The 55,960-nt window shown below is 60.7% G+C and carries 52 protein-coding genes and 1 pseudogene (1 of these 53 cut by a window edge); 24 read left to right on the top strand and 29 right to left on the bottom strand.

Annotated features, from left to right (window positions below; genetic code table 11):
- The 6 genes from ACQRBT_RS12425 to ACQRBT_RS12400 all read right to left on the bottom strand — a co-directional run.
- Positions 1-1,047, bottom strand: the 5' portion of a protein-coding gene (locus tag ACQRBT_RS12425; protein WP_412046716.1) for a DUF1329 domain-containing protein. 312 nt of this gene lie to the left of the window's left edge; the window shows 1,047 of its 1,359 coding nt (coding positions 1-1,047); it begins with the start codon at positions 1,045-1,047; its stop codon lies off the left edge, out of view.
- 27 nt (positions 1,048-1,074) lie between these two features.
- Positions 1,075-2,865 (bottom strand): DUF1302 domain-containing protein, encoded by a 1,791-nt coding sequence (locus tag ACQRBT_RS12420; protein ID WP_244385101.1) that lies wholly within the window; start codon positions 2,863-2,865, stop codon positions 1,075-1,077.
- A gap of 482 nt (positions 2,866-3,347) precedes the next feature.
- On the bottom strand, positions 3,348-4,259 hold the full coding sequence (locus ACQRBT_RS12415; RefSeq protein WP_411984842.1) for an SDR family oxidoreductase: 912 nt from the start codon (positions 4,257-4,259) through the stop codon (positions 3,348-3,350).
- A 119-nt stretch (positions 4,260-4,378) separates the two neighbouring features.
- Entirely contained in the window at positions 4,379-5,281 is a 903-nt protein-coding gene (locus tag ACQRBT_RS12410) for an alpha/beta fold hydrolase (RefSeq protein ID WP_198762552.1), read from the bottom strand.
- The gene (locus tag ACQRBT_RS12405; protein ID WP_104994782.1) at positions 5,281-6,063 is read right to left on the bottom strand and encodes a class II aldolase/adducin family protein; all 783 of its coding nucleotides are present in this window, start codon (positions 6,061-6,063) and stop codon (positions 5,281-5,283) included. Before ACQRBT_RS12405 ends, ACQRBT_RS12410 begins: the two co-directional genes overlap by 1 nt.
- Positions 6,064-6,259: 196 nt before the next feature.
- A complete protein-coding gene (locus tag ACQRBT_RS12400) occupies positions 6,260-6,715 on the bottom strand; it encodes a flavodoxin (RefSeq protein ID WP_060754378.1) in 456 nt (151 codons plus the stop codon).
- Positions 6,716-6,843: 128 nt separating this feature from the next.
- Between ACQRBT_RS12400 and ACQRBT_RS12395 the strand changes: the two genes are divergently transcribed.
- Both ACQRBT_RS12395 and ACQRBT_RS12390 read left to right on the top strand, forming a co-directional pair.
- A complete protein-coding gene (locus ACQRBT_RS12395) occupies positions 6,844-7,311 on the top strand; it encodes a PAS domain-containing protein (RefSeq protein ID WP_060754379.1) in 468 nt (155 codons plus the stop codon).
- A 58-nt stretch (positions 7,312-7,369) separates the two neighbouring features.
- Positions 7,370-7,975 (top strand): hypothetical protein, encoded by a 606-nt coding sequence (locus ACQRBT_RS12390; protein ID WP_060754380.1) that lies wholly within the window; start codon positions 7,370-7,372, stop codon positions 7,973-7,975.
- A gap of 2 nt (positions 7,976-7,977) precedes the next feature.
- Here ACQRBT_RS12390 and ACQRBT_RS12385 read toward each other — a convergent pair whose 3' ends face one another.
- Entirely contained in the window at positions 7,978-8,937 is a 960-nt protein-coding gene (locus ACQRBT_RS12385; protein WP_104994783.1) for a MerR family transcriptional regulator, read from the bottom strand.
- A 212-nt stretch (positions 8,938-9,149) separates the two neighbouring features.
- Between ACQRBT_RS12385 and ACQRBT_RS12380 the strand changes: the two genes are divergently transcribed.
- The 6 genes from ACQRBT_RS12380 (at position 9,150) to ACQRBT_RS12355 (ending at position 12,145) form a co-directional block, all read left to right on the top strand.
- On the top strand, positions 9,150-9,707 hold the full coding sequence (locus tag ACQRBT_RS12380; RefSeq protein ID WP_104994784.1) for an antibiotic biosynthesis monooxygenase: 558 nt from the start codon (positions 9,150-9,152) through the stop codon (positions 9,705-9,707).
- 57 nt (positions 9,708-9,764) lie between these two features.
- Complete coding sequence (gene folM, locus ACQRBT_RS12375) at positions 9,765-10,475, top strand: dihydromonapterin reductase (protein WP_104994785.1); 711 nt, start codon at positions 9,765-9,767, stop codon at positions 10,473-10,475.
- A gap of 20 nt (positions 10,476-10,495) precedes the next feature.
- Positions 10,496-11,056, top strand: a complete 561-nt coding sequence (folE, locus tag ACQRBT_RS12370) for a GTP cyclohydrolase I FolE (protein WP_090368599.1) — start codon at positions 10,496-10,498, stop codon at positions 11,054-11,056.
- Positions 11,057-11,058: 2 nt separating this feature from the next.
- The gene (gene folX / locus ACQRBT_RS12365; RefSeq protein ID WP_003194073.1) at positions 11,059-11,430 is read left to right on the top strand and encodes a dihydroneopterin triphosphate 2'-epimerase; all 372 of its coding nucleotides are present in this window, start codon (positions 11,059-11,061) and stop codon (positions 11,428-11,430) included.
- 84 nt (positions 11,431-11,514) lie between these two features.
- Positions 11,515-11,811, top strand: a complete 297-nt coding sequence (locus ACQRBT_RS12360) for a DUF1244 domain-containing protein (RefSeq protein ID WP_060754384.1) — start codon at positions 11,515-11,517, stop codon at positions 11,809-11,811.
- Positions 11,804-12,145: a HopJ type III effector protein gene (locus tag ACQRBT_RS12355; RefSeq protein WP_104994786.1), complete on the top strand. Its 342-nt coding sequence runs from the start codon at positions 11,804-11,806 to the stop codon at positions 12,143-12,145. The genes ACQRBT_RS12360 and ACQRBT_RS12355 overlap by 8 nt, the downstream gene beginning before the upstream one ends.
- A 201-nt stretch (positions 12,146-12,346) precedes the next feature.
- On the opposite strand, the gene trxB is transcribed toward ACQRBT_RS12355, so the two are convergent.
- Positions 12,347-13,309 carry a thioredoxin-disulfide reductase gene (trxB, locus tag ACQRBT_RS12350; protein WP_104994787.1) on the bottom strand — a complete coding sequence of 321 codons (963 nt, stop codon included), beginning with the start codon at positions 13,307-13,309 and terminating at the stop codon, positions 12,347-12,349.
- Positions 13,310-13,591: 282 nt separating this feature from the next.
- Here trxB and cysZ point away from each other — a divergent pair, with 282 nt between their 5' ends.
- Complete coding sequence (gene cysZ, locus ACQRBT_RS12345; protein ID WP_060754386.1) at positions 13,592-14,356, top strand: sulfate transporter CysZ; 765 nt, start codon at positions 13,592-13,594, stop codon at positions 14,354-14,356.
- Between the two features lie 54 nt (positions 14,357-14,410).
- A complete protein-coding gene (locus ACQRBT_RS12340) occupies positions 14,411-15,610 on the top strand; it encodes a glycosyltransferase family 4 protein (RefSeq protein WP_104994803.1) in 1,200 nt (399 codons plus the stop codon).
- Between the two features lie 869 nt (positions 15,611-16,479).
- Here the strand turns inward: ACQRBT_RS12340 and ACQRBT_RS12335 are convergent.
- The 7 genes from ACQRBT_RS12335 to rplU form a co-directional block, all read right to left on the bottom strand.
- Positions 16,480-17,583: an NADH:flavin oxidoreductase gene (locus ACQRBT_RS12335; protein WP_104994805.1), complete on the bottom strand. Its 1,104-nt coding sequence runs from the start codon at positions 17,581-17,583 to the stop codon at positions 16,480-16,482.
- Positions 17,584-17,749: 166 nt separating this feature from the next.
- Positions 17,750-18,232, bottom strand: coding sequence for a glutathione peroxidase (locus ACQRBT_RS12330; RefSeq protein WP_060754390.1), 483 nt, complete (start codon positions 18,230-18,232; stop codon positions 17,750-17,752).
- Between the two features lie 101 nt (positions 18,233-18,333).
- Positions 18,334-18,798, bottom strand: coding sequence for a CreA family protein (locus ACQRBT_RS12325; RefSeq protein WP_015885841.1), 465 nt, complete (start codon positions 18,796-18,798; stop codon positions 18,334-18,336).
- Positions 18,799-18,813: 15 nt separating this feature from the next.
- The gene (gene proB, locus ACQRBT_RS12320; RefSeq protein ID WP_060754391.1) at positions 18,814-19,932 is read right to left on the bottom strand and encodes a glutamate 5-kinase; all 1,119 of its coding nucleotides are present in this window, start codon (positions 19,930-19,932) and stop codon (positions 18,814-18,816) included.
- Positions 19,933-20,043: 111 nt separating this feature from the next.
- The gene (gene cgtA, locus ACQRBT_RS12315) at positions 20,044-21,267 is read right to left on the bottom strand and encodes an Obg family GTPase CgtA (protein ID WP_060754392.1); all 1,224 of its coding nucleotides are present in this window, start codon (positions 21,265-21,267) and stop codon (positions 20,044-20,046) included.
- 194 nt (positions 21,268-21,461) lie between these two features.
- On the bottom strand, positions 21,462-21,719 hold the full coding sequence (rpmA, locus tag ACQRBT_RS12310; RefSeq protein WP_003176049.1) for a 50S ribosomal protein L27: 258 nt from the start codon (positions 21,717-21,719) through the stop codon (positions 21,462-21,464).
- A gap of 34 nt (positions 21,720-21,753) precedes the next feature.
- A complete protein-coding gene (gene rplU / locus ACQRBT_RS12305; RefSeq protein WP_003176051.1) occupies positions 21,754-22,068 on the bottom strand; it encodes a 50S ribosomal protein L21 in 315 nt (104 codons plus the stop codon).
- A 239-nt stretch (positions 22,069-22,307) separates the two neighbouring features.
- Between rplU and ACQRBT_RS12300 the strand changes: the two genes are divergently transcribed.
- The 3 genes from ACQRBT_RS12300 (at position 22,308) to ACQRBT_RS12290 (ending at position 24,154) form a co-directional block, all read left to right on the top strand.
- Positions 22,308-23,276 (top strand): polyprenyl synthetase family protein, encoded by a 969-nt coding sequence (locus ACQRBT_RS12300; protein WP_060754393.1) that lies wholly within the window; start codon positions 22,308-22,310, stop codon positions 23,274-23,276.
- Between the two features lie 117 nt (positions 23,277-23,393).
- Entirely contained in the window at positions 23,394-23,735 is a 342-nt protein-coding gene (locus tag ACQRBT_RS12295) for a zinc ribbon domain-containing protein YjdM (RefSeq protein ID WP_060754394.1), read from the top strand.
- 161 nt (positions 23,736-23,896) lie between these two features.
- Complete coding sequence (locus ACQRBT_RS12290; protein WP_003194088.1) at positions 23,897-24,154, top strand: hypothetical protein; 258 nt, start codon at positions 23,897-23,899, stop codon at positions 24,152-24,154.
- A gap of 60 nt (positions 24,155-24,214) precedes the next feature.
- On the opposite strand, the gene ACQRBT_RS12285 is transcribed toward ACQRBT_RS12290, so the two are convergent.
- Complete coding sequence (locus ACQRBT_RS12285) at positions 24,215-24,832, bottom strand: FKBP-type peptidyl-prolyl cis-trans isomerase (protein ID WP_060754395.1); 618 nt, start codon at positions 24,830-24,832, stop codon at positions 24,215-24,217.
- Between the two features lie 186 nt (positions 24,833-25,018).
- Between ACQRBT_RS12285 and ACQRBT_RS12280 the strand changes: the two genes are divergently transcribed.
- The 3 genes and pseudogenes from ACQRBT_RS12280 (at position 25,019) to ACQRBT_RS12270 (ending at position 32,796) form a co-directional block, all read left to right on the top strand.
- Positions 25,019-30,712, top strand: a complete 5,694-nt coding sequence (locus tag ACQRBT_RS12280; RefSeq protein WP_412046715.1) for a toxin — start codon at positions 25,019-25,021, stop codon at positions 30,710-30,712.
- A pseudogene (locus ACQRBT_RS12275) lies at positions 30,712-31,893 on the top strand (methyl-accepting chemotaxis protein); the annotation flags it as partial. The gene ACQRBT_RS12280 and the pseudogene ACQRBT_RS12275, both read left to right, overlap by 1 nt.
- A gap of 39 nt (positions 31,894-31,932) precedes the next feature.
- A complete protein-coding gene (locus ACQRBT_RS12270) occupies positions 31,933-32,796 on the top strand; it encodes a methyl-accepting chemotaxis protein (RefSeq protein WP_372241717.1) in 864 nt (287 codons plus the stop codon).
- A gap of 357 nt (positions 32,797-33,153) precedes the next feature.
- Here ACQRBT_RS12270 and ACQRBT_RS12265 read toward each other — a convergent pair whose 3' ends face one another.
- Genes ACQRBT_RS12265 through ACQRBT_RS12255 form a run of 3 tightly spaced genes read right to left on the bottom strand, consistent with a single transcriptional unit; the run spans position 33,154 to position 36,909 of the window.
- Positions 33,154-34,617, bottom strand: coding sequence for an N-acyl-D-amino-acid deacylase family protein (locus ACQRBT_RS12265; RefSeq protein ID WP_412046714.1), 1,464 nt, complete (start codon positions 34,615-34,617; stop codon positions 33,154-33,156).
- A 1-nt stretch (position 34,618) separates the two neighbouring features.
- Positions 34,619-35,479 carry a MurR/RpiR family transcriptional regulator gene (locus ACQRBT_RS12260; RefSeq protein WP_060754399.1) on the bottom strand — a complete coding sequence of 287 codons (861 nt, stop codon included), beginning with the start codon at positions 35,477-35,479 and terminating at the stop codon, positions 34,619-34,621.
- Between the two features lie 26 nt (positions 35,480-35,505).
- A complete protein-coding gene (locus ACQRBT_RS12255; protein WP_060754400.1) occupies positions 35,506-36,909 on the bottom strand; it encodes a gluconate:H+ symporter in 1,404 nt (467 codons plus the stop codon).
- 194 nt (positions 36,910-37,103) lie between these two features.
- On the opposite strand from ACQRBT_RS12255, the gene ACQRBT_RS12250 reads away from it, so the two are divergent.
- Positions 37,104-37,484, top strand: coding sequence for a lysozyme inhibitor LprI family protein (locus ACQRBT_RS12250; RefSeq protein WP_060754401.1), 381 nt, complete (start codon positions 37,104-37,106; stop codon positions 37,482-37,484).
- Here the strand turns inward: ACQRBT_RS12250 and ACQRBT_RS12245 are convergent, their stop codons facing one another.
- The 4 genes from ACQRBT_RS12245 to ACQRBT_RS12230 all read right to left on the bottom strand — a co-directional run bounded on the left by ACQRBT_RS12245 (position 37,485) and on the right by ACQRBT_RS12230 (position 41,848).
- Positions 37,485-38,930: a SulP family inorganic anion transporter gene (locus ACQRBT_RS12245; RefSeq protein ID WP_412046713.1), complete on the bottom strand. Its 1,446-nt coding sequence runs from the start codon at positions 38,928-38,930 to the stop codon at positions 37,485-37,487.
- Positions 38,931-39,125: 195 nt separating this feature from the next.
- Positions 39,126-40,019, bottom strand: coding sequence for an NAD-dependent epimerase/dehydratase family protein (locus tag ACQRBT_RS12240; protein ID WP_412046712.1), 894 nt, complete (start codon positions 40,017-40,019; stop codon positions 39,126-39,128).
- 104 nt (positions 40,020-40,123) lie between these two features.
- Positions 40,124-41,020: a LysR family transcriptional regulator gene (locus tag ACQRBT_RS12235; protein ID WP_060754404.1), complete on the bottom strand. Its 897-nt coding sequence runs from the start codon at positions 41,018-41,020 to the stop codon at positions 40,124-40,126.
- 63 nt (positions 41,021-41,083) lie between these two features.
- The gene (locus ACQRBT_RS12230; protein WP_412046711.1) at positions 41,084-41,848 is read right to left on the bottom strand and encodes a sulfite exporter TauE/SafE family protein; all 765 of its coding nucleotides are present in this window, start codon (positions 41,846-41,848) and stop codon (positions 41,084-41,086) included.
- A gap of 82 nt (positions 41,849-41,930) precedes the next feature.
- On the opposite strand from ACQRBT_RS12230, the gene ACQRBT_RS12225 reads away from it, so the two are divergent.
- On the top strand, positions 41,931-42,827 hold the full coding sequence (locus ACQRBT_RS12225) for a LysR substrate-binding domain-containing protein (RefSeq protein ID WP_060754406.1): 897 nt from the start codon (positions 41,931-41,933) through the stop codon (positions 42,825-42,827).
- Here ACQRBT_RS12225 and ACQRBT_RS12220 read toward each other — a convergent pair.
- On the bottom strand, positions 42,773-44,179 hold the full coding sequence (locus ACQRBT_RS12220) for an amino acid permease (protein ID WP_060754407.1): 1,407 nt from the start codon (positions 44,177-44,179) through the stop codon (positions 42,773-42,775). The two genes, ACQRBT_RS12225 and ACQRBT_RS12220, sit on opposite strands and share 55 nt — an antisense overlap.
- Positions 44,180-44,343: 164 nt before the next feature.
- Positions 44,344-45,594: a kynureninase gene (kynU, locus tag ACQRBT_RS12215; RefSeq protein ID WP_412046710.1), complete on the bottom strand. Its 1,251-nt coding sequence runs from the start codon at positions 45,592-45,594 to the stop codon at positions 44,344-44,346.
- Between the two features lie 144 nt (positions 45,595-45,738).
- Between kynU and ACQRBT_RS12210 the strand changes: the two genes are divergently transcribed.
- The gene (locus ACQRBT_RS12210; RefSeq protein ID WP_060754409.1) at positions 45,739-46,212 is read left to right on the top strand and encodes an Lrp/AsnC family transcriptional regulator; all 474 of its coding nucleotides are present in this window, start codon (positions 45,739-45,741) and stop codon (positions 46,210-46,212) included.
- 123 nt (positions 46,213-46,335) lie between these two features.
- On the opposite strand, the gene catA is transcribed toward ACQRBT_RS12210, so the two are convergent.
- Genes catA through ACQRBT_RS12195 form a run of 3 tightly spaced genes read right to left on the bottom strand, consistent with a single transcriptional unit; the run spans position 46,336 to position 48,738 of the window.
- Positions 46,336-47,265: a catechol 1,2-dioxygenase gene (catA, locus tag ACQRBT_RS12205; protein ID WP_060754410.1), complete on the bottom strand. Its 930-nt coding sequence runs from the start codon at positions 47,263-47,265 to the stop codon at positions 46,336-46,338.
- Between the two features lie 42 nt (positions 47,266-47,307).
- Entirely contained in the window at positions 47,308-47,598 is a 291-nt protein-coding gene (gene catC, locus ACQRBT_RS12200) for a muconolactone Delta-isomerase (RefSeq protein ID WP_060754411.1), read from the bottom strand.
- Positions 47,599-47,610: 12 nt separating this feature from the next.
- Entirely contained in the window at positions 47,611-48,738 is a 1,128-nt protein-coding gene (locus ACQRBT_RS12195) for a muconate cycloisomerase family protein (protein WP_060754412.1), read from the bottom strand.
- A gap of 114 nt (positions 48,739-48,852) precedes the next feature.
- Between ACQRBT_RS12195 and ACQRBT_RS12190 the strand changes: the two genes are divergently transcribed.
- Complete coding sequence (locus ACQRBT_RS12190; RefSeq protein ID WP_060754413.1) at positions 48,853-49,731, top strand: LysR family transcriptional regulator; 879 nt, start codon at positions 48,853-48,855, stop codon at positions 49,729-49,731.
- A gap of 106 nt (positions 49,732-49,837) precedes the next feature.
- Here ACQRBT_RS12190 and ACQRBT_RS12185 read toward each other — a convergent pair whose 3' ends face one another.
- Positions 49,838-50,818: an AraC family transcriptional regulator gene (locus ACQRBT_RS12185; RefSeq protein WP_060754436.1), complete on the bottom strand. Its 981-nt coding sequence runs from the start codon at positions 50,816-50,818 to the stop codon at positions 49,838-49,840.
- Positions 50,819-51,142: 324 nt separating this feature from the next.
- Between ACQRBT_RS12185 and antA the strand changes: the two genes are divergently transcribed.
- From antA to ACQRBT_RS12165, 4 genes are all read left to right on the top strand, one after another.
- Positions 51,143-52,534 carry an anthranilate 1,2-dioxygenase large subunit gene (antA, locus tag ACQRBT_RS12180; RefSeq protein WP_060754414.1) on the top strand — a complete coding sequence of 464 codons (1,392 nt, stop codon included), beginning with the start codon at positions 51,143-51,145 and terminating at the stop codon, positions 52,532-52,534.
- Positions 52,534-53,025 (top strand): anthranilate 1,2-dioxygenase small subunit, encoded by a 492-nt coding sequence (antB, locus tag ACQRBT_RS12175; RefSeq protein ID WP_060754415.1) that lies wholly within the window; start codon positions 52,534-52,536, stop codon positions 53,023-53,025. The genes antA and antB overlap by 1 nt, the downstream gene beginning before the upstream one ends.
- Before the next feature lie 131 nt (positions 53,026-53,156).
- On the top strand, positions 53,157-54,164 hold the full coding sequence (gene antC / locus ACQRBT_RS12170; protein WP_412046709.1) for an anthranilate 1,2-dioxygenase electron transfer component AntC: 1,008 nt from the start codon (positions 53,157-53,159) through the stop codon (positions 54,162-54,164).
- A 70-nt stretch (positions 54,165-54,234) separates the two neighbouring features.
- A complete protein-coding gene (locus ACQRBT_RS12165; RefSeq protein WP_060754417.1) occupies positions 54,235-55,638 on the top strand; it encodes an amino acid permease in 1,404 nt (467 codons plus the stop codon).
- Positions 55,639-55,960 lie beyond the last annotated feature (322 nt).

Below are 55,960 nucleotides of genomic sequence, written 5' to 3'. Positions count from 1 at the left end.
GCCGACCACTTCCCACACGCGGTGCAGTTCGTAGCGGGTGAGGTCCTGGTTGATGTGCCCGGCCTTGATGATGTCGTCGTACTTAAGGGTCGGCGAATCAAGCTTGTAGCTGTTGTAGGGGATGTACATCTCTTTTTTGCCGATCAGCTTCCAGTCATAACGATCGGGAGCGCCGGAGAACATGTCGAAGTTGTCGGTGGTACGCAGGCCGTCGGAGGCCGTGCCCGGGCCGTCATAGGACACCTGCGGTGCACGCCGCACGCGGCGCTGGCCGGCGTTGTAGATCCAGGCCAGGCGCGGTTCCTTCACCTGGTCGAGAGTTTCGTGCACCAGCAGCACGTTGCCCGCCAGGCGCGCCGGCGCGGTCACCGACTGCTTGAAGAAGCTCAGCACGTTGGCCGCTTTGGCCGGGTCGATATCCGGAATCGCTTGGGGTACCGCCACCTCTTCCTCGAAGCGTATCGGCGTGTAGCTGCCGTTGGTCTGCGGGGTGGCCTGGGTGATGATGCGCTTGAGGTTACCGCCGTGGTAACGGGTGATGTGGTTCCACAGCACTTCCACGCCGTTCTTGGGGATCGGGAACGCGTAGTAACGGTTGCCGGTGAAGTTCTCCAGGCCGTTGCCGTCGTTGATGGTGTGTACGTTCAGCGCGCTGCGCTTGATCGACTCATAGATCTCCGGTGGCAGGTTGACCGTACGGTGGCTGGGGTACACCGGGATCTTGTAGGTTTCGGGGTAGCGCTTGAACATCGCCACCTGGCCATCGGAGAGTTTGTCCTTGTACTTGTCCACCGTCGCTGCGGTGATCACGAACAGCGGTTTTTCACTGGCGAACGGGTCGGCCAGGAAGCCCTTGCTGTCCACCGCTCCGGCATTTTTCGGGATGCCGCCGGTCCAGGCCGGGATCGAGCCATCGGCGTTGCCGGCTTTCTCGGCGCCGACCGGGGTCAGAGTGGTGCCCAGCTTGGCGGCTTCTTCAGGCGACACCGCCGCCATCACGTTGGCGGCCAATACACTCAGCGCCATCACTGCAAATAGCTTACGCATAGGTTCTTGTCCTTCCTTAAAACCAGATCAGAAGTTCACGCCGAAGCTGAGGGCGATAAAGTCGCGGTCGGTCAGGGTGTTGTAGTCGCCACCAAAGAAGTCGGTGTAGCTGAGGCTGGCGGTATAGGTGTTGCGGTAGTCCGCATCCACGCCGACGCTGATCGCCTTGGCGCCTTCGTTGAAAATGCCGTTGGGGCCGTAGCCACTGACGTCATGGGACCACGACAGGTTGGGCTTGAGGTTCACCCCGGCGAACACGTTGTTGTAGTCCAGGATCGCCCGGGCGCGGTAACCCCAGGAGTTGGCGGTGACGAAACCGTCGGTATCGCCCTGGAACCCGTAGGCACCGAACACTGAGTCGCGGCCATAGCGCAGCTTGGTTTTGGCTTCCAGGCCGCCGACGTGCACGAACGCCGCCTCACCCACCAGGGTCAGGCGTTCGGCGCCCAGCACCTGGTCGAAGAACTGGGTCATGGTGCTTTGGATCTGGGTGATTTCCTTGCGGCGATAGCCTGAGTTGTCAGAGCCGAACGAGCTGCGGATCGGCGAAGCGGTATTACCGGCAATCGGGTTGACCAACGCCAGGGTCAAATCGGTGGTGTTGAGTTGCACCGGTGCGTTGGGGCGATAGCTGATCTCTCCGGTCCAGGCGGTGCCGGTGGGCAGGGTGGTGGAGAAGCTGGCGCCGTACAGGCGGATGTCTTCCGGGTAGTCGAGGTAATACTGGCCGCGACCGAGCATGGTGCTCTGGGCCAGCCCCGCGCCGGAGCCGGGGGCAATCGCGTTGGCAGCATTGGCGATACGCCCGATGGTCGCCAGGCTGGTGTTGGCGGTAATCGTTCCCACGGTGGGCGTACGGCTGTGGTAGTTCATGAAGTACAGGCCGTATTCGGTGTCATCCCCCAGCCAGCGCAACGCCGCGCCGAACTGGCCGCCATCGCGGGCTTCGCGGTCTTTGGCACGCTGCACCACCACGCCTTCGCGGGTGACCTGGAAGCCCTGGCCGAACGCCGCCGCCACCGGCTGCAACGGCGCGATCGCCGGGCTGCCGACGGTGTAGTTGTTGTTGCAGCCATGGGCAACCACGTCGTTGCCGAAGAAGGTGCCGCAGTTATCCACCACGGTGTTTTCCCAGTTCAACTGGTAGAAGCCTTCCACCGACAGTTGATTGGTCAGGCTCTGGGAAGCGAACAGCATGTTGACCGGGATCAGCCCTTCCTTGATTTCAGCGCCCGGACGGCGAAAGGCCGAGACGTCGATGGGGTTGATGCTGTTGATCGAGTTACCGATAAACGTACTCTCGCCCCAGCTCACCACCTGTTTACCGACGCGCACAGCGCCCGGCAGGTCGCCGATGGAGTAGTTGTGATACACGAAGGCATCAAGCAACTCATAGCCGGAAGAGCGCGCGCCTTCGTCGCGGTGGTTGTTGCTGATCGGCTTGAATTCGCGGTCTTCGTCTTGCAGTTCGAAGTCGTACCAGTACTTGCCGCGCACGAACACGCCGCTGTCGCCGTACTTGAGCTCCAGGTCGTGAATGCCCTTGAAAATCTTGGAGAAGGTTTCGCCCTTTTTGAAGTTCAGCCGCCCGTCATCCCCCGTGGACGCCTGCCCCGTCCCACCGTTGGAAACGCCGACCAGCTTCTTGTCGGCATCGCGCATGCCCCAGCTGGCGCCGACCGACAGCGAAGAATCGAATTGCCCTTCGACCTCGCCAATATTGAACGAAACCGCCTGGGCCTGGGCACAGCAGCCCAGTGCAACCGCTACGGCGAGCGCCTGTGGCGTGAAGATGGCGCGCATTGTTGTTTTTGTCATGCGTCTTCCCCGGTGAGTGACAGAAGGCTCCACCCTACTGCCGCTCGCCAGGAGGGATAAGCGCACCAAGGAGGTATTCGCGTTGTCGCTCGAAAGGATGAACAGGCGCTCTGGCCGGGCTGCGGGCAGGGCCATGGATCGGGTAGATGACCCGTTATCAGAGGGATGGATGGCACACCGACAACTGTTGCCAATCCGGTAACAGTCCTTGTCCCGATCCGCAATTACTCATTTCGTTACAACGGATTATTCTAAGCGGGCTTTCAGGGCAAACCGCCCGCTCCCACCTTCGGGAGAAAAGTCTGATTTCAACGGATTGGCTAATATATTCAATCTGTTACAGGTGTTCACCGACGTTGATTTATCGCTCCTTGATCCAACGTCTTACTTCGGCCGCTGCTTTTGCAGCGGCCTTTTTTATGCCCCCAATAAAACGGGGCGCCCTCAGCGCCCCGTTGGATTGTATATTTTTCGAACAACGATCAGAGGCTGAACTTCTGCAAGTTGGCCATCATCTCTTTCAAGGCTTCGATATTGTCCTTGGGGTGTGCGGCGCCTTCAAAGTCGCAGATCTGCGCCCAGTGCGCCGCGACATCCTCGGGTGAGAAGCCGGCGTCGGGGTCAAAGCCCACCCCGAGGCTGCGCTCCCAGCGGGTTTTGCCGATCCAACCGCCCCCCACTTCGAACAACCCGGCCGTTTCCTGGCAGGCCTCGCTGCCCAAGTACACCACCAGCGGGCTGACCAGCTCCGGCTTGAGGCGCTCGAACACCTGCGGCGGGATCAGCCCTTCGGTCATGCGCGTGCCGCCGGTGGGGGCAATGGCATTGACCAGGATACTGTTCTTGCGCCCTTCCAGCGCCAGGGTGCGGGTCAAGCCATACAAACCCAACTTGGCCATGCCGTAGTTGGACTGGCCGAAGTTGCCATAGATACCCGAAGTGGAGGCGGTGAAAATCACCCGCCCGTAGCCTTGTTCACGCAGATGCGGCCAGGCGGCGCGGGTGACTTTATAGGCACCTTCGACATGCACCCGATACACCAGGTCCCAATCGCTGTCGTCCATTTTATGGAAGGTCTTGTCGCGCAGGATGCCGGCGTTATTCACCACCACGTCGATGCGGCCGAAGACGTCGAGGGCATTCTGTACGATCTTGTCACCGTCGGTGACGGAGTCATGGTTGGCTTCGGCAATACCCCCTGCCGCACGGATTTCAGCCACCACCCGATCAGCCGCCGAGGCATTGGCGCCTTCGCCCTGGGCCGAGCCGCCCAGGTCATTGACCAATACTCTGGCCCCATGTGCAGCGAACAGCAGCGCATGGGCCCGGCCCAACCCACCGCCGGCACCGGTGACGATCACGACCTTATCCTGGAACTGCACTGATTCACTCATACCGAACTCCGCTGGCGACAATGGGCAATGGACTGAGTGTCAGGCACCCAGCCTCTGGTCACAATAAAGTCGGCCGGGGCTGAATGGTGCGCGATAAGGCAGCGGGATGATTGCGCCGCTCAGGAATAGGCCGCACGCGACTCAGACGGGCCAATACGCTCGCGAAACGCCAAATAGTGTTTGAGCACCTGTACGGGGGCTTCGATCTGCGGATAGTGGCCGATGTTGGCCAGCAACACCGTATCGGCATGGGGCACCAACTGCTCATAACGCGCCACCATGTGGGCGCCGGAGATGGGATCGACCTCGCCGTCGATCACGCGCAGGGGCACCTCGCCACGTTGCATCGCGCCCACCCAGCGCTCACGCAGGCGGCGGCGCTGCGGGATGTAGGCGATCAGCTTGTGCAGGATACGCGGGCCGTCGTTGCAGTTGAGCAGGCTCCAGAAATCATCCAGCACGCTTTCACTGGGCCGTGTGTGTGGGCCGAAAATCTGGTTGAAGCTGTTGGCCATCGCATTGCGTCCAAAGGCACGGCCGATCATCCAGCCAAGGGGGCTGAGCAACAATTTCTGCACCAGGGCCGGGCGGTGGGTTTCCGGGAACAGCCCGCCATTGAGGAACACGCAGCTGGCCATCTGAAACCGACCTTCGTAGTGGCGGGCGAGCAATTCCTGGGCGACGCTGTCGCCATAGTCATGCGCCAACACATGCACGGGTTGCTCTATTCCCAAGTGTTCGAGCAATGCCTGCTGCAGATCCGCCTGCTCCAACAGGCAATAGTCGTGGTCCAGGGGTTTGGCCGAATCGCCAAAGCCCAGCATGTCGCAGGCGATCACCAGGTTGCGCTGCGCCAGGGGCTGCCACAGGTAATGCCAGTCCCAGCTACCGGTGGGGAAGCCATGGATCATCAAGAGCGGTTCGCCCTGCCCGGCCACCCAATAACGAATCGAGTAGCCACGAAAGACGAACTCCTGGCTACGTTTGCGCCAGGCTCTGAGGGGGATTTCGGCAAGAGGCATCAGCTTTTATACCCAGGGTCCTGCAGGTCCAATTTACGCAACAAGGCCGGCCAGGCCAGTGCACCGCCCATACCTTGTGCGCTCTTTGTGACAGCTGCCACCATCGCCTTGGCCCCGGCAAGGATCTGCGGCTCGATGGCAATCAATTCGGCGCCGCCGTTTTGCGCCAGGACCTGGATATCGCAGGCGCGCTGGAAGGTGAACATCATCAGGAAGGTGTCGGCAATGCTGCTGCCGCAGGTGAGCAGACCGTGGTTGTGCAGCATCAGGAAATTGTTCTCGCCCAGGTCGGCCTGCAGGCGGGCCTTTTCCTCGTGGTTCAGCGCCACACCTTCATAGGCGTGATACGCCAGGCTCGACAGCACGAACAACGATTGCTGGCTGATGGGCAACACGCCCTGCTTCTGCGCAGCGACGGCAACACCGGCCGCAGTGTGGGTGTGCAACACGCACACCACGTCGTGGCGCACTTCATGAATGGCACTGTGGATGGTGTAGCCCGCGGGGTTGATCTCGTAGGGACTGTCCATCCGCTTGTTGCCGGCCTGGTCGACTTTGACCAGGCTCGACGCGGTGATTTCGTGGAACATCAGCCCGTACGGGTTGATCAGGAAATCATCGGTGCCCGGCACCTTGGCCGAAATATGCGTGAAGATCAGATCATCCCAGCCATGCAACGCCACCAGGCGATAGCAAGCCGCAAGGTCGACACGGGTCTGCCATTCGGCAGCGCTGACCTGATCTTTGACATTCTGTGGCGCTTGAACAGGGGCTAGGCTCACGGCAACGACCTCCTTGGTGCATTTCTTATTATTTTTTGAGTGAGGGGCCAGTCTAGTCAGGCGTCGTGGCGTGCGGAGTCGCCTTGCCAGCCAGCTTGATGACTGAACGAGTCAGCCATGAGAATAGTACAAGTCGTGTCAGAGAACCGCCGCCAATAAAGGCGCGGCGGACGCTGGCATTGTTGCGCGCTTGCGATCAGCCGCGCAGTGCGATGATCAACTCGGCCAACCACGGTTCGGCGTCGGCTTCCGGGGTCACGCTTTCGCTGGCGTCCAGGCGCAGCATCGGCAGTACCTCACGTACGCCCAGTTCGCCGAACAGCTCGCGCATTTGCTCGCCACCGCCGCAGAAGGTGTCGCCGTAACTGGCATCGCCCAGGCCGATCACGGCACCGGGCAGGCCACGCCAGGCCGCCGGCAGTTGGTCACGGATGCTCGAATACAGGGGTTGCAGGTTGTCGGGCAATTCCCCCATGCCGGTGGTAGAGGTCACCGCCAGAAACGCCTGGGGGGCAAACGCCTGCACATCGGCCAGGGTGGCGCGAGGGTTGTGCCAGGCTTCAAAACCGGCCGCGTTGAGGATGCCGACGGCGTGGCGGGCGACTTCTTCAGCCGTGCCGTACACCGAGCCGGAAAGGATGGCGACTTTCATCAATCTGATCCTGTCATTGAGCGAAAGCGTGGGATATTAGCAGTAGGCGCAAATTTTTCAGCGCGCCACGTGCAACATTCAAGACTTGCCATAAACTCCAAACTCCAGAACACGCCACGGACCGCTCGATGATTAACGCCAAGCTGATGCAAATGGTGGTCAACGCTTCCAACGACGGTATCGTCGTCGCCGAACGCGAAGGCAAGGACAAGCCGCTGATCTACGTCAACCCGGCGTTCGAACGCCTGACCGGCTACGCGCTGGACGACATCCTGTATCAGGACTGCCGTTTCCTGCAGTCGGGTGACCGCGACCAACCCGCCCTGATGGCCATTCGCGAAGCCCTCGACAGCGGCGGTGCCTGCCGCGAAATCCTGCGCAACTACCGCAAGGACGGCACCCACTTCTGGAACGAGTTGTCGCTTTCCACGGTGTACAACGAAGCGGATAAGCAGACCTACTTCGTCGGTGTGCAAAAAGACGTCACCACCCAAGTCAAAGCCCAGCAGCGCGTGACACAGCTGGAGGCCGAAGTGGCCGAGCTTAAACGCGAGCTGGCGGCGCTCAAGGCGACGAGTGGATTTAACAAACTGTAAAAAATGCAGTCTTTAGAGCGATAATGGCTTTTTAATGCCTCACCCTTGAGCTACATCAATGCACCGCGACGCTCTCTTGACGCAGGACGAACTGGATTTCATCCAAGATATGCAACATAACCCGCAACTCAACTTGCGGGATGCCGGGTCGAGCCTGACCGTCAATGGCGGTGCACAGATCCGCGATTTGCTCACGCGGCTGGCCGCCCATGACCATGTCACCATCCAGGCGCAGTTCGACAACCAGCAGCTCACCTTTCCCCTGCAATTGGTTGAAGACGAGTTTCATGCGGTGCATCTGCGCCTGGGCGTGCCGAGCATTTTCGAAGATGGGCCGATGGTCCGCCCCTGGCGCCTGGCCCTTGAAGCACCGGTGCCGCTGGAAAACGTACGCGGTAACCCGGGAGCGCTCTGGGTACATGAGGTGTCATTCAAGGGTGTGCTGGTGGAGTTTCGTGGCCGGGCCAAGCCGCCGAAAACCTTTTCCCTGTGGTTCAGCCCGTCAGGTTACGAACGCATTGCCTTGCGTGGCGCGCTGGAGCGGGAAACCGCCCGGGGCTTGTTCGCTTATCGCTTGAACCAGAGTAACGCGGATGAAATCGAGCGCTTGCGCCAGTTCATCCTGCATCAGCATCGCCTGGTCCACCCCCACGTACATGCCTGACTTCAGGTATCCAACTGCCCGTTGAGGAACTGCTGCAAGCGGCGCTGCATCAAGCGCCCTTCGTTGCCCAGGCAGCCGATGGAGGAGCCTGCGAGGTCGTCTTCGGCCAGTTCCGAAGCCGCACCGGCCAGAAACAGCGGGCAATCGAGCGTCAACGCCAACCGGTTCAGGCGCTTGTGCAGGTCATGCCGCTGTGAATGGTTGGAGAAGACAACGAGCGCGCGCGGATGGGTCTTCTCACAGATCAGTGTCAACTCATCAAAAGGCTGGCCCATCGCGAGCACCTTGATGGCCAGGTCATCACGACTGATCAGTAATGCCGCGACCAGCAACTCCAATTTACGACACTCGCCGGGAATCGCGGCCATCACCACCCGCGGCGCAGAAGAGGCGCAGGCCACCTGCAGGCGCTGCAGGGCCTGCACGCGCAGGAAGGCATCGTAGAACAGCCATTCGCTGGCCTGACCGAACTGGTTCTGATGATGCAGCAGCTCGCCCCAAAGCGGCATCAGGATGTTCTGGAACGCCACACTGAGGGGGTAGGTGCCCACGATTTGACCATACAGCTGCTCCAGCACGCGATCGTCGAAAACACTGACGGCCTGCATCAGGCGTGCCTGCCATTGCGACCATTCTGCGTTTTCGACCGTGCCCTGCTCGGAACGTACGACTTTTTCCTGCTGCTCGTCACGCGCAAGGATCTTGCCCACCTTGCTCACTGCCACACCGCGTTCAACCCAATCGAGAATGCGATGAACGGTTTCAATATCGCTCCTGGAGTAGAGCCGATGCCCACTTTCGGTGCGTGTGGGCTGAATCAGGCCATAACGGCGCTCCCAGGCGCGCAGCGTGACTGGATTGATGCCTGTCAATCTCGAGACTTCACGAATCGGAAACAGCTGATCTGAATCGGTCGGATCTAGAAGCGAAGTGCTATCTATCGGAGCAGTATTCACGGGCATTTTGAACAAAAACCAACGGTAACTGGGCGTTCATTTAACGCCTTTAGAACTGTCTTTTTCAAGGTGTGTGCCCTTCAGACCAATGTCACTGGCGCATTTTTGCAAAACAGGAATAATCCTTGCCTGTTTTTTCCACGTGGCTGCACTACCCCCGCAGCTTCGTTCGTGCGCGACCTACCCGGTGCTGCGCACCCGTTATCTGGAGATACACAATGTCTACCTCCCCCGTTACCTTGATGGTCGCGCGTCGCGTGGCCAAAGGACGCTACGAAGAATTGATGGCCTGGCTGCGCGAAGGCGAGCAACTGGCCACCGACTTCCCGGGTTACCTGGGCTCCGGCGTACTGGCCCCGCCACCCAACGATGACGAATTTCAGATCATCTTCCGCTTCGCCGACGAAAAAACCCTGCATGCCTGGGAGTTCTCCGCTTCGCGCAGTGCCTGGCTGAGCCGTGGCAGCGAGCTGTTTGCCGACCCGTCCGAACATCGCGTCAGAGGTATTGACGGCTGGTTCGGCGCCGCGGGCGCACGCCCTCCCCGCTGGAAACAGGCGGTGGCTATCTGGCTGGCGTTTTTCCCGGTGTCACTGCTGTTCAATTTCGGCCTTGGGCCATTGCTCAGCGAGCTGGACCTGTTCAGCCGCGTGCTGGTCAGCACGGCCGCACTCACGCCATTGATGGTTTACTGCTTTATTCCGTTGTCGACCCACCTGCTGGCAAACTGGCTACATCCCACGCCACCGCGCAAGGCCGCTGAAGCCGCCGCGTGAGTACAGGGGGGCCGGTCGCTGGTATCATTTCAACCTGCCAGCGATTTGAGTCCCCCCATGACTGCAACCAACGCCCCGATCCTGATCACCGGCGCCAGCCAGCGCGTCGGCCTGCACTGCGCCGAGCGCCTGCTGGATGACGGTTACCCGGTGATGTTCAGCTACCGCAGCGAGCGCGAAGGCATCCAGACGTTGCGCGAGCGTGGCGCGATCGGCCTGTTTGCCGATTTTTCCAGCGAAGCCGGGATTCTTGCGTTTATCACGCAGTTGAAGACTCACACCGACAGCCTGCGTGCGATCGTCCACAACGCCTCGGCATGGATCGCGGAGACGCCGGGCGATGAAAGCCGCGCCTTGCAGGACATGTTCAGCGTGCACATGCTTGCGCCCTACCTGATCAACCTGCATTGTTCAGCGTTGCTGCAGCGCTCGACGCCTGCCGATATCGTGCATATCAGTGATGATGTGGTGCGCAAGGGCAGTCGCCAGCACATTGCCTACTGCGCCACCAAGGCCGGGCTCGACAGCCTGACGCTGTCGTTTGCCGCGCAGTTCGCGCCGCTGATCAAGGTCAACGGCATCGCCCCGGCAATGGTAATGTTCAACGAGGACGACGACGCCGCCTACCGCGCCAAGGTGTTGGCCAAGTCCGCTCTGGGCATCGAACCCGGGCCGCAGGTGATCTACCAGAGCCTGCGTTACCTGCTGGACAACCCCTATGTCACCGGAACCACCCTGACCGTCAACGGTGGGCGGCATATCAAGTAAGCCGTTTTTGAGGATGTCGTATGACCTTATCCCTGCCCCACCATTACCGCGAGATCCTCAAGGGCCTGGGCGAAGACCCGCAGCGCGAAGGCTTGCTCGACACGCCCAAGCGCGCCGCCAAGGCCATGCAGTACCTGTGTCACGGCTACGAGCAGAACCTGGACGAGATCGTCAATGGCGCACTGTTCGCGTCCGATAACGACGAGATGGTGATCCTCAAGGACATCGAGCTGTATTCACTCTGCGAGCACCACCTGCTGCCCTTTATCGGCAAGGCCCATGTGGCCTATATTCCAACCGGCAAGGTGCTCGGCCTGTCGAAGCTGGCGCGCATTGTCGACATGTATGCGCGGCGCCTGCAGATCCAGGAAAACCTCACGCGGCAAATTGCCGACGCGATCCAGCAGGTCACCCAGGCCGCCGGCGTGGCGGTGGTGATCGAAGCCAAGCACATGTGCATGATGATGCGCGGTGTGGAGAAACAGAACTCAACCATGAACACTTCGGTGATGCTCGGCGCGTTCCGCGAGTCGAACACCACGCGCATGGAGTTCCTGCAACTGATTGGACGGAGCAAATAGCAATGCCACAACTTCAACCAGGCATGGCGCGCATCCGGGTCAAGGACCTGTGCCTGCGCACATTTATCGGTATCAACGAGGACGAAATCCTCAACAAGCAGGATGTGCTGATCAACCTGACGATCCTGTATGCCGCCCAGGAAGCCGTGCGTGACAACGACATCGACCACGCGCTGAACTACCGCACCATCACCAAGGCCATCATCGCCCACGTCGAAGGCAATCGCTTCGCCTTGCTGGAGCGCCTCACTCAGGAGTTGCTGGACCTGGTGATGAGTAACGAATCGGTGCTGTATGCCGAAGTCGAAGTGGACAAGCCGCATGCGCTGCGTTTTGCCGAATCGGTGTCGATAACGTTAGCTGCAAGCCGTTAGCGACAAGCGACAAGCTAAAAGCCAACCCCATTCCAACTTGCAGCTTGAAGCTTAACCGCTGACAGCTGTCTCAAAGAGACCCCCATGACCGATCAACAACGTCTCGAACTCGAAGCCGCCGCCTTCCGCCGTTTGGTGGCCCATCTGGACAGCCGCAAGGACGTGCAGAACATCGACCTGATGAACCTCGCCGGCTTCTGCCGTAACTGCCTGTCAAAGTGGTACAAGGCCGAGGCTGACGAGCGCCGGATCGAGCTGAGCCTCGATGACGCCCGGGAAGTGGTGTACGGCATGCCGTATGCCGAGTGGAAAGCCCAATACCAGAAAGAAGCCAACGCCGACCAACAAGCGGCGTTCGCCAAAGGAAAACCCCATGACTGATTTGAATACCCTGCGTGCCAGCCTCAACAGCGGCGAACATGCTTTTGCCGATACCTTGGCGTTTGTCGCTGCCGGTTATGACTACCAGCCGCAAGCGTTCACCAACGGCAACGTGGAAAACGCGGCCGGGCAGAACGAAGGGTCGTGCAAGACGCTGGGTTTGGCCCTGCTGGAAGGCTTGAGCGATCAGGAAGCACTGCTGGCATTTGGTGAGCATTACCGCTCGGTGGTGGCGACGCCTGAGGGCAGCGACCATGGCAACATCCGTGCATTGATCACCAACGGCTTGGCCGGTGTGAAGTTCAGCGCGCAGCCACTGACTCGCCGCGCCTGAGTCAGGCGTTAAGCAAAATATGGGAGGGGACAAGCCCTAATGCCAGTCAGTTAAGCGATAGAGCGGACGATGGTTAACATGTGGGAGGGGGCTTGCTCCCGATGTGCCGCGAAGCGGCCCCAGCTTTGGGTTTGAAAAGCTGGGCCTGCTGCGCAGGCCATCGGGAGCAAGCCCCCTCCTACATTGGTTTTGCGGCGTTGGTTAGAACGAGGCGTTCTGCAAGCCGTCGAGGTAGCGCTCGGCATCCAGGGCCGCCATGCAACCGGCACCGGCCGAGGTGATGGCCTGGCGGTACACGTGGTCGGCCACGTCACCGGCAGCGAAGATACCTTCAATGTTGGTCGCAGTCGCATTGCCTTCACGGCCGCCTTGCACCACCAGGTAGCCATCTTTGGCTTCGAGCACGCCTTCGAACAACGAAGTGTTCGGCGTATGGCCGATGGCAATGAACACGCCGTCGACTTTCAGCTCGTCGAAGCTGCCGTCGTTGTTCTTCAAGCGCGCACCGGTCACGCCCATGTTGTCGCCCAAGACTTCGTCCAGGGTGGCGTTGAGCTTGAGGATGATCTTGCCTTCAGCGACACGGGCATGCAGCTTGTCGATCAGGATTTTCTCGGCGCGGAAGGTTTCACGGCGGTGAATCAGGGTCACGGTGCTGGCGATGTTGGCCAGGTACAGCGCCTCCTCAACGGCCGTGTTCCCGCCGCCGACAACGGCGACCGGTTTATTGCGATAAAAGAAACCGTCGCAGGTCGCGCAGGCGGAAACGCCTTTGCCCATGAACGCTTCTTCGGACGGCAGGCCCAGGTAACGGGCGCTGGCGCCAGTGGCGATGATCAAGGCGTCACAGGTGTAGACACCGCTGTCGCCGGTCAGGCTGTAAGGCTTCTTGGAAAAATCGACCTGGTTGATGTGATCGAACACGATCTCGGTTTCAAAACGCTCGGCGTGTTCTTTCATCCGCTCCATCAGCGCCGGGCCGGTCAGGCCGTGGACATCGCCCGGCCAGTTGTCGACTTCAGTGGTGGTGGTCAACTGACCGCCCGCCTGCATGCCGGTGATCAGCAGCGGCTTGAGGTTGGCCCGGGCAGCGTAGACGGCAGCGCTGTAACCGGCAGGGCCGGAACCGAGAATAATCACTCGCGAATGACGGGTATCAGACATGACTCACTCCTGTCGACCGCCCGGACAACAAGGCGGCTGGAATAAAAAAGGACCGCGAAGCACTTGGGGAAGGCTTGAACTCGCAGGCCCTGAAAAATAATGGGTGCAGCGTATCGAGGGGGGCAAGATTAAGGAAATACGGAATAACAATCCAGCTCATAGGTGGTCTCTATGCAGTCGACTCGGTTGATCGAGACGTTTGTTACTGCTGATGTCGCCGCTTTCGCCCAACCGGCAAAGCCGGTAAGGTCGGCGCGTTTGTCCCACTGCTCGGAGTTCTCCATGCCCGCCCCTGCTCTTTCCGGCCCGCAATACCTGCGCGAGGGCCTCAAACTGGTGTTGAGCCCCGGCCTGCGCCTGTTTGTGCTGCTGCCGCTGGCAATCAACCTGGTGCTGTTCGTCGGCTTGATCTATTTCGCCGGCCATCAGTTCAGCCTGTGGGTCGATAGCCTGATGCCGACGCTGCCCAGTTGGTTGAGCTTCCTCAGCTATATTTTGTGGCCGCTTTTCGTGGTGCTGGTGGTGTTGATGGTGTTTTTTACCTTCACCATGCTCGCCAATATCATCGCGGCACCGTTCAACGGTTTTCTCGCAGAAAAAGTTGAAGTGGTGGTGCGTGGCACCGATGACTTCCCGCCGTTCAGTTGGGGTGAGCTGGCCGCGATGGTGCCGCGCACCCTGGCTCGTGAGATGCGCAAACTGGGCTACTTCCTGCCACGCGCCATCGGCTTGTTTATCCTGTCGTTCATCCCGGTGGTCAACCTGATCGCGGCGCCGTTGTGGCTGCTGTTCGGTGTGTGGATGATGGCGATCCAATACATCGACTACCCGGCCGACAACCACAAGCTGGGCTGGAACGAAATGCTCGCCTGGCTGCGCCAGAAGCGCTGGCAGAGCATGAGCTTCGGCGGCATCGTCTATCTGGTGTTGCTGGTGCCGGTGGTCAACCTGCTGATGATGCCGGCGGCCGTGGCCGGGGCCACGTTGTTCTGGGTACGCGAGCAAGGCGCCGAGGCGATGACGCGGCAAAACATGGCCAAGTCATAAATCCATCATCCCAATGACACAATGACGACATGGCCCGCAGAGACACTGTGGGTCATGACGACAGCCTCGCTTCACATCACCTTAATTACCGAAACCTTCCCGCCGGAAATCAACGGGGTGGCCAATACCCTTGGCCGCCTGTGCGAGGGGTTGCGCGCGCGCGGCCATCAAGTCGAGCTGGTACGCCCTCGCCAGGGCGCCGACCAGAGCCGCCCCAACGACGACCAACTGCTGCTGTGCCGCGGCTGGCCGCTGCCGGGTTACCCGGGCCTGCAGTGGGGCCAGTCGTCGATGCACAAATTGCTGCGGCGCTGGACGCGCCAACGTCCCGATGTGCTGTATATCGCCACGGAAGGGCCGTTGGGGCTATCGGCCCTGCGTGCGGCACGGCGCCTGGGTATCAGTGTGGTCAGCGGTTTCCACACCAATTTCCAGCAGTATTCGAACCAATATGGCTTGAGCATGCTGAGCCGCATGGTCACCCATTATCTGCGCTGGTTTCATAACCGCTCGACCTTGACCCTGGTGCCGAGCGCTAGCCAACGCCTGGAGTTGGAACGCCGCAATTTCGAACGCCTGGGAATGCTGGCGCGCGGGGTCGACAGCCAATTGTTCCACCCGGCCAAACGCGATAACACACTGCGTGAAAGCTGGGCGTTGAACAGTGAACAGATCGCCGTATTACATGTAGGTCGCCTGGCCCAGGAAAAAAACCTGGGGCTGCTAAAACGTTGTTTCGAAACCCTGCAAGACAGGTATCCACTGCACCAGATGAAACTGATCATCGTCGGTGATGGCCCGCAGCGCGCAGCGATGGAAAAAGCACTGCCCGAGGCGATTTTCTGCGGTACTTTGCGCGGTGAAGAATTGGCCCGGCATTACGCGTCGGGCGACCTATTCCTGTTCCCCAGCCTGACCGAAACCTTCGGCAACGTTGTGCTGGAGGCCATGGCTTCAGGGTTGGGGGTAGTGGCATACGATCAGGCGGCGGCGACCCAGCACATCCGCCACGGCTACAACGGTGTGACTGCGATGCCGGGGGATGAAGAAGCCTTCTGCGATGCCGCCAACTGGTTGCTTGAAGAGCGCGAGACCTTGCGCAGGGTGCGCCTGAATGCGCGTCAGCATGCCAGTCGCCAAGGCTGGCCAGCCATTATCGAGCAATTCGAGAACCAGTTACGTGGTGTGTGCGCGCAGGGTTTTACCCCATCCAAACCCGCCACACCTGCACTGAACGATCTGCGAGTGCCGTAAGTCGGTTCACCACGCCTCCCGGCACGCCCCCTAAAACCGGTTCCAATCTTCGCAATCGTCTCTGCGTACCCCCCGAATCACCGAGCTACAACGGCATATTTCGGGAACGTCGCGCTGCCAGTCACCACCCACATGACACCTGCTATCGAAGGTGTTTTCCTGTTGGATCACCCCGAATCAGGCAGGTATTTCTCACGAAAAATTGATAGAGAGCGTTATGTCGACACTGATCAATGGGCCAATGGCTCCGCAATTGCTGCACCACAACACGCAGACCCAGAACACTGCACAGGCTCCCGAATTGAGGCGATCCGGCGGCGGATATGAAATGGCGATGTATGGAAAGGAAACCCCGCCCAATTGGGGCCAACCACGGCCTGAACGTCCGGATTACGGCTGGAATCAGCCACTGCCTACCCACCCGGATTACGGCAGTTACCGTCCGCGTCCTACCCGCCCGGAATACGACAATCACCACCGTCCGTACGCAACCCGCCCGGACTATGACAATCATCGTCCTTACCCAGCCCGCCCGGACTACGACAATCACCGTCCTTACCCAAGCCCCCCGGACTACGATAATCACCGTCCTTACCCAACCCGCCCGGACTACGATAATCACCGACCGCAATACACCCGACCTGATTATGGCTGGAACCGCCCGCTACCTACCCGACCGGATTACGACAGTCACCGTCCGCACTACCCCCGCGCGGATGACGGCTGGAACCAGCCGCAACATACCCGCCGGGGGGAACAACCCATACCGCGACCTGTGACAGGACAACGCAGTAAATAGCTGAAACAAAACGGGAGGCAGGGTCTTCCACCCCTTGCCTCCCGTTGAAAACCGCATGTTTACCTGCCATTCAAACCAGGGTCGTCAATGCCTCACGACTGAACGGCAGGATGTCACTCTCGCGTCCTTCGCGCACCTTCACCGCCCAATCCGGGTCCACCAGCAGTGCGCGCCCTACGGCTACCAGGTCAAACTCCTCGTTGTTCAGGCGCTCCAGCAGTTTTTCCAGGCTCGCCGGCTGTGCAACTTTATCGGTGTTGACCATGAACTGCAGGAACTCGCCATCCAGGCCGACGCTCCCGACCGTGATGGTTGGCTTGCCGGTGAGTTGGCGGGTCCAGCCGGCCAGGTTGAGGTCGGAGCCTTCAAACTCCGGCTCCCAGAAGCGACGGGTAGAGCAGTGGAAAATATCCACACCGGCGTCGGCCAACGGCTTGAGGAATTCTCCCAGCGCCTGCGGGGTGTGCACCAGGCGCGCGGTGTAGTCCTGCTGCTTCCATTGGGAGAAACGGAAAATGATCGGGAAATCAGGGCCGACAGCGGCGCGGGCCGCCTGGATCAACTCGATGGCAAAGCGCGAACGGTTGGCCAGGCTGCCACCATATTCGTCGGTGCGCTGGTTGCTGCCTTCCCAGAAGAACTGGTCCACCAGGTAGCCGTGGGCACCGTGGATCTCCACGCCGTCCATACCGATGCGTTGGGCATCCTTGGCGGCTTGGGCGAAGGCATTGATCACGTCTTTGATGTCTTGGGTGGTCATGCCATGGACAACGACGGCGCCATCCTTGAGTTTTTCCATCGGACCATATGCCGGCACGCTGGCGTCCGGTTCGGTGCCGATGCGGCGCACGCTGCCCACATGCCACAGCTGCGGGACAATCTTGCCCCCTTCTGCGTGTACGGCGTCGACCACTTTTTTCCAACCGGCCAGTGCGGCATCACCGTAGAAATGCGGAACATTCGGGTAGCCGTTGGACGCTTGATGCCCCACCACAGTGCCTTCGGTAATGATCAGCCCCACGCCGGCGGCAGCGCGGCGGCGGTAGTACTCGATGACCTTGGAATTGGGCACGCCACCTGGGGAGAACGAGCGGGTCATCGGCGCCATGACTACGCGGGTCGACAGCGTCAGTGCACCGAGCTGGAACGGTTTGAACAAGGCTTGGACAGGCATGGAAGCGCTCCACGGGAGACTGGATTTATGATGCCGATAATATGGTGAGTTCAAGGTGCTTCATAGCACTATTGATCTGGGTGATTAAGGGATATGGAGGCAGCGGCAAGCTGCAAGCCTCAAGAAGAGCGGCCTACTTGCAGCTTGAAGCAACACCGAGAGATGTTCAGCTCAGGGCTTTTTCGATGGCATGGACGATCGTTGGATCGTCCGGCGCGGTGCGCGGCGAAAAGCGTGCAAGCACTCGCCCATCCTTGCCCAGCAGGAATTTTTCGAAGTTCCAGGTGATATCCCCAGGAAACTCTGCGCCCTCGCCCGCCAACAAGCGGTAGAGCTGATGGCGATCATGGCCATTCACATCAAGCTTGCTGCCCAATGGAAACGTCACGCCGTAGTTGAGGCTGCAGAACGCCTGGATTTCTTCCTCGGTGCCCGGTTCCTGGCCTGCAAACTGGTTGCAAGGCAGGCCAAGCACGGTAAAACCCTGGTCCTTGTACTGCTGATAGAGGTTTTCCAACGCCGCGTATTGCGGGGTCAGGCCACATTTGGAGGCCACGTTGACCACCAGTACCACTTGCCCCTTGAAAGGCGCCAGCGGCAGCTCATGTCCGTCTAAAGCTTTGAGTTTCAGGTCGTGGAAAGCGCTCATGACGAACTCCAGATATCCCATGTTCTTCGCATTGCGGCTCTGCGAGATTACAACCCGCAAGCCTGCAATCATAGACGCCGATTGCAAAACTCGCCTGCGAGTTACTGAGCGGTAGGCCAGGGCAAAATCGGAATCGCAGTCACTGCATTCTGCGGGCTGCCTTCGATCAAACGGTCGCTGTAGACCAGGTAAACCAGGGTATTGCGCTTCTTATCGAGAAAGCGCACCACTTGCATGGTCTTGAACACCAGGGAGGTGCGCTCCTTGAACACTTCGTCGCCGTCCTTGAGTTCGCCCTTGAAGCGAATCGGCCCGACCTGGCGGCAGGCAATCGAGGCTTCGGCGCGGTCTTCGGCCAGGCCCAGGCCACCTTTGACACCGCCGGTCTTGGCGCGGGACAGGTAGCAGGTCACGCCATCAACCTTGGGGTCGTCAAACGCCTCGACCACAATGCGGTCGTTGGGGCCGACGAACTTGAACACCGTCGACACCTGACCGATTTCTTCGGCACTAGCCAGCAGCGGCATGGCCAGCAGCAGGCCGAGCAATCCCTTCATTACGCGCATCGTGTATTCCTTTGGTTAAACCAGGATCAGGTTATCGCGGTGAACCAGTTCCGGTTCGGCCATGTAACCCAATAGTCCGACAATCGCGTCAGACGATTGCCCAATGATTTTCTGCGCTTCCAGCGCGCTGTAGTTGGCCAGGCCGCGGGCGATCTCACGGCCGTCCGGCGCAACGCACACGACCATCTCGCCACGGCGGAAACTGCCTTGCACCAGCTTGACGCCCACCGGCAGCAGGCTCTTGTTGCCTTGAGACAAGGCCGACACAGCGCCATCGTCCAGCACCAGGGTGCCACGGGTTTGCAGATGGCCGGCCAGCCACTGTTTGCGCGCAGCCAGCATGCCGCGCTCCGGCGACAGCAGCGTACCGATACGTTCACCAGCCTTGAGGCGGTCCAGCACACGCTCCAGGCGCCCGCCGACGATGATGGTGTGCGCACCGGAACGCGCAGCCAGGCGTGCGGCACGCAGCTTGGTCTGCATGCCGCCACGGCCCAGGGCGCCACCGACGCTGCCGGCCACGGCGTCCAGGGCCGGGTCATCGGCACGGGCTTCGTAGATCAATTGCGCGTCGGGGTTATTGCGCGGGTCGGCGTCGAACATGCCATCGCGGTCGGTGAGGATCACCAGCAGGTCGGCCTCCACCAGGTTGGCTACCAGGGCGGCCAAGGTGTCGTTGTCGCCGAAGCGGATTTCGTCGGTGACCACCGTGTCGTTTTCATTGATCACCGGGATGACCTTGAGCTCCACCAGCGCACGCAGGGTACTGCGGGCGTTGAGATAGCGCTTGCGGTCGGACAGGTCGTCGTGGGTCAGCAGGACCTGCGCGGTGTGGCGGCCGTGCTCGGCGAAGCTGGATTCCCAGGCTTGCACCAGGCCCATCTGGCCGATGGCGGCGGCGGCTTGCAGTTCGTGCATCGCGCTGGGTCGCGCGGTCCAGCCGAGGCGGCTCATCCCGGCGGCAACCGCCCCGGACGACACCAGCACCAACTCGACACCGGCCTCATGCAAGGCCACCATTTGCTCGACCCAGACGCTCATGGCTGCGCGATCGAGCCCCTTGCCATCCGCCGTCAGCAACGCACTGCCGATCTTCACGACCCAGCGCTGCGCACCTGTCACTTTGCTCCGCATCATCTTCAACCTTAAAGTGAGGGCCGCGCGACCCAGCGCCGCCCATAACGTTATACCCGGATACCAAAACGCCGCTCTATAAGGAGCGGCGTTCAAGTTTATCGCAACGAATCAGTCGCGCACGTAAATGATTTCCGGGCCATCTTCATCATCCACGTCTTCTTCGTCCCAATCATCGTCGCCGATGTCATGGACCGACTTCACGCCGCTGCGGCGCAGGGCACGCTGGTCATCCAGGGCCTGCAGCTGAGCACGGGCTTCGTCTTCGATGCGCTGGTCGAGCTCGGCCAGTTCGGCCTTGTACACCGGGTCGGCCGCCAGGCGGTCGGCGCGGTCTTCGAGGTAGCGCATGATGTCGCGGGTCAGGCGCTCGGTGCCTTCTTTGGCGATGGCCGAGATCACATAGACCGGGCCTTCCCACTCCAGGCGGTCGACGATTTCCTTGACGCGGGCCTCGTGTTCTTCTTCGAGGATCTGGTCGCACTTGTTCAGTACCAGCCAGCGATCACGCTCAGCCAGGGACGGGCTGAACTTGGTCAACTCGTTGACGATCACTTCGGCGGCGTCCGGCGCGCTGGTGTCATCCAGCGGGGCCATGTCGACCAGATGCAGCAGCAAACGGGTACGCGACAAGTGCTTGAGGAAGCGGATGCCCAGGCCAGCGCCATCGGAAGCACCTTCGATCAGGCCGGGAATGTCGGCGATCACGAAGCTTTTCCAACGGTCGACGCTGACCACGCCCAGGTTCGGCACCAGGGTGGTGAACGGGTAGTCGGCGACTTTCGGCTTGGCCGCCGAGACCGAGCGGATGAAGGTACTTTTACCGGCGTTCGGCAGGCCCAGCAGGCCCACGTCGGCGAGTACTTTCATTTCCAGCTTCAGGTCACGCTGCTCGCCCGGCTTGCCCGGTGTGGTCTGGCGCGGTGCACGGTTGGTACTGGACTTGAATCGGGTGTTACCCAGACCGTGCCAGCCGCCCTGCACAACCATCAGCTTCTGGCCGGCCTTGGTCAGGTCGCCAATCACTTCCTGGGTCGCGGAGTCGATGATCGTGGTGCCGACCGGTACGCGCAGTACCAGGTCCTCGCCTTTTTTACCGGTGCAGTCGGTGCTGCCGCCGTTGGAGCCACGCTCGGCGTCGAAGTGCCGGGTGTAACGGTAGTCGACCAGGGTGTTGAGGTTTTCGTCGGCCATCATGTAGATGGAACCGCCGTCACCGCCATCACCGCCGTTGGGGCCACCGTTTTCGATGAATTTTTCGCGACGGAAACTCATGCAACCGTTACCGCCGTCGCCTGCTTTTACTCGGATGGAAACTTCATCAACGAACTTCATAACAAAACGCCTCTCGCCTCTTGGACGAGCTTAAGAAACCAAGACATAAGACTCTTGCAAAAATGAGCGCAGCGACCTCAAGCAACGACCGCAAATCCTGCTGCTCTCGCCCATTACAAACAGCTTTGCAAGAGACTCACTCCACAAACGAAAAAGCCCCGTCGCAAGACAGGGCTTTTCCAGCGATCTCGCGATTAAGCTGCGACAACGCTCACGTAACGGCGGTTGAAAGCGCCTTTTACTTCAAACTTGATCACGCCTTCGATTTTCGCGAAGAGGGTGTGATCTTTACCCATGCCTACACCGTAACCGGCGTGGAATTGGGTGCCGCGCTGACGCACGATGATGTTGCCCGGAATGATTTTCTGGCCGCCATACATCTTCACGCCAAGGCGTTTGGCTTCTGAGTCGCGACCGTTACGGGTACTACCACCAGCTTTTTTGTGTGCCATGAGTCAATTCTCCTAGTGAGGAATTAGGCTGAAATTAAGCCTGAATACCGGTGATTTTGATCTCGGTGTACCACTGGCGGTGGCCCATACGCTTCATGTGGTGCTTACGACGACGGAACTTGATGATGCGGACTTTATCGTGACGACCTTGGGAGATCACTTCAGCCACAACGGTAGCGCCAGCAACAACTGGAGCGCCGATGTTCACGTCATCGCCATTGGCGACCAACAGAACGCGATCAAAAGTAACGGATTCGCCGGTAGCGATTTCCAGTTTTTCGATCTTCAGGTATTCACCTGGGGCGACCTTGTATTGCTTGCCACCAGTAACAATTACTGCGTACGACATGGTATTTCTCCGATAATCCTGCTCACCCAGCTCTTTATAAGAAGAGGTATTGGCTGGCATGGCTGCATGGGATGGACGTCCCGAATGCAATTGCGTAAGGCAGGTGCTGCCCAGGAAGTTCAGGGTGCGCGATTGTACGCAAGCTATAGAGGCCTTGCAAGTGGCCGTCCATCGCGCCTTGACACTGCGGGGTCAGGGTCCTAGCATGCCGCGCAACCCTTCTGGAGCGACTGTCGCTGATGCAACCCCAAGCTTTCTACCGCGCGGTCGCGGACGATTTTAGCGCCGTCGACGGCATCATCAAGCAGCAGCTGACGTCTAAAGTGCCGCTGGTCTCCAAAATTGGCGACTACATTACGTCGGCGGGCGGTAAACGCCTGCGTCCTTTATTAGTGTTGCTGTGCGGCAAGGCCCTGGGCCGCCAAGGCGATGACCTGCGCCTGCTGGCAGCAACTATCGAGTTCCTGCACACCGCCACCCTGCTGCATGACGACGTGGTCGACATGTCCGGCATGCGTCGGGGTCGCGAAACCGCCAATGCCATGTGGGGCAACGCTCCCAGCGTCCTGGTGGGCGATTTCCTTTACTCGCGCTCGTTCGAAATGATGGTCGAACTGGGTTCGATGCCGGTGATGAAAATTCTTTCACAAGCCACGCGCATCATCGCCGAAGGCGAAGTATTGCAGCTGTCGAAGGTCCGCGACGCCAGCACCACCGAAGAAACCTACATGGAAGTCATTCGCGGCAAAACCGCGATGCTCTTCGAAGCTTCGACCCATAGCGCAGCCGCCCTGTGCGGCGCGACCGCCGCACAGGCCGAAGCCCTGCGCACTTTTGGCGACCACCTGGGCGTGGCGTTCCAACTGGTGGATGACCTGCTCGACTACCGTGGCGACGCAGAAACCCTGGGCAAGAACGTCGGCGACGACCTGGCCGAAGGCAAACCGACCCTGCCGTTGATCTACACCATGCGTGAAGGCACCCCGGAACAGGCTGCGCTGGTACGCAAGGCGATCCAGAAAGGCGGGATCGAAGACCTGGAAGCCATCCGTGCAGCCGTTGAAGCCTCCGGCTCCCTGGATTACACCGCGCAACTGGCGCGCGACTTCGCGGCCCGTGCCATCGCGTGCTTGGAAGCCCTGCCGGCCAGCGAATACCGGGACGCCCTGGTCGAACTGAGTGAGTTCGCGGTCGCGCGGACACACTGAAATACCTGCATGTGGGAGCCCCCCTCCCACATTCAAGCCTATTACCAATTCCCGCCCCTGGCCCAATTCCCTATATAATGTGCGACTTTTAGCCCTCCTGACTTTCAAGGAACTTTAGTGAGCACGTTGCCACCCTGCCCAAAATGCAATTCCGAATACACCTACGAAGACGGCGCCCAGCTGATCTGCCCGGAATGCGCCCATGAGTGGTCCGTCAACGGCGAAGCCGAAGCGGCCAGCGACGAAACAGTGAAGAAAGACTCTGTGGGCAACGTCCTGCAAGACGGCGACACCATCACCGTGATCAAGGACCTCAAGGTCAAAGGCACGTCCCTGGTGGTCAAGGTCGGCACCAAGGTCAAGAACATCCGCCTGTGCGACGGCGACCACGATATCGACTGCAAGATCGACGGCATCGGCCCGATGAAACTCAAGTCCGAATTCGTCCGCAAGGTCTGAATCTGTTGGTTCCATCCCGCGCCCGCCGCGGGGTGGCGTTTCGCCATCTCCTTTGACCGAACGCAACGGTCCATCCAGAAAACCCAAAAAACCGCCAATAGACACTTGCTATTCGGCGAATAAGAATTATTCTCATTGAAACCCATCAAGGAGAATGAACCATGACTTATTTGATCGATGCCTGGCTGGACCGCCCACACCCCTACCTGCGGATTCTGCATCGGGAAACCGGTGAGGTTTGCGCAGTACTGGAAGAGGAAGCGCTGAACGAACTGCAGGACCAGGGTGACCTGGACGTCAATGGTTTGAGTTCAAGTGAACCCGGTGTGCTGAAAGAGGTGGTGAGAAACCTGTTTCTATTCTGCTATGCCCGAGCGTTGCGCCCGGCGACGGAGCTCAATGGCAAGTTCCATCCATGAACACACCCGCAAAACACTGTGGGAGCGAGCACGCTCGTTCCCACAGATAATCAGCAGGTCTTACAGAACGTCGAGCAGCTCGACGTCGAACACCAGAACGCTGTGCGGTGGAATGCTGCCAACGCCTTGAGCGCCGTAAGCCAGTTCGCTCGGCACGTACAGACGCCATTTGCTGCCGGCATTCATCAGTTGCAGGGCTTCGGTCCAGCCGGCGATCACACCCCCTACCGGGAATTCTGCAGGCTGACCGCGCTCGTAGGAACTGTCGAACACAGTGCCGTCGATCAGGGTGCCATGGTAGTGGGTACGTACTTGATCTTCACGGGTTGGCTTGGCGCCGGTACCGGCAGTCAGCACTTCAAATTGCAGACCGGAAGCGAGGGTGGTGATGCCATCGCGCTTGGCGTTTTCCGCCAGGAATGCCAGGCCGGCGCCAGCAGCGGCTTCAGCCTTGGCAGCGGCTTCGGCTTGCATGATCTCGCGGATGACTTTGAAGCTTGCAGCCATTTGCTCCTGGTCCACACGGCTTGGCTTACCGCCGAAGGCGTCGGTCAGGCCGGCCAGGATAGCGTCCAGGCTCACGCCCGGTGGTGGGTTGTCGCGCAGTTGGTCGCCCAACTGACGGCCGATACCGTAGCTGACGCGGGTTTCGTCGGTGGACAGATTAACTTCGGACATGAAGAGGCTCCGCTGTAGGGCCACACAGGAAAACGCCGTTTCCCGCGCCGCCCAGAACTAAAAGGGCCAGCAGACTAGCACACATGCGTCGTCTGTGATGAGCCCTGCGCACGTACCTATCTACCGCCGTCGTTCCAAGCCGGCATCTCATGCTGAGGCTCCTTCCATCACATTGGAGACGGTGCCATGAGCACACCCTCTGCATCCCAACTTGAGCAACTGCACGCGCAGTTGCTTGAGATTGATCCAAGCCTGCGCAGCCAAGTCAGCAAGCCTGCCCCACCGCCCCAGGAGCTGACTGACCTGGAAAAATTGAACGCCACGCTCAAGCAAGCCAACCACACTTTCCTCGACCAGGCACGCGCGCTCTATCAGGACCTGGCCCAAGTCGACCTCAGCCAAACCGGCGGCAAGGCGTTGTTGACCCGCCTGCGGGCCAAACTGAACGAACAGTTGCAAGACCTTGATGACACCAGCTCCGTCACCGGTCAAGGCCGTCAGACCTTCATGCGCTACGCCGCCGGCAGCACGGCACTGGAACGGGAGGCCAGCCTCAATATCAAGGATCATCTGCTGAACCCGGTCGACCTGCGCATGCTTGAGGATTGCTCACGCGTGCCGTCGTTGCGACCAGGCATCTATGCATTGACGTTCACCTATCAGGAGCAAAGCGTCGAATTCGCCGGCGCATTTGTATTGACGCGCCAGCCGAGCCCGGTGGTCGATAGCCTGACCAGTGATGCCACGCTCGGCCCGGTACTGCTCTTTACGCCATCGGCGGGCCTGTATGGGTTCGATACCCTGCTCGAACTCGACCAGAGCCTGAAAGCGAACATGGCCGAGCGCGGAGAAATCCTCCGGCACTTGCCGGTGCGTTATCAACACTTGGGCGTCGCCGACATCTGGCCGCTGGAGCTGCGGCCGATCGACGACCTGCTGGTGTTCGAACACAGCTACCAGGCGCTGCTCGACAAACGTCGCCTGGACATCGACCTTGCGCTGAGCCTGGTCAATAACCCGCGAACTGACAGTGCGCAGTTGATCGAAGAGCTGGACGCCGCTATCAGTGCGGCCATGCCCGACCTGTCCCAGCGCCTGGCAATGCGGCGCCAGCGCCTGCTGGAGTGGGCGTTGCATAAAAGCTTGCCCGACTGGTACCGCAACGCCGATGACGCGAAGCAAGCCCACCTGGCGGACTGCATCGTTCAGTACAACCAGGCCCGGCAGACATTTCTTGAACTGTTCGGCCCCTGGATAACCCCTGGTGCCCTGGCCCATTACCAGTTGCTCGAACAATTGGCCGACCAGTTGGAGATCCATGACCTCGACCCGCAGCAACTGCTCGTCACCACCCGCCGCGAAGTGGCGGACGTGGGCGCCTACGTGCAACAGCGCAGCCTGGTAGATGTCGCCCTCGCGGGTTTGCACAGCGACGACCGTCTGCCCGGCTCAGCCTTTCTCAAGCACACCACCCTGAGCTACGCCGGCGCACCGTTGCAAGGTCGCCACGCGCACCTCACGCCACAAAGCCTGCTCGACCTGTTGCAACCGCTGGACCCGCGCCTGGAGTTTGCCGCCCAGCAGAAAAAAGCCATGGCTACGCCCGAAATCCGCCAGGCGACCAAGGCCATGCTCGATCGACGCCTGGCACTGTTGGCCTATACCGCCAACCTGCAAGGCCACTTGAGCGCCGCCGACTATCAATTGTTTGAACAATTGCGCAGCACGCCCGGCTCGGCGCTGCGTGCGCAGACCGTGCTGCTGCATGGCGCGCAGCTCAAGGACTTGTGGCTGCTGCGCGAGAACGACACCAACGGGCAACCCAAACGCTTGCTGCTGTGCACTCCCGACTCACCAAGGGGGCAAATGTTTATCGGCTTCAACAGCCTGCGCGAATGCCAGACGCACATTCTCGCCTGGGCGGCGGACACGACCCGGCATAACGGAAAAACCATGGTCGACTACCTGCTGGAGCAAGTGCCACAGCGCTTTCGGCCGACCATGCGCATTGTCGCCAGCAAGCTGGGTTTTCGACCGGATGCCATGGAGCACGAGGAAGTCACCCTGGGTACGCCCTGCACCCACAATGCCTGCCTGGACGCCATGGTCGAGCACCTGATGGCGCAATTGATCGACGACTATGAATACAGCAGCCCGCTCTGGCTGCGCTCCGCCTCTCAAACTGAGCGCATCCGCCTGACAAGCCTCGCCGAAGATGCCGAAGGCGCCTTACGCACCTACAACGCCCGGCCGGATGCGGAGGCCAACTTCCCGACCTTTGCCGCGTATGTGCATGAACAGGCCACCCTCAGCCTCAATAAGCTACTGGGCCGGACGCACAACAAGGTCGACCCGGACCTGGTTTTTGCCTACACCCCCAAACCGTTGTTGGGCCAAGGGCCGAAACCTGTGTCCTACACCGAACTGTATCGCGACGGGTACGCGGACAACGTGGGTTTTATCAACGAAGACTTTTCCAGCTCTGCGACGTTTCGTGGCCCGCCCGGTGTCGACCTGAGCACGCTGACCTCGCAGAAGGTCGCGGCCGCAGTAAGAGGCGCATGGATCGGCAAACGTTACACCGACCTGGTACACACGCAATTGCAGGCCGCCAGCAGCCCGGGCTATACCGAAAGGCGCAATGCCACGCTGAAGATCACCCAGTTGCAAATGCAAAATGCCGCTCTGCAATCACGCCTCGAAGGGCATATCGCCAATGTCGACCTGACTTGGTTGACCCAGGCGATCAGCAGCCTGGGCCAGAGTGCAGTGACCCAGCGCACCACTTACAAAATACATCGCCTGTTTATCGACGGCAGTTGGGTCATGGGCGTTTACCTGTTCAGCCACGCGGATAACCCGGTGCTGCTGTACACCCCGAATGCCCCGGATGGCATCAGTTTTCGTGAAGCGAAACTGTTCAACTACCTGCTCAAGACCCTCGATGGTGCGGTGGAATATTTCTGTAGCCGCACCGCGCAGCAGTCCCAGGCACGTATCCGGGATGTACTCGAAACCGCCAAGAAGGGCCTGCCCGACGACATCAACCGCACCAGCCCCAGCCGCCCCCATTACGACAGCATCGAGCGCGTCACGCCCTTGACCGACCTGCGTCACGAGTTCTACAACATGATATTGCAACGCCGGATCGACGACGTCCACGCCACTACGGTGAACCGTACGCAGATGATCATGGGCATTGTCTGGACCTGCGTCGAATGGGTCACTGCCATCGCGACCATTCCCTTTCCGATTCTCAGCCTGACCCTGGGCGGGTTGCTCGCATTCAAGGATGCGCTGCTCGCACTCAACGCGTGGCACCAGGGTGACCGCGACGGTGCATTGCTGCATTACATCGGGTACCTGGCCAACCTGGGCGGTGCGCTGCTGTTTGACCTGAGACCTGCCTTTCGCGGGCCGTTCAACGCACTGCGTCCGACACTCAAAACCGGTAAACAGGCGGCTGACAGCGCACTGCTCAAACAACTCGAACCCACCAGCCCGCCAGACATGCAACCGCTGCTGTTCGATGGCCAGCCCTACTGGGTCAAGCCCACCCCGGACGCCCTGGGCCGTCACCTGCTCTACCGCCAGGACCCGGCCTCCGGCCAGATGCGCTCGACCGCACGCTTGGTCAACCAGGATACCGAGGGTCGCTGGGTGCGTTCCGGCGTGACCGGTGGCGGGCGCAAGAAATATGAGCTGCTACCCGAAGAGGTCGACGACTCTCTGGCGAAATACGAGATTTCGCCCAGCGAAGGTAAATATTTCCGAGCCGTACTCGATGAAGGCTTCAAAGCCCGGCTGGTCACCAATTGGGATCCCGACGTCATCGGCGCTACCCAGCGCTACGTCTACGACCAGTTGCAGCCGCTACGCAATGCCTACGTCGGCCAGATCGAGCAACTGACGAAGGATGCCGAGGCTTTCTTCCTGCGTCCCCGCGTACACCCCATCAAGCCGCAAGTCCCCCCAGTGGCCGCAGAAACCGCGCACGCCGAACTGCTCAAGCTTTTGTTCTCGCCGGGTAAACAGCTGCTCATCGGCGCCCATAATGCGTCCATCGCCAGCAAACAATTGTTGATCGAAAACATGCAGTCCCTGGCCGAGCAAGGGCTCAAGCGGCTGTACATCGAAAACCTGCCGGTTGACGTGTTTCGCAGCAAACTGAAGATCCTCAACCGCGAAGTCGAAGGCAATGTCGCGGTGGCACTTGAACGCATCACTGAGCATCTGGCCAGGGTCGATCAGGCCTTGGGGTTCGCTGCCGATGCGCCTTTCAGTTTCCGCAAGCTGGTGCTTGAAGCGCACAAACACAACGTGATCATCGATGGGCTGGATGCGTCGAGCTCCTACCACATGGAGCACGTGCTGGCCCTGGGCGACGGCGAGCGGCTTATCCCACGCTCGAGCCGGCTGCGAAATTTCTATTCGCACCAGGCGATTGCGCGCAACGTGAAAAATCGCCCCGGGGAAGGCTGGATCGCCCTGGTCGAGCAGGACCGCATGGGAAGCCACGCGATGACCACCGGCCTGGCCGATCTGCAAAACACCTTGGCACTGCGCGTTCAAGACGTGGCACCTGACCAGCCCGTGGGCGTCTGGGTCGACACCTTGCCTGCGGCGCAGTCCAGGGGGCATCTCACGTTGTCGCTGTCGACGAACCTGCACGTGCGCGCCCAACCGGCAGTGGCGCAGGCGCCTGCGGCCAGGGCCGGCACCACGCACTTCAACGAGTTCGACATGCCCCACACCATGAAGAAGCAGGCCGGGCAATTGGCAGCGTCTCATCGTGGCCTGGATACACGCTACGCCTTGCATCAGGGCGACCCTCGCCAGGCCACGTTCGCTGAGTTCATGCGTATTCGCGAGCGCTTGATCGAACACGCCGAAGCCTTTTTTGCCGGGTACACAGCGCCACGACGCAGTGCCCTGGCTTACCTGGCCAACCTTGCGAGCGAAGAGGACCTGATCAAGCGCCTCTTTCAACAAAAACTCGGGCTTGTCATCGGAGAGGCGCACTCGGCGCAGTCGAGTAAGGAATTCCTGATCAAGCACATGAAGCTGCTGAAGAAACAGGGGGTAAAAACGCTCTATGTCGAACACCTGCTGACCGACCTGCACCAGCACGAACTGGATATCCTGCATGACACGCTGAAAATGCCCAGCGGCTTGCAGGCCTACCTGAATGCCCAGGACCAGGGCCATATGCTCATGTACACCGGGCCGAACACTTATACCAACGTGATCAAGGCCGCCAACAAATACGGGCTGCGCGTGCGCGCACTGGATTGCACTGCCAGCTACCACACCAAAGGGGCCAGGGGCAGCAGCCCGCGCAACACGCTGTTCAATTATTTCGCCAACGAAGTGATCAAGGCCGACCAGGCTGCGTTCGGGCCCCATAAATGGGTGGCGTTCATGGGCAGCGGGCACACCGATATGAACCTGTTGGTGCCCGGTATTGCCCAGTTGCAGGATGCCGTCAGCCTGCATGTGCGCGATGCTGCCGCCGGCACTGCACGCACCCTGCAACAGGGCGGCTGGGTCGTGGATGAGACCAGCTCATTGGCCTTGCGCAGCGACTTCACACTGCAGGTCGGTGTCGCCGGCAGGCGCGCCATGCGTCCACCCGCGCCGCCAAGCCGCGAGCGGTTGCGCCTCAAGGGACACTTCATCATCGAGCGGCCATCGGCCTACGAGACGAACCTGGTGCACCATTCCAACAGTGGCGACATCGTGGTCACGCCGATTCAGATCGATGACATGGGCCAGTTCTTCATCGACCGGTGGGAGGGGATTCGCGACAAGCGTTTTGTCTATCAAAGCCAACTGATCGAAGCGCTCAAGTACGAGATCCATCTGACACCGGCACCGTGATGCCTCGGGGGCTCCTGCCCGCCCGTCGGCCGGGGGCCCCCTTTCGATCTACCGGACAAAAGACATTTCAGATTCTGCCCGTGCTGCCGATATGGCCTACATACCTCAGCTGGCTCAAACAACAACACCGCCCAGCATTCAGATCACACTTTGCGGAGCTTTCAATGAACAGCTGGTTCGGTAACATCAGCGTCAACCTCAAACTGGGCCTGGGCTTCGGCCTGGTGCTTGTCCTCACCTCGATCCTGGCACTGACCGGCTGGACCAGCCTGGGCGGCCTGATCGACCGCAGCAACTGGATGAGCGACATTACCCAGCTCAACGCCTCGCTGACCAAACTGCGCATCGCGCGCCTGCAGTACATGCTCGCCAACGGCGACGAAACCGTGGCCCAGAACGTACAAGCGAACCTGGATACATTCGCCGCCCAGCAACAGAAGCTGCTGGACAGTTTCAAGAGCCCGGAAAACCTCAAGCTGCTCAACGAGCAGAAAGCCGTCATTACCGCCTATCAACAGTCCCTGAACAAGATGCGAGAGGCCTACCGTAACGGCAACGCCTCACGCCAGGTGATGGGCGACAAGGCCGATATCGCCAACGCCCAGATCAACGCGTTGGAAGCCTCGGTGAAGCAAATGCCTGACAGCTCGGAGCACCTGGCGCAATTCCAGGCCGTGGCCGAAGCCAAGATGCAGTTCCAACTGGCGCGCTTTGAAGTGCGCGGCTACACCGGCGATGTCAACCCGGACACCGAAGCCCGCGCCGTCGCACAGATTGAAAAAGCCATTACCGGCCTGAAAGACCTCAACAGCGTCTTCGGCGCCAGCCAGCAAAGCGCACTGAGCGCGCTGGAAACCGCCCTCGGCGCCTACCGCAGCGCCCTGCAGAACTACAAGGCCGCTAACGCGAATATCGTCGCTGCCCGCGCCGAAATGACCACCCAGGGTGCCGACATCGTCACGCTCAGTGACAAGCTGTATGACATCCAGCTCACTCGTCGCGATGCCGAAAGTACCCAGGCGCGCAGCCTGCAACTGATCAGCACCCTGCTGGCGTTGCTGGTTGGCATCATCGCTGCCTGGGTGATCACCCGCCAGATCACACGCCCACTGCAAGACACCCTGGCGGTGGTCGAGCGCATCGCTTCCGGCGACCTGAGCCACAACATCCAGGTTACCCGCCGGGATGAACTGGGCGTGCTGCAACAAGGTATCCAGCGCATGGGCACCACCTTGCGTGAATTGATCAGCGGCATCCGTGACGGTGTGACGCAAATCGCCAGTGCCGCCGAAGAGTTGTCGGCCGTTACCGAACAGACCAGCGCGGGCGTCAACAGCCAAAAGGTCGAGACCGATCAGGTCGCCACCGCCATGCATGAAATGACCGCGACGGTGCAGGAAGTCGCGCGTAACGCAGAGCAAGCCTCCCAGGCGGCCTCCGACGCTGACGGCCAAGCCCGCGAGGGTGACAAGGTGGTCGCCGAAGCTATCGCCCAGATCGAGCGCCTGGCTGACGAAGTGGCGCGCTCCACCGACGCCATGTCGCATCTGCAACAAGAGAGCAACAAGATCGGCAGCGTGATGGACGTGATCAAGGCCGTGGCCGAGCAAACCAACCTGTTGGCCCTCAACGCGGCCATTGAAGCCGCCCGTGCCGGTGAAGCCGGGCGTGGCTTTGCCGTGGTCGCCGATGAGGTGCGCGGCCTTGCTCAGCGCACGCAGAAATCCACCGAGGAAATCGAAGGCCTGGTCGCCGGTTTGCAGAACGGCACCCAGCAGGTGGCCAACGTGATGAACAACAGCCGCAGCCTCACCGACAGCAGTGTCGAACTGACCCGCAAGGCCGGCGCCTCCCTGGAAAACATCACCCGTACGGTGTCGAACATCCAGTCGATGAATCAGCAGATCGCGGCGGCCGCCGAACAGCAAAGTGCCGTGGCTGAAGAGATCAGCCGCAGCATCGTGAATGTGCGCGATGTGTCGGAGCAGACGGCGACCGCCAGCAACGAGACCGCCAAGTCGAGCGTGGAGCTGGCGCGATTGGGGAGCCAGTTGCAGCAGATGGTCAGTCATTTCCGGGTGTAAATAGCGCTATCACTGTGGCGAGGGAGCTTGCTCCCGCTGGGCCGCGAAGCGGCCCTGATCAAGTTGATGCCGATTCGGACTTGAAAGCCCAGTGAATGCTTTGGGGGCTGCTACGCAGCCCAGCGGGAGCAAGCTCCCTCGCCACAGGCAAACTTAGACATACTCGGCCCTCCCTAGGTTGGGCCTTACCTCCAGCGCACTTACCGGAACACGTGAGCCTGGGATGCACATCACTGCTTCCTTTGAGGCTGCAAACCCGGCGACCAAGCGGGTTTGCAAAAAAAACCGCCCTACTAAGGCGGTTTTTTATTGCCTGCGATAAAACGCATGACAACGCCCCTCGTGAAAGCAACTCTACTACAGAGACGAAAACCCACCGCCCAGCGCCCCGCTACGCGCCAGGAAACGCCCCGAGCGCTGACCATTGGCCTGCCCCTCGCTGTAGCTCAACACGCCATTGACCCACACCCGCTCAATCCCCTGCGCCGCCCGCTGCGGCTCCTTGAAATCCGCCACATCCCGTACGTGCAAAGGGTCAAACAACACCAGGTCAGCCCAATATCCCTCACGAATCTCTCCGCGTTCGGTCAGGCCAAACCGCGCCGCCGACAGGCCGGTCATCTTGTGCACCGCCGTGTGCAGCGGGAACAGCCCTACGTCCCGACTGAAATGCCCCAGCACACGGGGAAACGCGCCCCACAAACGCGGATGAGGGAACGGGTCTTCAGGCAACCCATCGGACCCCACCATCGACAGCGGATGCGCGAGGATGCGTCGCACATCGGCCTCATCCATCCCGTAGTACACCGCGCCAGCCGGTTGCAGGCGACGGGCCGCGTCCATCAGCGAAAGCCCCCATTTGGCGGCAATGTCCTGCAGATCGCGCCCGCCCACTTCCGGGTGCGGCGTCGACCACGTGATGGTAATGCGAAACGCATCGGTGACTTGCTTCAAGTCCAGGGTCGATGAGCTGGCCGCATAGGGATAACAGTCACACCCCACCGGATGCGTTTTCGCCGCCTGCTCCAGCGACGCCAGCAATTGCGGACTGCGCCCCCAGTTCCCCGCACCGGCGCATTTGAGGTGAGAAATGATCACCGGCGCCTTGGCGTGCCGACCAATCAGAAACGCCTCATCCATGGCCTCCAGCACCGGCTCGAATTCGCTGCGCAAATGGGTGGTGTACACCGCACCGAAGGCCGTCAGCTCTTCACTCAGTTGCAGCACCTCATCGGTCGTTGCATTGAACGCGCTGGCGTAGGCCAGGCCTGTGGATAAGCCCAGGGCACCCGCCTCAAGGCTCTCCTGCAACTGCCCACGCATGGCAGCAATTTCATCCGGTGTGGCGGTACGCTGCAAATCGTCCATGTGGTTGCTGCGCAGCGCCGTATGGCCGACCAATGCAGCCACGTTGACGGCCGGCTGGGCGCCTTCGACTGCAGCGCGATAATCGGCAAAGCGCGGGTAAGTGAACGCAGCACGCGTGCCCAACAAATTCATCGGGTCCGGCGGATCGCCGCGCAAACTCACCGGCGCGGCGCTGATGCCACAGTTGCCGACAATCACCGTCGTCACGCCCTGGCTGAGCTTGGGCAGCATCTGCGGATGGCGGATCACCACCGTGTCATCGTGGGTGTGCACATCGACAAACCCCGGCGCCAGTACCAGGCCGCGGGCGTCGACTTCATGTGCGGCAGTAAGCGTTGCCAGATCACCGATCGTCTCGATACGTCCAGCCAACACCCCCACATCGGCGAGATAGCCCGGCGTGTTGCTGCCATCAATGATCAGCGCCTGACGTATCAACGTGTCGTACTTCATCTCAATCTCCAAGGGGCAGGCTGTCGGGGCCGCCGCGATAATCGTCCAGGGCCAGCTTGATCCGGCGCAGCCGCTCCTGGTTGTCGTCCGGCTGGGCCAACGCCAGTTCGGTGGCAAGCAGATCTATGGCCAGCAGCATGCCGTAGCGCGCTGCGGTGGGCTTGTAGATAAAACTGGTTTCGGCCGGTTGCAGCGCCAGCACGACGTCCGCCAACTGCGCCAATGGCGAGTTGGCCAGGGTGATCGCGATGATGCGTGCCTCGTAGTTGCGCGCCAGTGCGACCACGTCGAGCAATTCAGGGGTCAACCCCGTGAGCGAGCAGACGATCAGCGCCTGTTCCGGCCCCAGTGTCGCCGCCGTGACGCGCATCATCACCGGGTCATGGCTGGCGGCAATCGAATAACCCAGGCGCACCAGACGCACCTGCAACTCATCGCTGCACAGGCTTGATGGGCCGCCCATACCGAAGGCATGGATCATCCGCGCCTTGCTCAACACACTGACCGCATCGGCAAAACTCGCCTGGCTGAACCCTGACAGGTGCTGACGCAGCGTGGCCTCGATATCGCCCAGGATCTGTCGATGAAAGGCCGATTGCTCCGGCAGACCCGCCGGGTCCAGGAAGCGGCTGCCGACGCCGCTGGCCTGCGCCAGTTGCAGGCGCAGGTCACGCAAGTCGCGGCACCCCACACTGCGTGCAAACCGCGATAACGTGGCCGTGCTGACCTCGGCCCGCAACGACAACGCCTCCAGGCTGGCCGACGCCGCAAAGCCCACATCATCGAGCATCAGCTTGGCGATACGCCCTTCACCGGCACTGAATGAATCCTGGCGGGCGCGAATCTGGTAAAGGATGTCCATGGTGGCTCCGGGTTACACAATCAGGCTCATAGGACCAGAGACAAGCCGTAGGTCAGGCCGAACGCAATCACCGAAATCAGCGTCTCCAGCACGGTCCAGGTCTTGAAGGTCTGGATGACCGTCATATTGAAGTATTCCTTGATCAGCCAGAAGCCGCCGTCGTTAACGTGGGAAAAGATCACCGAACCTGCGCCGGTAGCCAGCACCAGCAACTCGGGATGTGGATAACCCAAGCCCATGGCAACCGGTGCCACCACGCCGGACGCGGTGGTCATGGCAACGGTGGCCGAGCCAGTGGCAATACGCATCAACGCAGCAAACAGCCAGCCCATCACCAGCGGCGACAGCTGGAAAGCATGGGCTAGGCCGAGAATTTCATGGGTGACGCCTGCGTCCACCAGAATCCGATTCAAACCGCCGCCCGCCCCCACCAGCAAGGTGATGCTCGCAGTCGGCGCCAGGCATTCGTTGGTGAACTTGAGGATCGATTCGCGGTTGAAGCCTTGGGCAATCCCCAAGGTCCAGAAGCTGACAAGGGTCGCCACCAGCAGCGCGATCACCGAGTTGCCGATAAACAACAGGAACTGATTGAACCCGGTGCCCGGCGTGGAAAGCACGTTGGCCCAGCCGCCGATCATCATCAGCACCACCGGCAACAGGATGGTGCCCATGGTCAGCGTGAAACTCGGCAAGCGCGTACGCGGTTCGCGCTCGATGAACTGACGTTCCAGCGGGTTTTGCGCCGGCAACTGAATACGCGGCACGATGAATTTGGCGTAGACCGGGCCTGCAATGATCGCCGTCGGAATACCGATCAGGATCGCATACAGCACGGTCTGCCCCACCGATGCGTTATACGCCAGCACCGCCATCATCGCCGCCGGGTGCGGGGGCACCAGCGCATGCACCACCGACAGGCCGGCCACCATCGGCAGGCCGACCATCAGGATCGACACGCCCACCCGCCGCGCCACGGTAAACGCGATGGGCACCAGCAACACAAACCCGACCTCGAAAAACAGCGGCAACCCCACCAGGAACGCAATACACACCATCGCCCAATGCGCGTTACGCTCGCCGAAGCGGTTGATCAACGTACGCGCCACCTGCTCGGCGCCACCGGACTCGGCCATCATCTTGCCGAGCATGGTGCCCAACGCGACCACCAGCGCAATATGCCCCAGGGTTTTACCAACGCCCGCTTCATACGAGCCCATGATCGTGTCCGCCGGCATCCCGGCCATCAGCGCCAGGCCGATGGACACCAGGGTGATGACGATAAACGGGTTGAGACGGTAACGTGCAATCAGCACGATCAAAGCAATGATGGCGATGGCAGCGTATGCCAATAGCCCGAAGCCCGGTGATGCGGCCATGCGGTACTCCTCGGAAAGGGTCACGTCGAATAGGTTGTGAAACTCATAAATCATTCCCAGGTGGTATTTTCAATTTTTATGAAATTAATTTTCGCCCACGGATAAGCGCCGTCGCGTTGGGACATGCCCAACACCCGTGCATGAAAATCCGGGGGGTGTTCTTACATGAAGATCAGAGAACAACGGAAACTCAAGCGCCCGCCCCAAGTCATAGAATGCGCATTCACTCACGCCCAGGAAAACCGACCATGATTCGCCCATCCCTCGCCGCCGGCGCCCTGCTGCTCGCCCTGTGCGGCACAGCTTCAGCTGCCGATAACGCCGTGTTGAACAAGTGCATGGACAGCGCCAACACCACCGCCGACATGGTCGGTTGCAATACCCAGGCTGCCAAAGTGCAGGACGAACGCCTGAACAGAGCTTACAAGACTGCGCTTGCCGCTCAGGACGGCCCACGTAAACAGCAACTGCAAGACGTGCAGCGCCTGTGGATAAAGTACCGTGACGCCAATTGCGCCTTCGCCGGCAGCGCAACCGGCGGCAGCATCGATCAGGTCAATGGCTCGGGCTGCGTGGTGGACATGACCCAGACCCGCGCCCAGGAATTGGAAGACCTGGTCGGGCCTTGATCAATCCGGTTGAACGCGGGCACGCTTGAGCAGCTTCTTGCAGCGCTCCGACAAATGCAGCACCCGCAGGTGCTTGCCCGCCTTGGCGTAACGCTCGCGCAAAGTCATCAACGCGGCAATCGCCGAATAGTCGACAAAGCTCAGGTGACGGCAATCCAGCGTCACCTGGGCCGGGTCATTGGCCGGGTCGAACTGGTTCAGAAACGGCGTGGTCGAGGCGAAAAACAATGTGCCGTGCAGGCGGTAGAGTTTGCTGCCATCGGCCTCCAGCGACTCATCGGCGTACAGCTCACGCGCCTGTTGCCAGGCGAAGTTGAGCGCCGCAATCACAATGCCGCATAACACAGCGGTCGCCAGGTCAGTGAACACCGTGATCACCGTCACCGCGAGAATCACCAGCACATCGTTGAACGGCACCTTGTTGATCACCCGCAGCGACGCCCAGGCGAAGGTCTGCTGGGACACCACGAACATCACCCCGACCAGCGCCGCCAGCGGAATCCGCTCGATCAACGGCGACAGAAACAGAATGAACAACAGGATCATCACCCCGGCAAACACGCCGGAAAACCGCCCGCGCCCGCCCGAGCTGAGGTTGATCACGGTTTGCCCGATCATCGCGCAACCGCCCATGCCGCCGAACAGTCCCGAGACCATATTCGCGGCGCCCAGGGCCACGCTTTCGCGGTCAGGGTAGCCACGGGTTTCGGTGATTTCGTCGGTGAGGTTCAGGGTCAGCAGGGTCTCCAGCAGCCCGACCATGGCCATCAGGAACGCATAGGGCGCGATGATGCCGAGGGTTTGCAGGGTCCAGGGGATTTGCGGCAGCGCAAAGGTCGGCAGGCCGCCGGCAATGTGGGCCATGTCGCCCAATGTGCGCGTCGGCAGGCCAAGCAGGTACACCGCCAGGCCCACGCCAAGAATCGCCACCAAGGCAGGCGGCACCGCGCGGGTCAGGCGTGGCAACAGATAGACGATGGTCATGGTGACCAGCACCAGCCCCGCCATCACGTACAACGGTGTGCCGCTGAGCCAGGTGTCACCGCTCTTGAAGTGCTCCAACTGCGCCAGCGCGATGATGATCGCCAAGCCGTTGACGAAGCCGAGCATCACCGGGTGCGGCACCATGCGCACCAGCTTGCCCAGGCGCAGGACGCCAAAGGCAATCATGATCAGCCCGCCCAGCAACACCGTCGCCAGCAGGTACTCCACGCCGTGCTGCACCACCAGTGCGACGATCACCACCGCCATTGAGCCGGCGGCGCCCGAGACCATACCCGGCCGGCCGCCGAACAACGCGGTGAGGGTGCAGATGATAAAGGCGCCGTAGAGCCCCATCAGCGGGTTGAGGTGGGCCACCAGGGCAAAGGCGATGCATTCGGGCAACAGCGCAAAAGACGTGGTGAGGCCGGCCAGGGCATCGGCGCGCAGACGGGAGAGCTTCATGAGGTACCAGGGCATTGCGGGGATAAGGCGGGGAATGGTACGGAAATGAGGCGGGTGGGGATAGCCTTATGGACCGAGTCGTGCCTATCGGGAGCAAGCCCCCTCCCACAATTGCCTGCATTCCAGAGTTGGAACGCGGTCAACTGTGGGAGGGGGCTTGCTCCCGATAGGCAGCGACACGGTATCAAACGAACATCAAACCATCTCGTGGCGAATCCACTCGATTACCGACTGACGCTTGGGCTCCCATCCCAACAACTCACGGGCCTGTTTGCCCCGCACCCGGCTGTTGGAGCCCAGGCCATAGTTGGCCATTTCATAGCCCCACTCGGCTTCAGCTTCGGCCAATGGCCAATCCTGGGGTTGACCCAGCTTCAGGGCTTCGGCCATGGCGCGGGTCATGTCGGCAAACGCCGCTTCGCCGCTTTCTACAAAGTAGAAAGTGCCCGGTACGTTCCGGGTCAGGGCCAGCAGGTACAGGGCCACCACGTCTTCAATATGCACGTTGGACCAAATGTTCTGCCCCGGGCCGACATGGCGCACCACCCCACTCTTGCGCGCCTGCTTGAGCAAACGCGGCAATTGCACGCTGTCACGCTTCACGCCCAGGCTGTGTCCGTAGATCAGGGTGTTGCAGATCACCGCCGAGTTGACGCCCTCGTGGGCGGCAGCGAGGATCAGATTGTCGATGGCCACCCGCGCGGCCTTGTCGACCGTCGGCTCCGGCAGGTTGTCTTCAAAATAGATCACATCGCTGGCCTTGCCGCCCGACGCATCACCCACGATGCTCGAACCGCTGGTGTGCAGGAACGGCTTGTTCGAGCCTTTCAAGGCGGCGAGCAACGTTTCTACAGCGCCACGATGGTCGCTGCTGGCGGCGTTGATCACCGCATCCGCTTGCCGGGCTTGCGCGGTCAACAGCGCGGCATCCTCGAGCGTGCCGATCACCGGGGTGATGCCCAGGGCGGTCAGTTCAGCCGCCTGTTCGGCGCTGCGTACCAGACCGGTCACGGTGTGGCCGGCCTTGACCAGGCCGGTGGCGATGGAGCCGCCGATAAAACCGGCTGCACCGGTTACGAATACGTTCATGGAGTGTGCTCCTGACGAGATCAATGTGGGAGCCAGTATCTGCCCCCCCCTCCCCGTCGAATAAGCCCTCCGCACCCAATTCACTCTTGCGCTCAAGTCACGAATCAGCGGGCATACCGCGCCAGCTTGGCCTGGATAAAGTCCAGGAAGCACTGGATGCGCAGCGCCAGTTGCGAGTTGCGGTAAAACACCGCGTTGATCGGCTGGCGGTAACCACTGTTGAATGTTTCCAGCACCGGCACCAGGCGCCCGGCGTGGATGTCTTCGAAGGTCATGAAGTTGGACAGGCAGCAAATGCCCTGCCCTTCCAGCGCCAGATGCCGCAGGGTCTCGCCGCTGGAGGCGGCGATGCCGGGTCGGATCAGCCAGCGGTCGCCTTCCACGTGGCGCAGCGGCCAATGGTTGAGGGTTTCGGTCTGGGTGAACCCCAGCAAGGTGTGATCCGCCAATTCGGCCACCGTGCTCGGTGTGCCGTACTGCTTGAGGTAGGTGGGGCTGGCCAGGATGTGCAACGGCGACCAGCCCAGGGAGCGCGCATGCAGGGTCGAATCGGCCAGCGTACCGATGCGGATGGCAATGTCGGTGCTCTGTTCCAGCAGGTCGATGATCAGATCATCGCTGTTCAGTTCCAGCTGGATATCGGGGTAGAGGCTGCGAAACTCGGCGATGTACGGCAATATCCCATGCAGCATGAACGGTACGGCAGCATTGATGCGCAAGCGCCCGGCAGGTTTTTTCTGGCGTGACGACAGGCGTTCTTCCAACTCATCCATCTGCGCCAGGATCACCTTGGCCTGCTCAAAGAAGTACTTGCCCTCTTCGGTCAGGTCCATGCGCCGCGTGGTGCGATTGATCAGCGTCGTCTCGAGCTTGGCTTCCAGGCGCGACAGGGTGCGGCTGACCGCCGACGGCGTCTGCCCGACCTGCTCCGCCGCAGCGGAAATCGAGCCGCATTCAATCACGCTGACGAAGGTTTGTAGCTCATCGGATCGGGCTTTCACAGACTGTCCTCTTTTCGGGTCCCTGCAAAAATACCCTTAACGGGAACGCACGAATAAGCCTTTTCAACCGCCAACCAGCAAATGACCGCCCAATAGCGCCATGCCGACAAAAAACACGCGCTTGAACACCGCCGCACTGATGCGTTGGCGCACGACCTGGCCGAGCCACATCCCCAGCAACGCAGGCACCATGGCCAACAGTGACGCATTGATTTCCCCAGCGCCCAACGTGCCACGCCAAAGCAGCCCGGCCGCCAGTGCCAGTGTAGAAACGCTGAACGACAGCCCCAGCGCCTGCACCAGTTGATCGCGATTCAAGCCCATGGCCTGCAGATACGGCACCGCCGGGATCACGAAGACGCCAGTGGCCGAAGTGATGACGCCGGTGATCAGCCCACACACCGGGCCCAGCCAGCGTTCGGTCTCGGGCTTGACCTTGAACGTGGGCAAGCACAACCCGCTCAGTGCATACACCAGCAACGCAGCGCCCAACGCACGCACCGCCCCATGGCCACCGTCCATTCTCAGCCACTGCGTGCCGAGCCCGGTGCCGAGGAAAATCAGTAGCAGCATCGGCCACAGGCGCTTGAGCAAGCCACTCAAATGGCCGCCAAAGGCCAGTTGCCAGAGGTTGGTCACCATTGAGGGAATGATCAGCAATGCCGCAGCCTGTGTCGGTAACATAGCCAGGCCGAGCAATCCCATGGCCACCGTGGGCAGCCCGAGGCCGATCACGCCCTTGACGGTACCGGCCAGCAAAAACGTGCCAGCTACCCACAACGTCAGGGCCGGGCCTATGTTCTGGTAGAACGCGAGGAAAGTATTCATGCCGCGATTGTGGCGTTTTCCGAGCTGGCCGAAAATTCGCCATATACTGAGGCAGACTCTTGTTTTGCCGTAGGCACATGCCATGCACTTTGACCTGATCGACCTGCGCCTCTACTTGCATATCCTCGACACCGGCAATATCACCGCAGGCGCGGCGCGCAGCCATTTATCGCTGGCGGCGGCCAGCGCACGCATCCGCGCGATGGAAGCGTCGCTGGGGATCGCGTGCCTTGAGCGCGGCCGTCGCGGTGTCACGCCCACCGCCGCCGGCAAAGCCCTGGCCCGGCATGCCCGCTTGCTGTTGCAACAGGCCGAGCACTTGCAACAGGACCTGGCGGAATACGCCAAGGGGATCAAGGGCCAGGTGCGCCTGTTGTGCAACACCACGGCCCTGAGCGAATACCTGCCGGAATTGCTGGCGGACTTTTTGCGCGAACACCCCAACCTCGAGATCGACCTGCAGGAACTGCCGAGCCTGCGTATCACCCAGTCCTTGCGCCAAGGCACGGCAGACCTGGGGATCATCTCCGACGCCGTGGATACCCATGGCCTGCAAACCCTGGCGTTTCGCGATGACCCGCTGGTGTTGATCCTGCCCCTCGAGCATCCCTTGGCAGCCGGCACCGTGAGTTTTATCGACAGCCTGCAACACGACTTCGTCGGCCTGAGCGCCGACAGCGCGCTGTCGATCTACCTGGAGGAACAGGCGCTGCACAGCGGGTTTCGCTTGCAGACGCGCATCCGTGCCGAAGGGTTTGAGGGGGTGATGCGCATGGTCGCCCGCGGTGCCGGCCTGGGCATCGTGCCCCAGGCCGCCCTGGACCGCTGGCCGTCGCAACATCGCTTCAAGGCCCAACCATTGCGAGAAGCGTGGGCCTGCCGACAGCTGCTGCTGTGCGCACGCTCGTTCGAACATCTACCGGGTTACGCCAAGGCTTTGTTCGATGCCTTGGCCCTGCCCTTGCGGAAAAACCCGTAGTACACCGCCGACAGAATCAGCAGGAACGGCACGCCGAACACCAGGGTCATCTTGAACGCCTCGGTGAAGTACGTGGTGATCATCACCGCCCCCATCAGCACCAGGCCCAGCAAAGTGCTGTAGGGAAAAAGCCGCAGTTGGAACGACAGCTTCGGCCCGCCATGGCGTTGGCGATAGCGGCGGAAGAACAGGTGCGTGAGGAAGATCATGAACCAGGTGAAGATCGCACCGAACATCGAAATCGCCATCATCAGGGTGAACGAGCTTTCCGGGTACACCACGTTCAACAAGGTCGCCAAGGCAATCCCCGAGCTGGACAACAGCAAGGCATTCAGCGGAATGCCGCTCTTGCTCAACGCCCCCATGGACTTGGGGGCAAACCCTGCACGGGACAGGCTGAACAGCATGCGCGTGGTGATGTAGAGCTGGCTGTTCATCGCCGACAGCGCCGCGATCAGGATCACGAAATTCATCACGCCGGTGGCGCCGGGAATACCGATGGTCTGCATCACCGTGACAAACGGACTCTGGGTTTGCCCGGCCTGGCTCCACGGCACGATGGCAAGCATCAGGGCCAGGGTCAGCAGATAGAACACCACCAGGCGCACGATGGTCGCACGGAAGGCCTTTTTCACTGCCTGCTCGGGGTCTGCCGCTTCACCGGCGGCGACTGCGATCATCTCCACGCTCAAATAGCTGAAGATCGACACGATCACCGCGATCCACATACCGCTCAGGCCATGCGGGAAAAAACCGTCGTGAGACGTGTAGTTGTGCACGCCGTATTCCGGGTTGCCGGAGCCGAACACCACGTACACCGCAAGGATGATGAAGCCGACGATGGCGCTGATCTTGATCGTCGAGAACCAGTACTCGAAGTTGCCGAAGGTTTTCACGCTGATCGCATTGAGCAGGATCAGCACACTGGAAAACGACACGATCCACACCCACTCTGGCACATTGGCGAACCAGTACTTCATGTACATCGCCACCGCAGTGACCTCGGCACCCACCGCCAGCACAATCGCCGCCCAGTACGCATAGCGCACGAGGAAACCGGCCAGCGGGCTGATGTAGAACTCGGCATAGGCGCCAAAGGAGCCCGAGGTGGAATGAGCCACCGTCATCTCCGCCAGGCAGCCCATCAACAGCAAGGTGATCAACGCGCCGATGGCGTAGCTCACCAGCACACTGGGCCCGGCGTAGCCGATGGCATAGGCGCTGCCCATGAACAGCCCGGTGCCGATGGCGCCACCGATGGCGATCATGCTCATCTGGCCGGAGGTGAGCTGGCGCCTCAGGCCCAGTTCGCGGTGGGTGATCTCTGCAAAGCCGTGGTCTGGCGTGGTCACGTGGTGTGCCCCTTTATTATTGTGATTGCACAGTGGGTGTGGTGTTGGCGCAGTTACTGTGGAAGGGGGCTTGCTCCCGATGGCGGTCTGAAGTCAAAGCATTGGGTGACTGACACACCGCTATCGGGAGCAAGCCCCCTCCCACATTTAGACCTGCATGCCTGTCAGGTGACGCTGTTGCGCACCTTGAATTGCGGCTGGTCCCAGGTGCGGTTGTCGAGGATTTCGCCAAGGATCTGCACGGCGTCAAATACCTCGGTAAAGCCGGTGTAAAGCGGGGTAAACCCAAAGCGCATGATGCGCGGCTCGCGGTAATCACCGATCACGCCACGGGCGATCAACGCCTGGATCACCGCATAGCCTTCTGGGTGTTCGAAACTCACATGGCTGCCACGCCGGGCATGCTCACGGGGCGTGATCAACACCAGGCCGTGGGCGGCGCAACGGGTTTCAACCAATGCGATAAACAGGTCGGTCAACGCCAGGGATTTTTTGCGCAGGCTGGCCATATCGGTCTGGGCAAAAATCTCCAGGCCGCATTCCACCATGGCCAGCGAAGTGATCGGCTGGGTGCCGCACAGATAACGCGCGATGCCGACGCTGGGGGCGTAGGTCGATTCCATGGCGAACTGTCGGGTATGCCCAAACCACCCCGACAACGGCTGGCGCACCACATCCACCAGCGCCGGGTTGACCCACACAAACGCCTGGGAACCCGGCCCACCGTTGAGGTACTTGTAGGTGCAACCAATCGCGTAATCGGCCTCGGCCTGGTGCAGATCAATGGGGACTGCGCCCGCCGAATGAGCCAGGTCCCAGAGGCTCAGCGCACCGCATTCATGGCTCAAGGCCGTGAGCGCCTGCATGTCGTACATGTAGCCGGTCTTGTAGTTGACGTGGGTGAGCATCACCACCGCGACATCCTGGTCGATGGCCTGGGGCAGTTCATCCGGGCTGTTCACCAGGCGTAGGCAATAGCCTTGCTGCAGCAACTCGGCCAGGCCTTCGGCGATATACAAATCGGTCGGGAAGTTACTCACCTCGCTGACGATGACCTTGCGCTGAGGCTGGCGTTGGCGCTGCACGCTCAACGCGGCGCTGAGCACCTTGAACAAGTTGATGGACGTGGTATCGGTGATCGCCACTTCGCCATCCCGTGCACCGATCAATGGTGCCAGGCGATCGCCCAGACGCAGTGACAACTGTGCCCAACCGGCGCTGTTCCAACTGCGAATCAAGCCATCGCCCCATTCCTCGGCGATCACCTGTTGCGCACGCTCAAGGGCCGCCACCGGGCGGGCGCCGAGGGAATTGCCGTCGAGGTAGATCACCCCCGCAGGCAGGGCGAACCGGTTGCGCAACGGGGCAAGGGGATCCTCGGCATCGAGGGCTTGGCAGTGGCTTCGAGTGGTCATGGGCGGTCCTGGTTTTTATAAGTGACGTTGAGCCAAATAATGAACGAAGTTTTAGAGAATTTTCGTGCAAAGTGCCGCGCAACAGGCTAATTAAGCTGTAGGAAATTCGAATTTAACCCCCAAACACGCGGATTTATTCTAAGCATGATTCTCGACGCCACCGACCTGCGCCTCCTGCATTTCCTGCAACAGGATGGCCGTATCAGCAATCAGGAACTGGCGGAAAAAGTCGCGCTGTCGCCGTCCGCCTGCCTGCGCCGTTTGCGCCTGCTGGAGAGCGAGGGAATCATCAGCGGCTACCGCGCCGTATTGAATGCCGAGCGGTTGGGCATCGAGCTGGAGGCCATCGTGCACCTGTCGCTGCGCCAGGATGTGGAGGACTGGCATGAGACGTTCATCAAGAAGGTGCAAGGCTGGCCGGAGGTGGCCAGTGCCTACGTGATTACCGGAGCGAGCAACTATGTGTTGCGCGTGCAGGCGCGCAACCTCAAGCACTTTTCGGACTTTATCGTGAACCACCTGAACCGCACGGCGGGGGTGATGGATATACGTTCGGAGATTGTGTTGCAGAAGATCAAGGATCGGGACGAAGTGCTCGACCTGGTAGTGCGCAAATAACGCCGACAATACAGATCCAATGTGGGAGGGGGCTTGCCCCCGATAGCGGTGCATCAGTCGACATATCAGCCACTGACACACCGCGATCGGGAGCAAGCCCCCTCCCACATTTTTTGACCGCGTTCAGTCTTCCAGGGCACGCACTCGCTGCATGCGCTTTTGCTCTACCGGCGCGGCGGCGGTTTGCAACTCAAAGTCAAAATCAATCTGCGCAAAACGCCCTTCCACACCCAGCTCCCGTGCCAGCTGCGGGTCGTCACTGAAACGGATCTCGGCAATCAACTCGTCGCGTGTCGCATAGGCAAAGTCATCATGCAGGTACGGGTCATCCGACAGGTTGATCTGCGTGGTCAAGTGCCGGTACCCCGGCGCCGAAATGAAGAAGTGAATATGCGCCGGCCGCTGCCCATGACGCCCCAGTTGATCGAGCAACTGCTGAGTCGGGCCGGTCGGTGGGCAGCCGTAGCCGGACGGCACGATGCTGCGAAAACGGTAGTTGCCCTGGGCATCGGTCTCGATGCGCCGGCGCAGGTTGAACTCCGATTGCGTGGGGTCGAACCACGAATAAGTGCCGCCGGTATTGGCCTGCCACACATCCACAATCGCCCCCGCCAGCGGCTTGCCGTCGGTGTCGCGCACCTGCCCGCGCATAAACAGCGGCACCGCGTCATCCAGGCCATCATCCAGCCGTGCTTCGTACTTGCTCAGCGGCGCCCCGGCCACATACAGCGGACCTTCGATGGTGCGCGGCGTACCGCCGGACTTGCCCGCTTGCTCATCGGCAGCGTCCATCAGCAGGTCCAGGTAATGCTCAAGGCCAAGTCCGGCCGCGAGCAAACCGGCCTCCTGGTGCTTGCCCAACTCATTGAGGTAATTGACCGCCTTCCAGAACTCTTCCGGAGTCACTTCCAGGTCTTCGATGATGTTTACGGTGTCGCGCAAAATACGGTAGATCAGGGTCTTGGTGCGCGGGTTGCCGCCGTCATTGAGGTTACCGCTGACTTCTTCAAGAAACTGTTGGGCGTGCAGCGTCTGGGACAGTCGGATGGACATGGTGCATTCCTCATCTTGTAGTTATTCGGTGTAGAAGCAGGCTTAACGGTCGTCGTCATGGATCGACGATGGGTGACGACACAGAGCGTTCACCTCGATCGTCATATAAGGGAACAGCGGCAATTGCATCAGCAGGTCGTGCAGCGCTTGCACGCTGTCGACATCGAACACGCTGTAGTTGGCGTAATGCCCGGCGATCCGCCACAGGTGGCGCCACTGGCCCTCTTGCTGCAGGCGCTGCGCCAAGGCTTTCTCTTCGGCCTTCAAGGCCGCTGCACGTTCGGGGTTCATGTCCAAAGGCAGGTTCACGGTCATTTTTACGTGGAACAACATGGCAGGCGCCTCTTAGTGTTTATCACGACGCGAGAACGCCAGGCGCTCTTCATCGATGGCCAGGCCCAGGCCCGGTGCGGTGGAGACATGCAGTTGGAAATCGCGATACACCGGTGGCTCGGTCAGGATGTCCTCGGTGAGCAGCAGCGGACCGAACAGTTCGGTGCCCCACGCCAACTGGTTCAGCGTGAGAAAGGCATGGGCCGAAGCCAGGGTGCCGATTCCCCCTTCGAGCATGGTGCCGCCATACAGGCCGATACCTGCCGCTTCGGCAATCGCAGCGGTGTGCAATACGGCGCGCGGGCCGCCATTCTTGGCGATCTTCAGGGCGAACACCGAGGCGGCGCCTTCGCGAGCCAGGTTGAAGGAGTCTTCCACACACTCGATAGACTCATCGGCCATGATCGGCGCCGGGCTCGACAGGTTGAGTCGCGCCATGCCCCCACGGTTGTTACGCGAGATCGGTTGTTCGATCAGATCGATACCGTTATCGCCCAGCACCCTGCACGCGCGCAGGGCCACCGCCTCGTCCCAGGCCTGGTTGACGTCGACCCGCACACTGGCACGATCGCCCAGGGCCTTTTTGATCGCGATCACATGGGCCAGGTCACGGTCCACCTCACCCGCGCCGATCTTCAATTTGAACAGGCGATGGCGACGCAGGTCGAGCATCTTCTCGGCCTCGGCAATGTCTTGCTCGGTATTGCCGCTGGCTAGGGTCCAGGCCACCGGCAAGGCATCACGTACACGCCCGCCGAGCAGTTCGCTGACCGGCAGATCGAGGCGTTTGCCGAGGGCGTCGAGCAAGGCCGTTTCGATGCCGGATTTGGCGAAGGTGTTGCCGCGAATGTGGCGTGCAAGGCGCAGCATGGCCGCGTTGATATTGCTCGCGTCCTGGCCGATCAGCAGCGGTGCGAAGTGCCGGTCGATGTTGACCTTGATGCTGTCCGGGCTCTCGTTGCCGTAGCTCAGGCCCCCGATGGTGGTGGCTTCGCCGAGGCCTTCGATACCGTCGCTGCAACGCAGGCGGATGATCACCAGGGTCTGGTTCTGCATCGTGTGCATCGCCAGCTTGTGCGGGCGGATAGTCGGGAGGTCGACGATGATCGTCTCGATCGACTCGATGGTACAAATCGGCATAACTATACCCGCTGGGTTCTTTATGGGTTTGAGCCGATTCTGATGCGCAATTTCACGGGCTTCCAATATAGAATTGGTCTCACGCAATACCCTAAAGGTATCAAAGGAGTCGATATGGAACTGCGTCATCTGCGCTATTTCCGGGTACTGGGTGAAACCCTGAACTTCACCCGCGCCGCCGAACGCCTGCACATTGCCCAACCGCCGCTGAGCCGGCAGATCCAGCAGTTGGAAGATGAGCTGGGCGTGACGCTGCTGGAGCGCGGTCGGCCGCTGCGGCTGACCGAAGCCGGACGGTTTTTCTATGAGCACGCCAAGGTGCTGCTGGAGCAGTTGAACACGGTCTGCGACAACACGCGGCGCATCGGCCTGGGCGAGAAAACCTGGCTGGGCATCGGCTTTGCACCGTCGACCCTGTATGGCGTGCTGCCGGAATTGATCCGCCGGCTGCGCAATCACGAGACGCTGGAACTGGAGCTGGGGCTGTCGGAGATGACCACCTTGCAGCAGGTCGAAGCCCTCAAGGCAGGGCGCATTGATGTGGGTTTCGGGCGTATTCGCATCGACGACCCGGCCATCGTCCAGCGTGTGCTGGTGGAAGATAGGCTGGTGGCCGTGCTGCCGGCCGGCCACCCGTTGCTCGACGCGCCCGCGACCCTCGCTCAATTGGCCGCCGAGCCTTTCGTGCTCTACCCCGGCAACCCGCGCCCCAGCTATGCCGACCATGTGATCGCACTGTTCGACGCGCAGGGTTTGAGTCTCAAGGTTGCGCAATGGACCAACGAACTGCAGACCGCCATCGGCCTGGTCGGCGCAGGCATGGGCGTGACGCTGGTACCGGCCTCGGTGCAGGTGCTGCACCGCGCCGATATCGGCTACACACCGATAGTGGAAAGCACCGCGACCTCGCCGATCATTCTCAGCCGCCGGGTGAATGACCAGTCGCCTGGGCTCAGTCATTGCCTGCAACTGGTGGAAGCGTTGACAAACTAATGTGGGAGGGGGCTTGCTCCCGATAGCGGTGGTTCAGTCAACGCTGTATCGACTGGTACCCCGCCATCGGGAGCAAGCCTCCTCTCACATTGGATCTTCATGGGCTTCATAGACTGCGCAGCCGCTTGCGCTGCTGGGTCTGGCTCGGCGACTCATCGAACAGCTTGCGGTACTGCGCCGCAAACCGCCCCAGGTGGGTGAAGCCCCAGCCCAGGGCGATTTCGGAAATGGTGCGGGTAGCGCCGTGTTCGAGGATTTCCTGGCGCACCGCGCCCAGCCGGTATTTTTTCAGATAGGCCATGGGCGACAGGGCGAAGTACTTGCGGAACGCGTCGAACAGCTTGAACCGGGAGACACCTGCGGCGGTTTCCAGGTCTTCCAGGTGCACTGCTTCGCGGGCATTGTCGTGGATGTATTGCCGCGCACGGATCAGATAGTGCGGCAGTTTCACCCCGAGCACGTCGCGCAATTCTTCGGAGTAATTATTCGGCTGGGCCAGGATCAACCCCTTGATCAACGAGCTTTCCAGGTCCCGGGTAAACGCCGTCTGCTCATACAATTCGCTGCTGTGCTCCAGCTCCGCAATGAAGTAGCGCGCCATGCGCCACCAGGATGCCGAGGCGCCCTCCACCGCGTCCATCACCGACTCAAAACGCAGCGGTGCCTCAATCGGCCGTTGCAGCAGCCCCTCCAGCGACTCACTCATCGCCGCCCGCGTAATCACGACCTGCAACTTGCGGCAATCACCGGAAATCGCCAGTACCTGATGCTCGTTGGGCGAGATGATCACCCCTTGGTCGCGATTGGAGCTCAGGCGCTCACCGTTCTTGCTCAACTCTTGCTCGCCCACCAATGGCAGGCTGAGGCTATAGCTGCTGAAGTGCTCGGCGTCTTCGATGTCGATAGTCACATCCGTGCCGTATTCGATCACGCCCAGGGTGGTGGCGCGGGACTTGAGCACATTGGCGCTGTGATGGAAGCGCAGGCGTTCGGGCGTGGCCGTCACCAGGCGATGCGGCCCGCAAATACCGGACATCCAGCTGCGGGCGCCTTCCAGGTCGAAGCGTTGAATCGTTTGGCTGCTCATCAGGGTGCACCCACGGCGGTTAGGCATTTGCGCGCTCTGGCGGCGCGTCGTTGTGGTTTGACAGCAAGTAATGCGCCACGCCCGCTCAATTGCCAGCGGGTGGATAGCAATGGACGACTAAGTGGATAAGCGGTCGGCTTTTGCGACCATCGCCCTGCAAGACAGTAGCGCATCCCGTCACCGCCATGCACCGGGTTGGGTATTTGCTGCCCACTTATCCGGGGCAATTTTCCGGAGCAGGTTCCCCCATTAAGCGGATAGCCCACGCCCTGCCCTGCTGCCTCTAATAAACCACCGATTAGCCCTATCAAAAAGGTGCCTCCCATGAGTGGTGCAAGAAGCGTCGAGCAGTGGAAAACATTTATTGAAGGCTGCCTGGATTTTCGCCCGGTGGATGAAGTGTTCCGCATTGCCCGCGACATGTTCACCGAGCCGCAACTGTTCGACCTGGAGATGGAACTGATCTTCGAAAAGAACTGGATCTATGCCTGCCACGAAAGCGAACTGGCCAACAACCACGACTTCGTGACGATGCGCGCCGGGCGCCAGCCGATGATCATCACCCGCGACGGCGAAGGCCAGCTCAATGCACTGATCAACGCCTGCCAGCATCGCGGCACGACCCTGACGCGGGTCGGCAAAGGCAATCAATCCACCTTCACCTGCCCCTTCCATGCCTGGTGCTACAAGAGCGACGGCCGGTTGGTGAAGGTCAAGGCGCCAGGGGAATACCCGGAGGGTTTCGACAAGGCCACGCGCGGACTGAAAAAGGCACGTATCGAGAGCTACAAGGGCTTCGTGTTTATCAGCCTGGACGTGAATGGCAGCGACAGCCTGGAAGACTTCCTCGGCGATGCCAAAGTGTTCTTCGACATGATGGTCGCCCAGTCGGCCACCGGGGAGCTGGAAGTGCTGCCGGGCAAGTCCGCCTATACCTATGACGGCAACTGGAAGCTGCAGAACGAGAACGGCCTGGACGGTTATCACGTCAGCACCGTGCACTACAACTACGTGGCCACGGTGCAGCATCGCCAACAAGTGAATACCGAGAACGGCAGCGGGTCTGCCGCCACCCTGGACTACAGCAAGCTCGGTGCCGGCGACGCAAATACCGATGACGGCTGGTTCGCCTTCAACAATGGCCACAGCGTGCTGTTCAGCGATATGCCCAACCCCAGCGTGCGCTCCGGCTACGCCACCATCATGCCGCGCCTGGTGTCCGAACACGGCCAGCAAAAGGCCGAGTGGATGATGCACCGCCTGCGCAACCTGAATATCTACCCGAGCCTGTTCTTCCTCGACCAGATCAGCTCGCAGCTGCGCATCATCCGCCCGGTGGCGTGGAACAAGACCGAGATCATCAGCCAGTGCCTGGGGGTGAAGCACGAGTCTGACGCCGACCGTGAAAACCGCATCCGCCAGTTCGAAGACTTCTTCAACGTGTCCGGCATGGGCACCCCGGATGACCTGGTGGAGTTCCGCGAAGCCCAGCGCGGTTTCCAGGGCCGCCTGGAACGCTGGAGTGATATTTCCCGCGGCAGCCATCGCTGGGAAACCGGGCCTACGCCGAACAGCGAGGCCATCGGCATCCAACCGGCCATGACCGGCACCGAATTTACCCACGAAGGTTTGTATGTGAACCAGCACCGCAACTGGCAGCAGTTCCTGCTCAACGGGCTCGATCAAAAAGCCTTGAAACTGCGGGAGGTGAATTGATGAACGCGCAATTGCAGTACCGGATCGAGCAATTTTTCTACCGCAAGTCCGAACTGTGCGACGCCCAGGATTGGGACGCCTATGTGCAGTTGTTCGACCCGCAAAGCGAATTCCACCTGCCGCAATGGGATTCGGAACACGTCTATACCCGCGACCCCAAGCGGGAGATGTCGTTGATCTATTACGCCAACCGTTCGGGCCTGGAAGACCGCGTGTTCCGCTTGCGTACCGGCAAGGCGGCTTCGGCGACCCCGATGCCACGCACCTTGCACCTGATCAATAACGTGAGGATTGCCGAGCAGGCGGACGGCACGTTGGAGGTGCGCTTGAACTGGCACACGCTGTTCTACCGCCTGGCCACATCGGAGCAGTTTTACGGGCACGCTACATATCGCCTCAAACCCCATGGCGACAGCTGGTTGATCATGCGCAAACACACGTTGCTGCTCAACGACACCATCAACTCGGTGCTGGATTTCTATCACCTCTAACCACGTGTAGTGAGCGGGCTTGCCCCGCGCTGGGCTGCGTAGCGGCCCCAAAAAAACCAGGAGCGCTGCGCACTCCAGCGCGGGGCAAGCCCGCTCACTACAAGTTCGCATGCTGATGTGGAGCACAATGGATGAATCACAAAGTGGCCTTCAGTTTTGCCGACGGCAAGACCTTGTTCTTTCCCGTAGGCGCCCATGAAATCCTGCTGGATGCGGCCTTGCGCAACGGCATCAAGATCCCGCTGGATTGCCGCGAAGGCGTCTGTGGTACCTGCCAGGGACGTTGCGAGTCCGGCGAATACACCCAGGACTATGTGGACGACGAGGCGCTTTCCAGCCTCGACCTGCAACAGCGCAAGATGCTCAGTTGCCAGACCCGGGTGAAGTCCGATGCGACGTTCTATTTCGATTTTGACTCAAGCCTGTGCAACGCTGCGGGGCCGGTGCAGGTGCGCGGCACAGTCAGCGCGGTGCAGCAGGTGTCGGCCAGCACCGCGATCCTGCAGGTGCAGCTTGATCAACATCTGGATTTCCTGCCCGGCCAATACGCCCGCCTGGCGGTGCCCGGCACCGACAGTTGGCGTTCTTACTCTTTCGCCAACCATGCGGGCAAGGCGCTGCAATTCCTGGTGCGCCTGCTGCCGGACGGGGTGATGAGCAACTACTTGCGCGAGCGCTGCCAGGTCGGTGATGAAGTGCTGATGGAAGCGCCCTTGGGGGCGTTCTACCTCAGGCACGTCACTCAGCCGCTGGTGCTGGTAGCCGGCGGTACCGGGCTGTCGGCGTTACTGGGCATGCTCGATGAGCTGGCCGCCAACGGTTGTGAGCAACCAGTGCATCTGTATTACGGTGTGCGCGGCGCCGAAGACTTGTGCGAAGCGGCGCGTATTCAGGGCTATGCCTCGAAAATCGCTGATTTTCGCTACACCGAGGTCTTGAGTGACCCGTCCCCCGAGTGGCCTGGCAAGCGCGGCTACCTCACCGAACATTTCGACCTGGCCGAATTACGGGACAGATCGGCCGATATGTACCTGTGCGGCCCCCCTCCAATGGTCGAATCCATCCAACAATGGCTGACGGATCAGGCGCTTAACGACGTTCAGCTGTATTACGAAAAGTTCACGCAGAGTAATATCTGACCCTCAGTACTTCTGAGGGGCGGATGCGGCGTGCACTTACCCTAAGAAAAACAAGCAGAAGGGAATGTTAATGGCGGATGACATGGTTAACCCGGTGGGCCTCAAGCGTGGCCTGAAGAACCGGCATATTCAGCTGATCGCCTTGGGAGGGGCGATTGGCACGGGGTTGTTCCTCGGCTCGGCCGGGGTACTCAAGTCGGCGGGGCCGTCGATGATCCTCGGTTACGCGATTGCCGGTTTTATCGCATTCCTGATCATGCGCCAGCTCGGCGAGATGATCGTCGAGGAGCCCGTGGCCGGTTCCTTCAGCCACTTCGCGCATAAATACTGGGGCGGTTACGCAGGCTTCCTGGCCGGCTGGAACTACTGGGTGCTCTACGTCCTGGTGGGCATGGCCGAACTGACGGCGGTGGGCAAGTACATCCAGTTCTGGTGGCCCGAGATCCCGACCTGGGTCAGTGCGCTGGTGTTCTTTGTCGCGGTGAACCTGATCAACACCCTGAACGTGAAGTTCTTCGGTGAGGCCGAATTCTGGTTTGCGATCATCAAGGTGGTGGCGATTGTCGGCATGATCGTGCTCGGCTGCTACCTGCTGTTCAGCGGCAGCGGCGGCCCGCAGGCGAGCGTCAGCAATCTGTGGAGCCACGGTGGTTTCTTCCCGAATGGCGGCATGGGGCTGCTGATGTCCATGGCCTTCATCATGTTCTCGTTCGGCGGCCTGGAGTTGGTGGGTATTACCGCCGCCGAAGCCAGTGAGCCGCGCAAGGTAATCCCGAAAGCCATCAACCAGGTGGTGTACCGGATCCTGATTTTCTACGTCGGCGCCCTGACCGTGCTGCTGTCGCTGTACCCCTGGGACCAGCTGCTGCAAACCCTCGGTGCCTCGGGCGATGCCTATAGCGGTAGCCCGTTTGTGCAGATCTTCTCGCTGATCGGCAACGACACGGCCGCGCACATCCTCAACTTCGTGGTGCTGACGGCGGCGCTGTCGGTGTACAACAGCGGTGTGTATTGCAACAGCCGCATGCTGTTCGGCCTGGCCGAGCAAGGCGACGCCCCGAAGTCGCTGATGAAGCTCAACAAGCAAGGCGTGCCGATCCGCGCCCTGGCGATTTCGGCGCTGGTGACGATGCTGTGTGTGGTGGTCAACTACGTCGCCCCGAAAAGTGCTCTGGAGTTGCTGTTTGCGCTGGTGGTTGCCTCGCTGATGATCAACTGGGCGCTGATCAGCATCACCCACATCAAGTTCCGCAAGGCCATGGGTGAACAGGGCCTGACACCGTCGTTCAAGACCTTCTGGTTCCCGTTCAGCAACTACCTGTGCCTGGCGTTCATGGTGATGATCATCAGTGTCATGCTGGCGATTCCAGGGATCAGCGAGTCGGTGTATGCGATGCCGGTGTGGGTGGGGATTATCTACATTGCCTACCGGTTGCGGATCAGAAACGCGAAAGTAGCCGTGACGCAGTCATGATCGTTCCCACGCTCCGCGTGGGAATGCCGCCCAAGACGTTCTGCGTCCGCCTTCAGAGGCGTGACGCGGAGCGTCACAACCTGCGTTCCCACGCAGAGCGTGGGGACGATCAAACGCGAAAGTAGCCGTGGCACAGTCATGATCGTTCCCACGCTCCGCGTGGGAATGCCGCCCAGGACGCTCTGCGTCCGCCTTCAGAGACGTGACGCGGAGCGTCACAGCCTGCGTTCCCACGCAGAGCGTGGGGACGATCAAACGCGAAAGTAGCCGTGGCACAGTCATGATCGTTCCCACGCTCCGCGTGGGAATGCCGCCCAGGACG

The organism is Pseudomonas sp. R19M, assembly GCF_050312585.1.
GTDB lineage: Bacteria > Pseudomonadota > Gammaproteobacteria > Pseudomonadales > Pseudomonadaceae > Aquipseudomonas > Aquipseudomonas palleroniana.
Note: the sequence above shows the minus strand (reverse complement) of the source record. Positions and strands in the feature narration are given on the sequence as shown.

Excerpts from the sequence above, each read along its gene's own strand:
- ACQRBT_RS12420 (WP_244385101.1), bottom strand. The coding sequence starts at position 2,865 with ATGACAAAAACAACAATGCGCGCCATCTTCACGCCACAGGCGCTCGCC.
- ACQRBT_RS12415 (WP_411984842.1), bottom strand. The coding sequence starts at position 4,259 with ATGAGTGAATCAGTGCAGTTCCAGGATAAGGTCGTGATCGTCACCGGT.
- ACQRBT_RS12410 (WP_198762552.1), bottom strand. The coding sequence starts at position 5,281 with ATGCCTCTTGCCGAAATCCCCCTCAGAGCCTGGCGCAAACGTAGCCAG.
- ACQRBT_RS12400 (WP_060754378.1), bottom strand. The coding sequence starts at position 6,715 with ATGAAAGTCGCCATCCTTTCCGGCTCGGTGTACGGCACGGCTGAAGAA.
- ACQRBT_RS12395 (WP_060754379.1), top strand. The coding sequence starts at position 6,844 with ATGATTAACGCCAAGCTGATGCAAATGGTGGTCAACGCTTCCAACGAC.
- ACQRBT_RS12390 (WP_060754380.1), top strand. The coding sequence starts at position 7,370 with ATGCACCGCGACGCTCTCTTGACGCAGGACGAACTGGATTTCATCCAA.
- ACQRBT_RS12385 (WP_104994783.1), bottom strand. The coding sequence starts at position 8,937 with ATGCCCGTGAATACTGCTCCGATAGATAGCACTTCGCTTCTAGATCCG.
- ACQRBT_RS12380 (WP_104994784.1), top strand. The coding sequence starts at position 9,150 with ATGTCTACCTCCCCCGTTACCTTGATGGTCGCGCGTCGCGTGGCCAAA.
- folM (WP_104994785.1), top strand. The coding sequence starts at position 9,765 with ATGACTGCAACCAACGCCCCGATCCTGATCACCGGCGCCAGCCAGCGC.
- folE (WP_090368599.1), top strand. The coding sequence starts at position 10,496 with ATGACCTTATCCCTGCCCCACCATTACCGCGAGATCCTCAAGGGCCTG.
- folX (WP_003194073.1), top strand. The coding sequence starts at position 11,059 with ATGCCACAACTTCAACCAGGCATGGCGCGCATCCGGGTCAAGGACCTG.
- ACQRBT_RS12360 (WP_060754384.1), top strand. The coding sequence starts at position 11,515 with ATGACCGATCAACAACGTCTCGAACTCGAAGCCGCCGCCTTCCGCCGT.
- ACQRBT_RS12355 (WP_104994786.1), top strand. The coding sequence starts at position 11,804 with ATGACTGATTTGAATACCCTGCGTGCCAGCCTCAACAGCGGCGAACAT.
- trxB (WP_104994787.1), bottom strand. The coding sequence starts at position 13,309 with ATGTCTGATACCCGTCATTCGCGAGTGATTATTCTCGGTTCCGGCCCT.
- cysZ (WP_060754386.1), top strand. The coding sequence starts at position 13,592 with ATGCCCGCCCCTGCTCTTTCCGGCCCGCAATACCTGCGCGAGGGCCTC.
- ACQRBT_RS12340 (WP_104994803.1), top strand. The coding sequence starts at position 14,411 with ATGACGACAGCCTCGCTTCACATCACCTTAATTACCGAAACCTTCCCG.
- ACQRBT_RS12335 (WP_104994805.1), bottom strand. The coding sequence starts at position 17,583 with ATGCCTGTCCAAGCCTTGTTCAAACCGTTCCAGCTCGGTGCACTGACG.
- ACQRBT_RS12330 (WP_060754390.1), bottom strand. The coding sequence starts at position 18,232 with ATGAGCGCTTTCCACGACCTGAAACTCAAAGCTTTAGACGGACATGAG.
- ACQRBT_RS12325 (WP_015885841.1), bottom strand. The coding sequence starts at position 18,798 with ATGCGCGTAATGAAGGGATTGCTCGGCCTGCTGCTGGCCATGCCGCTG.
- proB (WP_060754391.1), bottom strand. The coding sequence starts at position 19,932 with ATGCGGAGCAAAGTGACAGGTGCGCAGCGCTGGGTCGTGAAGATCGGC.
- cgtA (WP_060754392.1), bottom strand. The coding sequence starts at position 21,267 with ATGAAGTTCGTTGATGAAGTTTCCATCCGAGTAAAAGCAGGCGACGGC.
- rpmA (WP_003176049.1), bottom strand. The coding sequence starts at position 21,719 with ATGGCACACAAAAAAGCTGGTGGTAGTACCCGTAACGGTCGCGACTCA.
- rplU (WP_003176051.1), bottom strand. The coding sequence starts at position 22,068 with ATGTCGTACGCAGTAATTGTTACTGGTGGCAAGCAATACAAGGTCGCC.
- ACQRBT_RS12300 (WP_060754393.1), top strand. The coding sequence starts at position 22,308 with ATGCAACCCCAAGCTTTCTACCGCGCGGTCGCGGACGATTTTAGCGCC.
- ACQRBT_RS12290 (WP_003194088.1), top strand. The coding sequence starts at position 23,897 with ATGACTTATTTGATCGATGCCTGGCTGGACCGCCCACACCCCTACCTG.
- ACQRBT_RS12285 (WP_060754395.1), bottom strand. The coding sequence starts at position 24,832 with ATGTCCGAAGTTAATCTGTCCACCGACGAAACCCGCGTCAGCTACGGT.
- ACQRBT_RS12280 (WP_412046715.1), top strand. The coding sequence starts at position 25,019 with ATGAGCACACCCTCTGCATCCCAACTTGAGCAACTGCACGCGCAGTTG.
- ACQRBT_RS12270 (WP_372241717.1), top strand. The coding sequence starts at position 31,933 with ATGGGCACCACCTTGCGTGAATTGATCAGCGGCATCCGTGACGGTGTG.
- ACQRBT_RS12265 (WP_412046714.1), bottom strand. The coding sequence starts at position 34,617 with ATGAAGTACGACACGTTGATACGTCAGGCGCTGATCATTGATGGCAGC.
- ACQRBT_RS12260 (WP_060754399.1), bottom strand. The coding sequence starts at position 35,479 with ATGGACATCCTTTACCAGATTCGCGCCCGCCAGGATTCATTCAGTGCC.
- ACQRBT_RS12255 (WP_060754400.1), bottom strand. The coding sequence starts at position 36,909 with ATGATTTATGAGTTTCACAACCTATTCGACGTGACCCTTTCCGAGGAG.
- ACQRBT_RS12250 (WP_060754401.1), top strand. The coding sequence starts at position 37,104 with ATGATTCGCCCATCCCTCGCCGCCGGCGCCCTGCTGCTCGCCCTGTGC.
- ACQRBT_RS12245 (WP_412046713.1), bottom strand. The coding sequence starts at position 38,930 with ATGAAGCTCTCCCGTCTGCGCGCCGATGCCCTGGCCGGCCTCACCACG.
- ACQRBT_RS12240 (WP_412046712.1), bottom strand. The coding sequence starts at position 40,019 with ATGAACGTATTCGTAACCGGTGCAGCCGGTTTTATCGGCGGCTCCATC.
- ACQRBT_RS12230 (WP_412046711.1), bottom strand. The coding sequence starts at position 41,848 with ATGAATACTTTCCTCGCGTTCTACCAGAACATAGGCCCGGCCCTGACG.
- ACQRBT_RS12225 (WP_060754406.1), top strand. The coding sequence starts at position 41,931 with ATGCACTTTGACCTGATCGACCTGCGCCTCTACTTGCATATCCTCGAC.
- kynU (WP_412046710.1), bottom strand. The coding sequence starts at position 45,594 with ATGACCACTCGAAGCCACTGCCAAGCCCTCGATGCCGAGGATCCCCTT.
- ACQRBT_RS12210 (WP_060754409.1), top strand. The coding sequence starts at position 45,739 with ATGATTCTCGACGCCACCGACCTGCGCCTCCTGCATTTCCTGCAACAG.
- catA (WP_060754410.1), bottom strand. The coding sequence starts at position 47,265 with ATGTCCATCCGACTGTCCCAGACGCTGCACGCCCAACAGTTTCTTGAA.
- catC (WP_060754411.1), bottom strand. The coding sequence starts at position 47,598 with ATGTTGTTCCACGTAAAAATGACCGTGAACCTGCCTTTGGACATGAAC.
- ACQRBT_RS12195 (WP_060754412.1), bottom strand. The coding sequence starts at position 48,738 with ATGCCGATTTGTACCATCGAGTCGATCGAGACGATCATCGTCGACCTC.
- ACQRBT_RS12190 (WP_060754413.1), top strand. The coding sequence starts at position 48,853 with ATGGAACTGCGTCATCTGCGCTATTTCCGGGTACTGGGTGAAACCCTG.
- ACQRBT_RS12185 (WP_060754436.1), bottom strand. The coding sequence starts at position 50,818 with ATGAGCAGCCAAACGATTCAACGCTTCGACCTGGAAGGCGCCCGCAGC.
- antA (WP_060754414.1), top strand. The coding sequence starts at position 51,143 with ATGAGTGGTGCAAGAAGCGTCGAGCAGTGGAAAACATTTATTGAAGGC.
- antB (WP_060754415.1), top strand. The coding sequence starts at position 52,534 with ATGAACGCGCAATTGCAGTACCGGATCGAGCAATTTTTCTACCGCAAG.
- antC (WP_412046709.1), top strand. The coding sequence starts at position 53,157 with ATGAATCACAAAGTGGCCTTCAGTTTTGCCGACGGCAAGACCTTGTTC.
- ACQRBT_RS12165 (WP_060754417.1), top strand. The coding sequence starts at position 54,235 with ATGGCGGATGACATGGTTAACCCGGTGGGCCTCAAGCGTGGCCTGAAG.